The sequence below is a fragment of the Pseudorhodoplanes sp. genome (genome assembly GCF_050250235.1).
Lineage (GTDB): Bacteria > Pseudomonadota > Alphaproteobacteria > Rhizobiales > Xanthobacteraceae > Pseudorhodoplanes.
Window position 1 is genome coordinate 1 of record NZ_JBFWPA010000047.1, and the last position, 51,542, is coordinate 51,542.

The 51,542-nt window shown below is 62.8% G+C and carries 44 protein-coding genes, 1 tRNA gene and 2 rRNA genes; 36 read left to right on the forward strand and 11 right to left on the reverse strand.

The features are described from left to right. From AB7F49_RS19890 to AB7F49_RS19905, 4 genes are all read left to right on the forward strand, one after another. Positions 1–506: ribosomal RNA gene (locus AB7F49_RS19890) — 23S ribosomal RNA — on the forward strand; the annotation flags it as partial. A gap of 144 nt (positions 507–650) precedes the next feature. Further along, a 5S ribosomal RNA gene (gene rrf, locus AB7F49_RS19895) occupies positions 651–765 on the forward strand. Positions 766–1,006: 241 nt separating this feature from the next. Then, entirely contained in the window at positions 1,007–1,990 is a 984-nt protein-coding gene (locus tag AB7F49_RS19900) for a Bug family tripartite tricarboxylate transporter substrate binding protein (RefSeq protein ID WP_428525491.1), read from the forward strand. A 154-nt stretch (positions 1,991–2,144) separates the two neighbouring features. Beyond that, positions 2,145–2,221: transfer RNA gene (locus AB7F49_RS19905), tRNA-Met, on the forward strand. Positions 2,222–2,408: 187 nt separating this feature from the next. Here the strand turns inward: AB7F49_RS19905 and AB7F49_RS19910 are convergent. After that, positions 2,409–2,684, reverse strand: a complete 276-nt coding sequence (locus AB7F49_RS19910; protein WP_428525493.1) for a HepT-like ribonuclease domain-containing protein — start codon at positions 2,682–2,684, stop codon at positions 2,409–2,411. Continuing rightward, positions 2,615–2,968, reverse strand: coding sequence for a nucleotidyltransferase family protein (locus AB7F49_RS19915; protein ID WP_428525495.1), 354 nt, complete (start codon positions 2,966–2,968; stop codon positions 2,615–2,617). The genes AB7F49_RS19910 and AB7F49_RS19915 overlap by 70 nt, the downstream gene beginning before the upstream one ends. Before the next feature lie 131 nt (positions 2,969–3,099). On the opposite strand from AB7F49_RS19915, the gene AB7F49_RS19920 reads away from it, so the two are divergent. From AB7F49_RS19920 to AB7F49_RS19950, 7 genes are all read left to right on the forward strand, one after another. Then, positions 3,100–4,641 carry a PAS-domain containing protein gene (locus AB7F49_RS19920; RefSeq protein ID WP_428525497.1) on the forward strand — a complete coding sequence of 514 codons (1,542 nt, stop codon included), beginning with the start codon at positions 3,100–3,102 and terminating at the stop codon, positions 4,639–4,641. Positions 4,642–4,841: 200 nt separating this feature from the next. Next, entirely contained in the window at positions 4,842–5,240 is a 399-nt protein-coding gene (locus AB7F49_RS19925) for a Rid family hydrolase (RefSeq protein ID WP_428525499.1), read from the forward strand. 334 nt (positions 5,241–5,574) lie between these two features. Beyond that, the gene (locus AB7F49_RS19930; protein WP_428525501.1) at positions 5,575–6,891 is read left to right on the forward strand and encodes an ABC transporter substrate-binding protein; all 1,317 of its coding nucleotides are present in this window, start codon (positions 5,575–5,577) and stop codon (positions 6,889–6,891) included. A 64-nt stretch (positions 6,892–6,955) separates the two neighbouring features. Then, positions 6,956–7,852 (forward strand): branched-chain amino acid ABC transporter permease, encoded by an 897-nt coding sequence (locus AB7F49_RS19935; protein WP_428525504.1) that lies wholly within the window; start codon positions 6,956–6,958, stop codon positions 7,850–7,852. After that, positions 7,849–8,802 carry a branched-chain amino acid ABC transporter permease gene (locus tag AB7F49_RS19940; protein ID WP_428525506.1) on the forward strand — a complete coding sequence of 318 codons (954 nt, stop codon included), beginning with the start codon at positions 7,849–7,851 and terminating at the stop codon, positions 8,800–8,802. The genes AB7F49_RS19935 and AB7F49_RS19940 overlap by 4 nt, the downstream gene beginning before the upstream one ends. After that, positions 8,799–9,548: an ABC transporter ATP-binding protein gene (locus tag AB7F49_RS19945; protein WP_428525508.1), complete on the forward strand. Its 750-nt coding sequence runs from the start codon at positions 8,799–8,801 to the stop codon at positions 9,546–9,548. Before AB7F49_RS19940 ends, AB7F49_RS19945 begins: the two co-directional genes overlap by 4 nt. Positions 9,549–9,563: 15 nt before the next feature. Then, on the forward strand, positions 9,564–10,217 hold the full coding sequence (locus tag AB7F49_RS19950; protein ID WP_428525510.1) for an ABC transporter ATP-binding protein: 654 nt from the start codon (positions 9,564–9,566) through the stop codon (positions 10,215–10,217). Between the two features lie 44 nt (positions 10,218–10,261). Here the strand turns inward: AB7F49_RS19950 and AB7F49_RS19955 are convergent, their stop codons facing one another. From AB7F49_RS19955 to AB7F49_RS19965, 3 genes are read right to left on the reverse strand one after another with little or no spacing between them, the layout of a single operon-like run. Next, positions 10,262–12,628 carry a xanthine dehydrogenase family protein molybdopterin-binding subunit gene (locus tag AB7F49_RS19955; RefSeq protein ID WP_428525512.1) on the reverse strand — a complete coding sequence of 789 codons (2,367 nt, stop codon included), beginning with the start codon at positions 12,626–12,628 and terminating at the stop codon, positions 10,262–10,264. After that, positions 12,628–13,125: a (2Fe-2S)-binding protein gene (locus tag AB7F49_RS19960; RefSeq protein WP_428525514.1), complete on the reverse strand. Its 498-nt coding sequence runs from the start codon at positions 13,123–13,125 to the stop codon at positions 12,628–12,630. Before AB7F49_RS19960 ends, AB7F49_RS19955 begins: the two co-directional genes overlap by 1 nt. Continuing rightward, positions 13,122–14,003 (reverse strand): FAD binding domain-containing protein, encoded by an 882-nt coding sequence (locus tag AB7F49_RS19965; protein ID WP_428525516.1) that lies wholly within the window; start codon positions 14,001–14,003, stop codon positions 13,122–13,124. Before AB7F49_RS19965 ends, AB7F49_RS19960 begins: the two co-directional genes overlap by 4 nt. 320 nt (positions 14,004–14,323) lie before the next feature. Between AB7F49_RS19965 and AB7F49_RS19970 the strand changes: the two genes are divergently transcribed. Together AB7F49_RS19970 and AB7F49_RS19975 are read left to right on the forward strand one after the other, a co-directional pair. Continuing rightward, positions 14,324–15,385: an ABC transporter substrate-binding protein gene (locus AB7F49_RS19970; RefSeq protein ID WP_428525519.1), complete on the forward strand. Its 1,062-nt coding sequence runs from the start codon at positions 14,324–14,326 to the stop codon at positions 15,383–15,385. A 37-nt stretch (positions 15,386–15,422) separates the two neighbouring features. Beyond that, positions 15,423–16,523, forward strand: a complete 1,101-nt coding sequence (locus AB7F49_RS19975) for an ABC transporter ATP-binding protein (protein WP_428525576.1) — start codon at positions 15,423–15,425, stop codon at positions 16,521–16,523. Positions 16,524–16,538: 15 nt separating this feature from the next. Here the strand turns inward: AB7F49_RS19975 and AB7F49_RS19980 are convergent, their stop codons facing one another. Then, positions 16,539–17,342 (reverse strand): ABC transporter permease, encoded by an 804-nt coding sequence (locus AB7F49_RS19980; RefSeq protein ID WP_428525521.1) that lies wholly within the window; start codon positions 17,340–17,342, stop codon positions 16,539–16,541. Between the two features lies 1 nt (position 17,343). Next, positions 17,344–18,234, reverse strand: coding sequence for an ABC transporter permease (locus AB7F49_RS19985; protein WP_428525523.1), 891 nt, complete (start codon positions 18,232–18,234; stop codon positions 17,344–17,346). Positions 18,235–18,486: 252 nt separating this feature from the next. Between AB7F49_RS19985 and AB7F49_RS19990 the strand changes: the two genes are divergently transcribed. Together AB7F49_RS19990 and AB7F49_RS19995 are read left to right on the forward strand one after the other, a co-directional pair. Beyond that, positions 18,487–20,523 carry a hydantoinase/oxoprolinase family protein gene (locus tag AB7F49_RS19990; RefSeq protein WP_428525525.1) on the forward strand — a complete coding sequence of 679 codons (2,037 nt, stop codon included), beginning with the start codon at positions 18,487–18,489 and terminating at the stop codon, positions 20,521–20,523. Positions 20,524–20,526: 3 nt separating this feature from the next. Then, positions 20,527–22,281 (forward strand): hydantoinase B/oxoprolinase family protein, encoded by a 1,755-nt coding sequence (locus AB7F49_RS19995; RefSeq protein ID WP_428525527.1) that lies wholly within the window; start codon positions 20,527–20,529, stop codon positions 22,279–22,281. Positions 22,282–22,317: 36 nt separating this feature from the next. Here AB7F49_RS19995 and AB7F49_RS20000 read toward each other — a convergent pair whose 3' ends face one another. Continuing rightward, positions 22,318–23,427 carry a hypothetical protein gene (locus AB7F49_RS20000; protein WP_428525529.1) on the reverse strand — a complete coding sequence of 370 codons (1,110 nt, stop codon included), beginning with the start codon at positions 23,425–23,427 and terminating at the stop codon, positions 22,318–22,320. A gap of 170 nt (positions 23,428–23,597) precedes the next feature. Between AB7F49_RS20000 and AB7F49_RS20005 the strand changes: the two genes are divergently transcribed. Beyond that, on the forward strand, positions 23,598–24,380 hold the full coding sequence (locus tag AB7F49_RS20005; protein ID WP_428525531.1) for an SDR family NAD(P)-dependent oxidoreductase: 783 nt from the start codon (positions 23,598–23,600) through the stop codon (positions 24,378–24,380). Between the two features lie 82 nt (positions 24,381–24,462). On the opposite strand, the gene AB7F49_RS20010 is transcribed toward AB7F49_RS20005, so the two are convergent. Continuing rightward, positions 24,463–25,104, reverse strand: a complete 642-nt coding sequence (locus tag AB7F49_RS20010; RefSeq protein WP_428525533.1) for a response regulator — start codon at positions 25,102–25,104, stop codon at positions 24,463–24,465. A gap of 210 nt (positions 25,105–25,314) precedes the next feature. Between AB7F49_RS20010 and AB7F49_RS20015 the strand changes: the two genes are divergently transcribed. The 9 genes from AB7F49_RS20015 to AB7F49_RS20055 all read left to right on the forward strand — a co-directional run bounded on the left by AB7F49_RS20015 (position 25,315) and on the right by AB7F49_RS20055 (position 35,178). Continuing rightward, positions 25,315–26,388, forward strand: coding sequence for a phosphotransferase (locus AB7F49_RS20015; protein ID WP_428525535.1), 1,074 nt, complete (start codon positions 25,315–25,317; stop codon positions 26,386–26,388). A 5-nt stretch (positions 26,389–26,393) separates the two neighbouring features. Beyond that, positions 26,394–27,740, forward strand: coding sequence for an aspartate aminotransferase family protein (locus AB7F49_RS20020; RefSeq protein WP_428525537.1), 1,347 nt, complete (start codon positions 26,394–26,396; stop codon positions 27,738–27,740). An 81-nt stretch (positions 27,741–27,821) separates the two neighbouring features. After that, positions 27,822–28,769, forward strand: a complete 948-nt coding sequence (locus AB7F49_RS20025) for a LysR family transcriptional regulator (RefSeq protein WP_428525539.1) — start codon at positions 27,822–27,824, stop codon at positions 28,767–28,769. Positions 28,770–28,829: 60 nt separating this feature from the next. After that, entirely contained in the window at positions 28,830–29,969 is a 1,140-nt protein-coding gene (locus AB7F49_RS20030; protein WP_428525541.1) for a ring-opening amidohydrolase, read from the forward strand. Further along, the gene (locus AB7F49_RS20035) at positions 29,957–31,186 is read left to right on the forward strand and encodes an FAD-dependent monooxygenase (protein ID WP_428525543.1); all 1,230 of its coding nucleotides are present in this window, start codon (positions 29,957–29,959) and stop codon (positions 31,184–31,186) included. Before AB7F49_RS20030 ends, AB7F49_RS20035 begins: the two co-directional genes overlap by 13 nt. Before the next feature lies 1 nt (position 31,187). Beyond that, positions 31,188–32,171, forward strand: a complete 984-nt coding sequence (locus AB7F49_RS20040) for an ABC transporter substrate-binding protein (protein WP_428525545.1) — start codon at positions 31,188–31,190, stop codon at positions 32,169–32,171. Positions 32,172–32,290: 119 nt separating this feature from the next. Then, positions 32,291–32,785, forward strand: coding sequence for an ABC transporter permease (locus AB7F49_RS20045; protein WP_428525578.1), 495 nt, complete (start codon positions 32,291–32,293; stop codon positions 32,783–32,785). A gap of 27 nt (positions 32,786–32,812) precedes the next feature. Beyond that, entirely contained in the window at positions 32,813–34,189 is a 1,377-nt protein-coding gene (locus AB7F49_RS20050) for an amidase (protein ID WP_428525547.1), read from the forward strand. Further along, on the forward strand, positions 34,174–35,178 hold the full coding sequence (locus tag AB7F49_RS20055) for a helix-turn-helix domain-containing protein (RefSeq protein ID WP_428525549.1): 1,005 nt from the start codon (positions 34,174–34,176) through the stop codon (positions 35,176–35,178). Before AB7F49_RS20050 ends, AB7F49_RS20055 begins: the two co-directional genes overlap by 16 nt. A 98-nt stretch (positions 35,179–35,276) precedes the next feature. On the opposite strand, the gene AB7F49_RS20060 is transcribed toward AB7F49_RS20055, so the two are convergent. Further along, on the reverse strand, positions 35,277–36,584 hold the full coding sequence (locus tag AB7F49_RS20060) for a phenylacetate--CoA ligase family protein (RefSeq protein ID WP_428525551.1): 1,308 nt from the start codon (positions 36,582–36,584) through the stop codon (positions 35,277–35,279). A gap of 293 nt (positions 36,585–36,877) precedes the next feature. On the opposite strand from AB7F49_RS20060, the gene AB7F49_RS20065 reads away from it, so the two are divergent. From AB7F49_RS20065 to AB7F49_RS20080, 4 genes are all read left to right on the forward strand, one after another. After that, positions 36,878–39,247, forward strand: a complete 2,370-nt coding sequence (locus AB7F49_RS20065; RefSeq protein WP_428525553.1) for a bifunctional salicylyl-CoA 5-hydroxylase/oxidoreductase — start codon at positions 36,878–36,880, stop codon at positions 39,245–39,247. A gap of 278 nt (positions 39,248–39,525) precedes the next feature. Continuing rightward, positions 39,526–40,332, forward strand: a complete 807-nt coding sequence (locus AB7F49_RS20070; RefSeq protein ID WP_428525555.1) for an enoyl-CoA hydratase/isomerase family protein — start codon at positions 39,526–39,528, stop codon at positions 40,330–40,332. 4 nt (positions 40,333–40,336) lie between these two features. Then, positions 40,337–41,857 (forward strand): AMP-binding protein, encoded by a 1,521-nt coding sequence (locus AB7F49_RS20075; RefSeq protein WP_428525556.1) that lies wholly within the window; start codon positions 40,337–40,339, stop codon positions 41,855–41,857. 156 nt (positions 41,858–42,013) lie between these two features. Next, on the forward strand, positions 42,014–42,661 hold the full coding sequence (locus AB7F49_RS20080; protein WP_428525558.1) for a TetR family transcriptional regulator: 648 nt from the start codon (positions 42,014–42,016) through the stop codon (positions 42,659–42,661). Positions 42,662–42,711: 50 nt separating this feature from the next. Here the strand turns inward: AB7F49_RS20080 and AB7F49_RS20085 are convergent, their stop codons facing one another. Beyond that, the gene (locus AB7F49_RS20085) at positions 42,712–43,764 is read right to left on the reverse strand and encodes an alpha/beta hydrolase (RefSeq protein WP_428525560.1); all 1,053 of its coding nucleotides are present in this window, start codon (positions 43,762–43,764) and stop codon (positions 42,712–42,714) included. A 236-nt stretch (positions 43,765–44,000) separates the two neighbouring features. On the opposite strand from AB7F49_RS20085, the gene AB7F49_RS20090 reads away from it, so the two are divergent. The 7 genes from AB7F49_RS20090 to AB7F49_RS20120 form a co-directional block, all read left to right on the forward strand. After that, on the forward strand, positions 44,001–45,500 hold the full coding sequence (locus AB7F49_RS20090; protein ID WP_428525562.1) for a hypothetical protein: 1,500 nt from the start codon (positions 44,001–44,003) through the stop codon (positions 45,498–45,500). Between the two features lie 133 nt (positions 45,501–45,633). Then, a complete protein-coding gene (locus AB7F49_RS20095) occupies positions 45,634–46,518 on the forward strand; it encodes a VOC family protein (protein ID WP_428525564.1) in 885 nt (294 codons plus the stop codon). A gap of 287 nt (positions 46,519–46,805) precedes the next feature. After that, a complete protein-coding gene (locus tag AB7F49_RS20100) occupies positions 46,806–47,813 on the forward strand; it encodes a Bug family tripartite tricarboxylate transporter substrate binding protein (RefSeq protein ID WP_428525566.1) in 1,008 nt (335 codons plus the stop codon). A gap of 63 nt (positions 47,814–47,876) precedes the next feature. After that, positions 47,877–48,377 carry a tripartite tricarboxylate transporter TctB family protein gene (locus AB7F49_RS20105; protein WP_428525568.1) on the forward strand — a complete coding sequence of 167 codons (501 nt, stop codon included), beginning with the start codon at positions 47,877–47,879 and terminating at the stop codon, positions 48,375–48,377. A 44-nt stretch (positions 48,378–48,421) separates the two neighbouring features. Beyond that, positions 48,422–49,924 (forward strand): tripartite tricarboxylate transporter permease, encoded by a 1,503-nt coding sequence (locus tag AB7F49_RS20110; protein WP_428525570.1) that lies wholly within the window; start codon positions 48,422–48,424, stop codon positions 49,922–49,924. A gap of 107 nt (positions 49,925–50,031) precedes the next feature. After that, positions 50,032–50,775: a GntR family transcriptional regulator gene (locus tag AB7F49_RS20115; RefSeq protein ID WP_428525572.1), complete on the forward strand. Its 744-nt coding sequence runs from the start codon at positions 50,032–50,034 to the stop codon at positions 50,773–50,775. A gap of 21 nt (positions 50,776–50,796) precedes the next feature. Next, positions 50,797–51,542 (forward strand): thiamine pyrophosphate-binding protein (locus AB7F49_RS20120; RefSeq protein ID WP_428525574.1); only part of this gene is annotated, 746 nt, incomplete at its 3' end.

The window sequence follows — 51,542 nt, forward strand, 5'->3', positions numbered from 1 at the left end:
GGTCATAGTGATCCGGTGGTCCCGCGTGGAAGGGCCATCGCTCAACGGATAAAAGGTACGCCGGGGATAACAGGCTGATGATGCCCAAGAGTCCATATCGACGGCATCGTTTGGCACCTCGATGTCGGCTCATCACATCCTGGGGCTGGAGCAGGTCCCAAGGGTTCGGCTGTTCGCCGATTAAAGTGGTACGTGAGCTGGGTTCAGAACGTCGTGAGACAGTTCGGTCCCTATCTGCCGTGGGTGTCGGAGTTTTGAGAGGATTTGCCCCTAGTACGAGAGGACCGGGGTGAACGTACCTCTGGTGGACCTGTTGTGGCGCCAGCCGCAGTGCAGGGTAGCTATGTACGGACGGGATAACCGCTGAAAGCATCTAAGCGGGAAACCCACCTCAAAACGAGAACTCCCTTGAGAGCCGTGGAAGACCACCACGTTGATAGGCCGGGTGTGTAAGCGCAGCAATGCGTTGAGCTTACCGGTACTAATCGCTCGAATGACTTGATTGCTCTTGTCTTCAATGCCCATCGCGGCGGCGCATTCCGATGCGCCGCCGATGGATTGGTCAGTGACCAGCTTGCTTGTTGATCGAGGTCCGCGCCTTCGCGGGGACGCTCGCTCCGCGCGCGCTTCTCAAACCCGTCTTTCGCCGGCCTGGTGGTTCTTGCGGAGAGCCTGAACCCGATCCCATTCCGAACTCGGCCGTTAAACTTTCCCGCGCCAATGGTACTAAGTCCTAAGACTTGGAAGAGTAGGTCGCTGCCAGGCCTGCAAAAGACGGCTATCCCCTCGACACGATTTCACGTTCAAAAGCACCGGCAGCCGTTCATCGGCTGCCGGTGCTTTTTTATGCGCATCGCCCAGCGCGAAAACGGCTGCGGACCGTGGGCAAACCGCGTCGTTTGGCCCGTGAGACCCGCGGTTGACAGCTCCGCTGCCATGCCGGCTAATCAAAAACAACAACAAGCCGCGGCACCGTCCCGGCGTGAATTTTCGGAGGGAACATCACATGATCAAGACCTTGCGAATGTCATCGGTTGCCGCAGCGCTTTCCGCGCTTGCGACCGCCATTGCCCCTGACGCCGTGCTTGCGCAGCAATTTCCGACGAAACAGGTCACGCTGGTCGGCGGCTATCCGGCCGGCGCCGCATCGGACACGCTGGCACGCGCCATCTCCGATCAGCTCCAGCAGCAATGGGGGCAGCCGGTCGTGGTCGACAACCGGCCAGGCTCGTCGGGTAATCTCGCCGCGACCCAGGTCGCGCGCTCGGCGCCCGACGGCCACACCATTCTGGTCGCCACCGATGCGATGCTGACCTCGAACTCATTCATGTTCAAGGCGATCGCGTTTGACCCCGCGAAGGATTTCGCTCCGGTGCTCAACGCTGCAAAGAACATTCTCGTGCTCGCGGTGCATCCGTCCCAGCCGATCAAGACGGTCGCCGATTACATCGCGGAGGCGAAGAAGAATCCGGGCAAGATGGCATACGCCTCGTCGGGACCCGGGTCCCCGCACCATCTCGCCGGCGAATTGCTGGCGCAGAAGGCCGGCATCAAGCTGCAGCATATCCCGTACAAGGGAGGCGGGCAGGCCATCAACGATCTCGCCGGCGGCCATGTCCCCTCCGGCTTTCTGAGCCTCTCCGCGGCGCGCGGTCTGCATGATTCCGGCAAGATCCGGATTATTGCGGTGGCCGAGCCCAAGCGGTTCTCCGAACTGCCGGACATTCCGACCATCGCGGAGACCGTTCCGGGGGTCGAGATGGGATCATTCGTCGCATTGGTCGCGCCGGCGGGGACGCCGAAGGCGGTGGTCGACAAGATCAGCGAAGCGGCCGCCAAAATCCTGAAGGATCCCGCGGTCTCCAAGCGGCTCGCCGGCGCCGGCCTCGTCGTAACTGCCGATCCGCCGGCGAACCTTGCCAAGACCATCACCGATGGCCTCAAGATTCGCGGCGAACTGATCAAGGCGGCCGGCATTCAGCCCGAATGACGGAGCCCTATCTATTTGACGGAACGCGCCTATCTTTCGCTTGCAATCGTTTCGTCACTTGCTAGATAGCGCGACGATTTCCTGCGGCGCGCCGGTATCCGGCGCGGTCGCGCAAGTGGTAACACCGGATACCGCTTGCATGGACCCCACTTGGCGCGGGGTGGAGCAGCCCGGTAGCTCGTCAGGCTCATAACCTGAAGGTCGCTGGTTCAAATCCAGCCCCCGCAACCAAATTTAGCCCGACAGATCAGACGCTTGAGTCTCATCTGTCGGGTTTTTTCATGCGCTACAGCGCAGCGGCTGGTTCTGAGAAAGCTTTCGCTCGGGGTCCTAAAGGCGGAACCGTGTCAAGTATTGACGCGCGCCGCGCCCTTCGTTCGCGTGCGCCCCTAACGTGATGCCTAAACGAGGTAGCGTGTTAGCTGGTTGAACTCAGAAGATTCTCAGCCGACCTGTCCAAGCTATCCAGATGCTCGGTAACGATCGACCACAAGACGATGGGATCGATCCCTCGGTATTCGTGGCGCAACAGGTTGCCCAACCCGTGACCTTTGGCCACGGCACGTCGGACCGCGCGAGGCATCGCCCAGCTCGACGCGAAAGTTTGCGCGTCTGCGTCCTTTGTCAGATTGCGAATGCCCGCGATTTCTTCACGTATGTCGCTAAGACGAATACGGACGGAATGCTCAGCCATCGGAAGATTCGAACGGCTTTCCGCTCAATATCCGCTCGCAGCAAGGGATGGAGGCCGTTGCGCGTCCCATAGTCGATGTTTTCGCCCACGGCCTTCTGCAGGGTTTCGTAGGCATCTATAAACAGCAGAAATCCAAACTTCTCTTCGGAGACTGGATCAACAAACACATCTATATCTGAATCGGAGCGCGCTTCGTCGCGCGCATGCAGACCAATACAACAGATTGGCACCAACCGACTTGCCGGCGCCGTGGTTGGCCACGGCGCCCAGAGGTCGGCAATCACGCCGCGGGCCGCCCCGTGTTTCCGGCGATGACGTCACGATTTCCCGGGGGGCATCAGGGCATGCGGGTGTTGGGTGCTCGGCCCTCTTTGTGTAGTCTTGCCGGGCCGGTTCATGGTTTGAAGAGAGCATCATGACGAGATTTCGGAAGCAGGATCGGCTTTCCGCCTTCGAGAACCTTCTGTCGCTCGCCGGATGCTGGTACTGGGAAGCGACTGCCGATCTGAAGCTTCGGACGCTGTCACCAAATTTTGCGGATGAAACGGGTCTTTCACCGAAAAGCTGGCTGGGACGGCGTCTTTCGGACATATCGACTCGGGCAAGTCACCTCTCTCTTGCAGCGGTCGGCGAGCCATTCCAGGACGTCATCTTCATCTATCGAGACGAGGATGGAGCCGAGCGGGTGATGTCCCTGATCGGCCGGCCGCTGCGCAACGGACGCGGCGCGATCGCGGGCTGGCGCGGCACCGGACGGGACATCACGCTCCAGTGGAACGAAAATCGCCACGCAGTGGCAGCTCAGGAGTTGCTGCTGGGCGGCATGGAGGAGATATCCGAAGGGATCGCACTTTACGACGCCGATGATCGGCTGGTCCTGTTCAACCAGAATTATCTTTTCTTTCGACAGGGAGACGGCCCGACCTTCACGCTCGGCGAGAAATTTCAGGATATCATCCGCGCAGCGGCCTATAAGGGGCGCTACCCGGGCGCGATCGGCTGCGAAGAAGAGTGGATCCAGCGCCGCCTCGCCTATCATCAGAATCCTTCCGGCACGTTCGAACTCGAACTCGATGACGGGCGCTGGCTGCAGATCATCGAACGCCGCACGTCCGGTGGCGGCACGATAACCGTCAACACCGACATTACCGCGATGAAACGCCGCGACGAGAGGGCCCTTCAAGCCCAGCGCCTCCAGGCGCTCGGGCAATTGACCGGCGGCGTCGCGCACGACTTCAACAACATGCTGCTGCTGTTCGAATGCAATCTCGAGTTGCTGGGAAAGGCCGTCAGGGCCGGACGAAGCGCGGAATCGTATTTCGAGGGCTGCGAGCTTGCGATCGGTTCCGGACGCGGCCTGGTCCGCCGCCTGCTCGCAGTCGCCAGGCAACAGCCACTGCAGCCTCATCTGGTCGATTGCAACGATCTCGTGCTGCAAATGCAGGAGCTTCTCAGCAGAACCCTGCCGCACGGGATAGCGGTTCAGGCCATGACGAGTCCGGGCTTGTGGCGCACCCTGATCGACCGCAGCCAGCTCGAAGCCGCGATCCTCAATCTGTCCCTCAATGCCCGTGACGCCATGCCGAACGGCGGAACGCTGCGGCTGAGCACCGCCAATATCTTTTACAGCCGCAGCATCGTCGACGGGCATCAGGTCGTTGAACCGGGCGAGTATGTGGTTCTGTCGGTCAGCGATACGGGCAAGGGCATGACGCGGGACGTCGCATCTCGCGCGCTGGAGCCCTTCTTCACGACGAAAGCGAACGATCGAAACAGCGGACTCGGCCTCAGCACCACCTACGGGTTCATCAAGCAATCGGGCGGCGAACTGGAAATCGAAAGCCAGCCGAACCGGGGCACAACCATACGTATGCTTTTGCCGCGCGCCGATCGCGGCGCGATGCGTGACAAGTACATGTTGGGCGGTTCGCGCCCAATGCGCGGCAAGAACCGCTAGCGAGCCCCATCCCTGACAAGGACGGACTCGGCCCGGAAATCATTTGATGGCCGGCTGTGATCGATTGCGTCGTCCGCCTGTCCTCTTGATCGCGTCCCATCCCGAGAACAGTGCGGCTAGACTGACCCACAAGATGCAATTTAATGCACAATGCTTGTGCGCAAACGCCTGATTCAAGGGCGACGGCGAAGGTGACCACGATGGAGCGTCGCAATATCAGTTCAGGCTCTCGGTTTGAGGAGGAGGGCGCCTATTCCCGGGTGGTCATGGCCGGACCGATGATATTCCTGTCCGGCTGCAGTGGTTTTGATTACGCGACGGGAAACATTTCCGATGACGTCGTCCGTCAGACCGAACAGACTTTCGAAAATATTTCCGCGGCGCTCACGGCCGCTGAAATCACGATGAAAGATGTCGTGCGCCTCAACATCATCATGAAGAATTCGTCGGATTACAGGCTGATCACGCCCGTTCTGCGGCGGCATCTGGACGCCGTGCGTCCCGCGACCACCACCTGGCAGGGCGACCTGATGGATGCGCGGATGAAGGTTGAGATCGAGGTCACCGCAATTCGTTCGGTACCGCACCAGGGCTTCTGAAGACGACCTCGGTCGGACGACGGACCCTTCAACGACCGCAATTCTTCGCACGGCGCGCGATCCTGCCCGTTCGCGTTCGGACATCTGCCGACCACATTGTCGATCGTCCGAACACTTGACCGTCCCATCCCGCGGTGACCTACTTTCACAGAAATTCATGCGAGCAGTACGGAGCGGCAAAGCGCGACGAGCCGCCGGCATCGACTGCCGAGCAGCGCGCACCCGCTCTTGCGTCAAGGCTCGCAACGTCAGCGGCGGGGTCGAAGGGCAAATGTCGAAAGGTGCTGCGGCAGCCGGGCATTCTTTCTGTATCAGGACAGGAGACGCTAAACTCATGACATCTCTTTTCAGGATTTGTGTCCGCGCGGCGCTGTGTGTCGCAATGGGGCTCTGGTTCACGAGTTTGCCTGCTCAGGCTCAGTCCGACGGGAAGCTGAAGATCGGATTTGTGTATTTTCTCTCGGGCCCGGGTGCGAGCTTTGGAATTCACGCACGGAACGGTTCGGAACTGATCGTTAACGCGCTCAACAACGGCACCGTGCCGGCCCCCTACAACACCAAGGGAATCGGCGGTTTCGAGATCGTGCCGATCTATGTCGATGAAGCCGGCGGCGCTCAGAAGCAACTCGCTGAATATCGCCGCATTGTCGAGCGCGAAAAGGTCGATGTCGTCATCGGCTACAATTCCAGCGCCGACTGCAACGCACTGGGCCCGGTCGCCGAGGAGATGCAGAAGATCACGATCTTCTTCTATTGCGGGCATTCCCAGATGTTCGAGGAAGTGCTGACTGATCCCGTCTACAGCTTCCGCACGGCCCCTCCCGGCACCATCGATTCGATCGCGGCGGCACGGTACATCCTCGCAAAATATCCGAACACCGACTCGATTGCGGGCATCAACCAGAATTATTCCTGGGGGACCGACTCCTGGTCGGAGTTCAAGGCGAGCATGGAAGCGCTGAAGCCGTCGGTCAAGGCGACCACGGCGCAGTTCCCGAAGCTTGGCGCCGGTGAATACGGCGCAGAGATCAGCGCTCTGCTCGCAAATCCCGCCGACGTCATCTTCAGTTCGTTCTGGGGCGGCGACGCCGACGCCTTCGTGCTTCAGGCCAAGAGCCGCGACCTTGCCAAGCGCAGCAAGTTGGCTTTCTGCATGGGAACCGGCATCATCGACGGGCTCGGTGCCGAAATGGTGGAGGGTGCGATCGTTGGTGCCCGCGGCCCGCATTCGTACCTGGCGGGAGACACCCCCTTGGCGCGCTGGTTCACCTCGACCTACGAAAAGACCTACAAGCAGACGCCGACATTTGGCGCGTCCGCGGCGGCGCAGGCAATCCTGGGCTACAAGGCCGCCTTCGAGAAGGCCGCTGCCAAGGCGAAGAAGGCTCCCACCACAATGGAAATCATCGAGGCCTTCCGGGGCCTGGAGTTCGAAACTCCCAGCGGATTCCCGATCCGCATGGCCAAGGCCAAGGGTCATGAAGGCATCCAGGCCACCGCTTACGGAACGTATTCCGGCTGGGACAAGGCAAAGAACAAGCCGATCATCACCGACGTGAAATACTTCAACGCCGAGTGCGTGAACCCGCCGGCCGGCGTGAAGGCGATGGACTGGATCAAATCCGGGTTCAAAGGCGCGAAGTGCGACTAGACGTTGCGGAAACCAGAGCCGGCTGCGGGTTTCCCGCGGCCGGCTTTTGCCCCGGTCATCTGCCGTGAACATCGCGATCGCCATTGTGCTCGACGGGCTGAGCTATTCGGCCTGGCTGTTTCTCGTCAGCGTCGGCATGACGCTGGTCTTCGGCGTCTTGCGGATCCTGAACATCGCCCATGGCGCGTTCTACGCGGCGGGTGCCTATGTGGCGGCGTTTGCCGTGGGGCTTCTCGTCAGCCGAGGCGCTCCATTGCCTTTGCAATTGCTGGCGCTGACGTTGCTGCCGCTGATTGTCGGAATCGCACTCGGCTACGTCATCGAGCGGACGATCCTGAAGCCGATGATGAACGAAGACGGCGTGACGCTGCTGCTCGCGACCTACGCCCTCTTTCTCGTCCTTGAAGATGCGATCAAGCTGGTTTCGGGCGGTGGCTCCTATTATGCGGCACAGCCCCGCGCCGCCATGGGGCAGATCACGGTTGCGGGGCTGCCCTACGCGACCTACGATCTGGTCCTGATCCTCATTGCGATCGCGCTTGCGGTTGCCGGTGCCTGGATTTTGACGGCTACCCGGATCGGACAGCTCGTCGTGGCGGTCGTCGAGGATCGCGAGATCAGTGCCGCGCTCGGCATCAACGTCAGGAAATTGTTCACCTGGACCTTCGCGGTCGGTGCCGCCCTGGGCTTCCTCGCCGGCGGACTGACAGCACCGCGGATCGCGATCATGCCGGGCGTCGCCGGCGACGTGATCATCCTGGCCTTTGCCGTGGTGGTGATCGGCGGGCTCGGCAGCATTGCGGGCGCCGGAGTGGGTGCGCTGATCGTTGGCCTGTGCCGCGCGCTTTCGACCCATCTCTATCCGGAAGCGGAGCTGTTCGTGATCTATAGCGTGATGGTCATCGTGCTCCTCGTTCGTCCCTTCGGCCTGTTCGCCGCGGCGGAAGGACGAAAAATATGAACCTGTTGCGATCGTTCGCCGCGCCCCTCGCCCTCATCGCCATCGGCCTTGTCCTGACACTGACCGCGGACATGATCCCCGGCTGGATGCGCTTCGTGACCCAGCTCGCGCTGTCGGTCGGGCTCGCGAGCCTCGGCGTCATGATCATGATGCGATCGCATCTGGTTTCGTTCGGACAGGGTCTCTATTACGGGGTCGGCGCCTACACGGCCGCGCTTGCCGGCCGGTACTGGGGCGTCCAGGACGCGTTTCTCGTTGTCGGCCTCGGCATCCTTGCGGCGGTTGCGATGGCTGCCGTCGTCGGTCTGATCATTTCGCGCTACCGCGAGATATTCTTTGCGATGCTCACGCTCGCTTTGTCGATGATCGCCTATGGCGTGGTTCTCAAGATGAGCGTGCTTGGCGGCAGCGACGGGATCTCGGTCGGTGCCGTAACCTTTGCCGGCTACCGGCCAAGTGGAAGCGCCATCCAGCTGTCACGCTTCGTGTTCTGCTGCTGGATCACCATCGCCGTGGCCGTCCTGATCCATTTCTATCTGCGGTCCGGGCTCGGACGGCTGGCCGATGCGGTGCGCGACAACGAGGTGCGGCTGGAGTATCTCGGCCTGTCGGTGCGCAGGATCGTGTATCTGGAATATCTGCTGGCGGCGGCCTGTGCCGGTGCGGGAGGCGTGCTGGCGGCCATTTCGACACGGCATGTCAATCCGGAACTCGTGTACTGGACGATGTCCGGCGAGTTCGTTTTCGCAGCCATTCTCGGCGGAACCGCGAATGTGTTCGCACCGCTCATCGGCGCGCTTTTCCTCGAATTCCTGCGTTCCTTCGCTGCCGAGAACATGCCGCATGCCTGGCAATTGATTCTGGGAAGCATGATGCTGGTCATCATCATGTTCCTGCCTCGTGGATTGACGTCGATCGTGGGAAAATTGCGCGGAAAGGCTGTCCCTTGACCGCGCTACTGCGTTGCGAAAACATCCGCAAGGAGTTCGACAACAATGTCGCCGTCGACCATGTCGACCTGACGCTTCATCGCGGCGACGTGCTGGGCATCATCGGAGCCAACGGCGCCGGCAAGACCACGCTGATCAACATCATCACCGGCTACATCAAGCCGAGCGCGGGCCGCATCTTTCTTCATGACGAAGACATCACCCATTCTTCGCCGCGCATTCTCGCGCACAAGGGCGTCGCGCGCTCCTTTCAGATTCCCCAGCTTTTCGAATCGATGACTTGCATCGACAACGTCATGCTGGCGTTGATGCTGAGCAGCGAACCGTTGCTGGCCAGACTCGGAGGGTTCCTCAAGAACCGGCGGCGTCACGCGGCGATGCAGGTACTGGAACGGTTCGGCATCGGCCAATACGCCGATGCCGTCGTGTCGAACCAGCCGCAGGGCGTACGCAAGCTGCTCGATGTCGCGGTTGCGATGTGTCACGTGCCGCGGCTGGTGCTGCTGGACGAGCCGACCAGCGGCGTCAGCACCAGCGAGAAGCACGGTGTCATGGACGCAATCTGGAAGGTGCTGGCAAGGAGCGAGGTCGGTGTTCTGTTCATCGAGCACGACATGGAGCTGGTGAGGCGGTATGCCACGCGCGTCATTGCGCTCTATCAGGGGCGTGTCATCGCGGCTGGGCCGCCCCATGAGGTCATGCAGAATGAAGACGTCCAGCTCTATGTCACCGGAAAGAAGGTTTGAGGGCCGAGGCGCTTCATGCTCGCAATTTCCGATTTGAACGTAGCGATCAAGCGCACCACCGTGCTTCGCGGCGTCGGGCTGAAGATCGCGGATGGCAGCTTCGTGACCCTCGCCGGTCGCAACGGTGCGGGCAAGACGACGCTGATGCGGTCGGTGATGGGGCTGCTGCCGGTTCAATCCGGCACCATCGAGATGGACGGGGCGATCCTGAACCAGGAGCCCGATTATCGGCGCGTCACGCGCGGCATCGGATACATGCCCGAGGGCCGGCGGCTCATCGGGCAGTGGACGGTGGAGCAGAACATCCTGCTGCCGCTGAAGGCAATGAACCGGCGCGACTATGCCGACGAGCTTCGCCGGGTCTACGACTTCATTCCGGAATTGCACGAACTGACGGGACGCCGGGCATCCACACTGAGCGGCGGCCAGCAAAAGCTTGTGGCGCTGGCGCGCGCCCTTGTTTGCGGCAGCAAGCTGCTGCTTCTCGACGAACCATTCGAGGGAATCGCGCCCGCGCTCGCGGTTCGGCTGACTGAGATTCTCTCTCACATACGCCGCGAAAAGGGCCGGAGCGTGCTTCTGTCGGAATCCGACTTCGTGCATTCGGACAGTCTTGTCGACGACGTTTTCCTGATCGAGCGCGGCGAAGTCACCCATCACCCGCGATAGGCAGGCCGGGCCATGCACACGTGGCCGGCCCGCGCGCGTCGATCTTACGGTTGCCCCTCGCGGATCAGCTTGAGAATCGCATCCGGCCGCACAGGCACCGATCGCAGATTGGCTCCATGAGCGGCCAGCGCGTCATTCACTGCATTCAGGATCGCCGGCACGGCACCCATCAGGCCGCCTTCGCCCGCGCCCTTGAACCCGCCGACGGTGTCGATGCTCGGTGTCTCGATATGCTGGAGGTCGATATCGGGCATATCGAGCGATGTGGGAAGCAGATAGTCCAGCAGGTTGGCGTTGAGCAACTGGCCTTCCGCGTCATAGACCACCTCTTCCATCAGCGCCTCGCCGACGCCCTGCGCGATCGCCCCGACGACCTGGCCCCGGACCACCAGCGGGTTGATGATGCGTCCGCAATCGTGAGCGACGACGTAACGCTCGATCTCGACAACACCGTCATCCGCGCCCACCGAGACTGTGACGATGTGGGTTGAATTCGCCAGCGTCACCGGGGGCGGATCGTATATTTCAAACGACTCCAGACCGTATTGCTCGCCCTCCGGAAGGCGTTTCTGCGTCATGGAATAGGCGGTCTGTGCAATGTCCTTGAACGACACCGAAAGCTCTGTTCCCACGACCGTAGCCATGCCATCGCGCAGTTCGATGTCCTCGGCGCTGGCCTCCAGCAGATCTGCGGCAATCCGGCGCATCTTGTCGTTCAGCGATCGCGACGCGAGGATCGTCGCGCCGCCGGCTGCGACGGCGCCGCGGCTGGCCATGGTATTCGAACCATAGGGCGCCGACGCGGTATCGCCCTCCATCACTGTGATATCCTCAAACCTTGCGCCGAGGTGATCCGCCACGATCTGCGCGAAGGTGGTGAGATGACTTTGCCCTGCGGCCGCCTGGCTGATGAAGGCGGTCACATGCCCCGAGGGCTCGACCTTGATATTGGCGCTGTCATAGCCGGTGATCGCGCGAACGCCGCGGGCGGCCCAGCCCTTGGCGCCGATGCCGGAAACTTCGACAAACGAAGCAATGCCGATGCCGCGGTATTTTCCATCGACCAGCCGGTCGGCCGGCTGTCGGGCCCGGTAATCATCATAGCCGATCGCCTGCTTCGCCATCTGGAGCGACTCCTGATAGCTGCCGGTGTCGTAGCGGACACCCAGCGCGTTCACATAGGGCATCTCCTCCTGGGTCACGAGATTTCTCGCGCGAATCTCGGCCGGATCGACCCCCAGCTTGCGCGCGATGCGATCCATCATTCCCTCGATCGCGACAAAGGCGGAAACCGAACCCGTTCCGCGATAGGCGCCGGTCGGGCAGGTATGGGTCGCAATCGCCCGGGTCAGAAACCGGTAATTGCGAATCCGGTAGGGGCCGACCGACATGCGTGCCGCGCCGAGCGGTTCGAGCGTGCATCCAAACGGGTAGGAGGAATAGGCGCCCGCGTTCGTGGTAACCTCGTTCTTCATCGCCACGATGGCTCCGCTTTCGTCGAACGACACGCTGAGCTTCAGACGATGATCGCGGGCCTGGGCGTTGGTGAGAAGATCCTCGCGCCGATCCTGGATCCACTTCACCGGCCGGCGATATTTCCAGGCCAGCGCCGCGACGATCAGTTCGTCGGGATAGACATGGGCCTTCATTCCGAACCCACCGCCAACGTCCGGCACGACCACCCGGATGCGGGACTCGGGGATTCCGACGAATTCCGCGATCGCGCTTCGAACGATATGGGGCACCTGTGTCGACGTATACACGACCAGCGACGAGCCGACGCGTTCGGGAATGGCAACCACCCCCCGCGGTTCGATGCTCACGGCGGCGACACGGCCGAGCCTGAATGTCTCCTCGATAACGTGAGGCGCCGAGGCGAATGCCTCCTCGAAGCCTTCGGTACTGAATGTGTGCCGCAGCAGCACATTGTCGCCGAGTTCCTCATGCACGACCGGCGCACCGTCCCGTTCGGCTTCCAGCGCATCCGAAACGCTTGGCAACGACGAGTAGCTTACCGTCACGCGGTCTGCCGCATCCAGCGCGAGATAGGGCGTTTCCGCGATGCAGACCGCAACATATTCCCCGACGAATCGCACCCGGTCGCGCGCAACGACGTCGCGCAACGCCAGCCGATAACCCTGGATGTCGATCTCGGTGCGGATCGGCTTTACCAGCCTGGCAATGTCGTCGCCGGTGAGTATTCCGACCACCCCATCGAGAGCCTTGGCCGCGCTGACGTCGATATTCTCGATTGTCGCATGCGGCTCGGGGCTGAGCACGAATGATAGATGCAGCGTATCGGCCGGAACATCGACGTCGTCCACGAAGCGGCCGGCGCCCCGCAGCAGCCAGCCATCTTCGCGCCGAAGGACGGGACGTCCGACATAGCTTTCGTTGCCTGCACTGCTCATCAATCGGAGCCCTTTGTCGCGCGCGTGTCGAGATCGCGGCCGGCTTCGAGCACCGCCTTCACGATATTGTTGTATCCGGTGCATCGGCAGACATTGTTGGTCAGCGCGTCTCGCGCTTCCGCTTCGGTGGGGTGCGGGTTTGCGTCCAACAGCTCCATCGCCGTCATCAGAAAGCCGGGCGTGCAATAACCGCACTGAAGCGCGTGGTTGCGCCGGAACGCCTCCTGGATCGGATGCAGATCGTCCAGTCCGGCGAGGCCTTCGACCGTGATGATCGACGCGCCATCGAGGGTGACGGCAAAGTGCAGGCAGCTGCGCGCCGTCCGGCCATCGATCAACACCGTGCAGGCTCCGCACACGCCCTGCTCGCAACCGATATGCGTCCCGGTCAGGCGCAGTTCGTGGCGCAGGAAATCGGCAAGAAGATATCTTGGCTCGATGGAGCGCTGGTAGCGCTTGCCGTTCACGGTCAGGCTGATATCGATGCGTTTGCTCATCGTGCGCTTTCGGCAGGTACCAGGCCAGCTTCGGTGAGAGCGCGTTCGACCACCGTGCTGGCGATCGTCCGGCGGTATTCCGCGCTCGCATGGATATCCGAGCGGATTTCGATGCCGGTGGCCCATTGTTGCGCGACATCGCGGAGCAACCCGCGCGTCAGGCGCTGCCCGGCCAAGGCGGTCTCGCCCTCGGGCCAGCGAATGGGAATGTCGCCCAGCCCCATCAGCGCGATCCGCGCCGATAGACAAGTGCCGTCTTCGCTCAGTTGCAGCTGGGCCGCGGCGCCGGCCAGCGCAAATCCATGCCGCCGGTTGCGGCCGATCTCGACGAACGCCGCCCGGCTTCCCGTTTTTGCCGCCGGAAACGAGACAGCCCGCAACAGCTCGTCGGCCTCGATTGCGGTCGACAGCGCGCTCCGAAAGAACGCGCTGGCCGCAACCGAACGCCGCCCGCGCGGTCCGACGATGACGAATGTTGCGTCGAGCGCGACCGCCACACATGGAAGCTCCGCCAGCGGGTCGGCATGCGCCAGGCTGCCACAGATCGTTCCGCGATTCCGGTTCGCCGTTCCGCCCACATGCGGCAGCGCCGCCGCAAGCAGAGGGCAGCGCTCCCGTACCAGTCGAGAGGCGCCCGCCGCCGATTGCCGCACCATTGCGGATATCGTGACGGCGCCGTCGTTGTCCTCGATGGCATCGAGGCCGGGGCAACGATGGAGATCGATGATGACTTCCGGCTGGATGATCCGGGTATTCATCAGAGCAACAAGGCTTTGACCGCCGGCGAGCGGACGTGCCGCGTCACCGTGCTCGGCCATGAGCCGCACGGCCTCGTCGAAAGTCGATGGCGCAAGATATTCAAACGAGGCAGGCTTCAATCGCTTCTCCTCGGCCCGCCCTGACGGGAAGAATAGCCAGGCTGGCATTCATTCCGATCATGCGCGAGCCACGCAGTGAGCCTACAGACATTATTGTCGTTCTTCGACCGGCCAAGTGTTCCTTGGATTGACGCCTCACCATCAGCATGCCGGCGCGCGTGCTGCGGGCGAAGCGGCAGCGCGCCGGAAATCGGTCGATCACACGAGGTTGCTCGAATGATCAAGCCGATGCGTTCGAGAGGCGCTTTCTGCGTCCTTGCGGGCTCCCCGTGGACCTCGCACAATCTTGCCAAGGAAATCTTCTGAAGGGAAATTGACCGATGATCTCGCGCCGTTCCGCGTTGTTGATGGGTACTGCTGGTGTCATCGCTGCCGGGTACCCCCGTTCGATGGCTCTGGCCCAGAACAAGATCGTGACCTTCGCCGGCTGGGGCGGTGTTACGCAGGAAGCCGAGAGGAAGGCCTATTTCGATACCGCCAAGGAATTGGGTATCGAAGTGCGCGAAGATCGCCATGGAGGATTTGCCGGCATCAAGGCGCATGTGAGCGCCGGCAACGTATCATGGGATGTCGTCGGCACCGGTTTCGCGGAATGCGAGCGGGCGGCGCGAAACGGTCTCGCCGAGAAGCTCGATTACTCGAAGATCGACACGACCGGCGTGCCGAAGGAGTTCATCCATCCGCATTACGTCGGACTGTGGACCTATTCCTACGGTATCGCGTATCGCACCGACAAATATGGCGCCAACGCTCCGCAAAGCTGGGCCGACTTCTGGGATGCGAAGAAATTCCCGGGACGCCGTTCGCTCTGGGCAGCGGGTCGTTACGTGCTCGAAGCGGCGATGATGGCCGATGGCGTCCCCGCCGCGGACGTCTACAAGGCGCTGGAAAGCCCGGGCGGCGTCGACCGCGCCTTCAAGAAGCTCGCGGAAGTGAAGCCGCATGTCCCGGTATGGTGGACGTCGCAGGGACAGGCGATGCAGCTCATCCGCGATGGCGAGGTTGACATGATCCTGCTCGCCAATGGACGCGCCGGGTCTCTGGCGGACGACGGCGCCAAGGTCGGCTTCCAGTTCAAGCAGGCATTGCTCGACACCGAGGGCTTCATGATCGTCAAGGGCGCTCCGCATCCGGATGTCGCCCATCAGCTGATCAGCCACAGCCTGAGGCCACAGCCGCAGGCGCTGTTCACCAAGTTCATTCAGTACGGGCCGACCAATCAGAAGGCCTTCGACGTGGGCACGATCACCGCGGAAAGCGCCGCCAAGCTGCCGACCGCCCCGGCCAACCTGAAGGTGCAGGGCATCGTGTCGCCGGACTGGTACGCATCCAAGGCCGGCGAGGAATCGCTCGCCCGGCTTGCCCGCTTCCTGCAAGAATAGGATGACGGACGGCACGGAGTCTGAAAGCATCGGCGGGATGAACGGGAGCACAGAGAGGCCGGCGGACCGCACGTCCAGTTCCATCTCGATACAACAGGTCACCAAGAGATACGGATCGTTCGTCGCGCTCGACTCGGTGTCGCTCGACATCGAGCCGGGCGAGTTCGTCACCTTGCTGGGGCCCTCGGGATCCGGCAAGACGACGCTCCTGAACATCATTTCCGGGTTTATCCCGCTCGATTCCGGCCGCCTGTTCTTCGGCGGGCGCGATGTGTCGCAGCTCCCGCCGCACCGGCGTGAACTGGGCATGGTGTTTCAGAATTATGCTCTGTTCCCGCACATGAGCGTGGCGCGGAACGTGGAGTTTCCGCTGCGCGCGCGCGGCTTCAAGCCGGCGGAGCGGCGTGAACGGGTCGAGCGGGCGCTAAATTCCGTGCGGCTGGGCGGATTCGGCAATCGCCGGATCAATGAATTGTCGGGAGGCCAGCGTCAGCGGGTCGCACTCGCCCGGGCGGTCGTGTTCGATCCGAAAATCATCCTGATGGATGAGCCCCTGTCCGCGCTCGACAAGCAATTGCGCGAAGACATGCAGATCGAACTGCGGCAGCTTCACGAGAAGATCGGTTCGACGACGGTCTATGTGACGCACGATCAACGTGAGGCGCTCACGCTCAGCGACCGCATCGCCGTGATGAAGGACGGGAGGCTGGTACAGGTCGACACGCCGAGCAGGCTCTACGAGCGGCCGAATTCCCGTTTCGTCGCGGAATTCGTCGGAGAGACGAGCCTGCTGCCCGTGGACCGCGCGGGTCCGGACGCGGTTTCAATGAGAGGCGCGATGCTGCGGACCGCTTGTCCGGTGCCGCCGACCGGGGAGCTCTTGCTGGTCGTTCGCGCCGAAAAGCTTCGCGTCGCGGAAGCCGGAGCTCCGGACGCCAACTGCTTCAACGCCACCGTGCAGCGGTCGGTCTATCAGGGCGACTCCGTGCTGATCGTCGCGCAAATCGAGGGCCTGCCTGGCAACGTCCTGATCCGATGCGCGGTGAGGCAAGGCGAATCCGTCAGCGTCCCGCCCAGCGGACACGAAATCACGCTCCGACTCGATCCCAGCGACGCGGTGATCGTCAACGCGCAATAGCGCCTGTGGCTGCGATCAGCGGCCGCGGCTGGCGATCGCGGCCAGGAGACCAGCGAACAGGCTGAGCGCGATCAGAATCGAACTGATGGCGGCGATCGTGGGGTCGATTTCGTCGCGCAGCGCCGTGAACATGATCTTGGTCAGCGTGGTATTGGTGCCGCCCGAGATGAACAGGGCGACGATGACCTCATCGAGCGACATGATGAACGAAAACAGCGCACCGGCCATCACGCTTCCCTTGATCTGAGGCAACGTCACCAGCATGAATGCCCAGAACCGGTTGTAGCCCAGACTGCGCGCGACCATCTCCTGACTCATGTCGAAATTGCGCAGTCCTGCAAGGGTCGTGGTGATGACGAACGGCAGTGTCATCATGGCGTTCGCGGCGATCAAGGCGGTCAGGCTGGTTACCAGATTGAGCCGCGCCAGCAGGAAGAACAGGCCGATCGCGATGATGATGTGTGGCACCATGAGCGGCAGCAGCAAAATGACATGGATGCGGCGGAGCGCGCTGGAATAGCGCGAATTGATCGCGTAGGCGGCCAGCACTCCAAGCGGAGTCGCGATCAGACAGGCCATCAGGGCCATGCGCAGGCTTACCCAGGTTGCCTGGATCCATTCCGGGCTCGTGAGATACTGACGATACCAGCGCAACGACCACGATTGCGGGGGGAAATCGAGGAACCTCGAATCCGAAAACGACATCGGGATCACGATGGCGATCGGCACCACCAGGAACAGCAGCGCCAGCAATACGAAGGCGTAGAGCCACAGTCGCCTGAAATGGCCGATATAGCCGATCTCGCTTCCGGCCGACATGCTAGCCGCCCATGACCCGTTCGACCGAAAGCCACCGGCTGAGCATCCAGAAAATGCCGAGCACGACCAGCAGGCAGACGACCGCGACGGAGCTGGCTGCGCCCCATTCGAAGAACAGATTGACGTTTCGCTCCATCAGCATGGAGATCATGATCGTGCGTCCGCCGCCGAGGATTGCAGGGGTGATGTAGAAGCTGAGGCTGAGGACGAAGACCAGCAGGGCTCCGGCCATCAGGCCGGGCAACGAGAGCGGAAAATAGACCGCCCAGAAGGCATAGCGCGGCGTGGCGCCGAGGCTCGAAGCGGCGCGGACCAGCGTTAGATCAATCCGGCACATATTGGCGTATAGCGGCAGGATCAGGAACGGCAACATGATATGGAGCATGCCGATGATGGTTCCGGTGACATTGTGAACCAGATAAAGCGGCTCCTGGATGATGCCGAGGTTGACGAGCGTCTTGTTGATCACGCCGCGCCTTTGCAGCAGCACCAGCCAGGCATAGGTCCGCACCAGCAGGCTGGTCCAGAACGGGATCAGAACGAATGTCATCCCGATGATCGCCCATCGCGCCGGGAGCTGGCTCAGCAGATAGGCCACCGGATAGCCGATGATCACGGCGAGCAGGGTAACCGTGCCGCTGATCTGGATCGTCAACCACAGGCTGCGCGAATAGGATGGATCCTCCAGCATCCGAAGATAATGCTGCGCCGTGAAGCTGCCCTTTTCGTAGACCGAAAGCCCGAACAGCATCGCCAGCGGGATGCCCAGAAGCACGAGGACGACCACGAGCGCCGGCACGGTCAGCAGCAGCATCTGACGGCGCTCGCGCTGCTCCGTCGGATTGAGACTTGCGAGCCCCGGCCCGCCATTATTCAATCGTGCAGTCGGCACCGGCATTTCCCTGACCGATCAATGCTCACGGTCCTTGCCCGGCCGAGACTCGCATGCGTGCCGGGACGGTTCAATATCGTTGATCATCGGAAAATCGCGACTGGCCGGATGATTATTCGCCTCTGGGCAACCCGGCGGCATAGTGACTATCGAACCGGCAGCCGGCCGGGACGCATCTGATCTGTACCAGCCATGAATTCGGACCAGAGAGGCATTCGTCCCGCGGCTGCGGAAATTTGTGAGCGGGTCAAAATGACATCTAAGGTGATCGGCGTCGACGTTGGTGGGACTTTTACCGACCTTATTTTGGTCGACGACGACAAGGGCCAGGTCTCCGTAGCCAAGGTTCCCTCGACACCTCAGAACCAGGCGTTCGGCGTGATCGCGGCGATCGAAGCCACCGGCAGCCCTCTGCATGACGTGACCGCCATCGTGCACGGAACCACGGTCACAACCAACGCCCTGCTTGAACGCAAGATCGCCAGATGCGGCCTGATCACCACACGCGGGTTTCGCGATACGCTCGAACTTGGGCGGCGCACCCGTCCGACCGCCTACGGCCTCATGGCGGAGTTCACGCCGCTGATTCCGCGCAACCTGCGCTTTGAGGTCACCGAGCGGATGGACGCGCGCGGGGCCGTGGTGACGCCGCTCGATACCGGCGAAGTGCGCGAGGCGGTGCGGCAGCTGCTGTCGCTCGGCGTCGAATCGCTCATCATCCATTTCCTGCACAGCTACGCCAACCCCGCGCATGAGAAACTGGCGGCGCAGGTCGCCCGCGAGATGTGGCCATCGCCCTATGTGACCGCCGGAAGTGACATCATCACCGAGTTCCGCGAATTCGAACGGGTGGTGACGGCCACCGTGCATGGTTCGGTGCAGCCGGTCATTGCGCGCTATCTGTCGCGGCTGAACGGCGAACTTTCCGAAAAGGGCTATCGGCGGGAATTGCTGGTCATGCAGGGCAACGGCGGCCTTGTTGCCTCATCCATGGCGGCGGACAATGCCGTGCAAACCGTGATGTCGGGTCCGGCTTCCGGTGTTTCGGCTGCGGCGTTCTGCGCCAAGGCGAGTGGAGTCGATCATCTCGTCACCTACGACATGGGCGGCACCAGCTGCGACATCGGCATCGTGCAGGGCGGCGTTCCCGAAATCACCACCGAGAAGCAACTGGAATTCGGTCTGCCGATTCACGTACCCATGGTCGACGTGCACACCATCGGAGCTGGTGGCGGCAGCATCGCCTATGTAGATGCGGGCGGAATGCTGCAGGTCGGCCCGGAATCGGCGGGCGCGGTACCGGGACCGATCTGCTACGGGCGCGGCGGAACACGTATCACTCTGACCGACGCAAATCTTCTGCTCGGCCGGCTCGATCCGGACGCACTCCTCTCGGTCGAGACACGTGTTGCACCCGACGCAGTCGCCGCGCATATGAGCGAGCAGATCGGCAACCGATTGAAACTCGATCCGGTCGCGGCCGCCGCTGCGGTGATCCGCATCGGCAACAACAAGATGGCCGGCGCCATTCGCATGGTCACACTCGCCCGCGGGCTTGATCCGCGCGACTATTCGCTGTTCGCTTTTGGAGGGGCAGGGCCGCTCCATGCCGTGGCGGTCGCCCGGGAACTCGGAATTCCCCGCGTCTTCGTTCCGCTGCGGCCCGGACTGATCAACGCTCTTGGCTGCATCGTCAGCGATGTGCGCCACGACTATATCGATATCGTCAACAAGCGCCTCGCCGTCCTCGATATCGAAGAGGTTCGGGGCCTGCTGCGGCGGCAGATGGACGCGGCGCATGAAACGGTCCGGCACGAGCAGGTCGACGTCAACGAGGTCTGGTTCACCCACCACGCGCATATGAAATTCGAGGGTCAGACCCATGTGCTGCGCGTGAAGCTCGAACGCTCCGATCTGACGCTGGAGGGTCTTCGGCAGATGTTCGATCAGGCCTACTGGAACCGGTTCGCCGTGCGGCTGCCGGAAATGCGCCCGGTGCTGGTCGACATCCACACCACCGTTTTCGGCCGCCGTCCGGGTGTCTCGCTGGACAATCTGCTGAAACGCCAAAGCGGAAAATCACTCAAGGACAGCCAGGTCGCCACGCGCCCGGTCTGGTTCGCCGAAGGCGGATGGCAGGATGTCCCGATCTACCAGCGCGAAAAGCTTCCAGCCGATGCAGACTTTGCCGGCCCCGCCATCGTGATCCAGCTCGACACCACAACGGTGAACGAGCCCGGCACCCGCGCCCGGGTCGATGCCAACGGCAATCACATTCTGACGGTGTAACTGATGCAGACCAAGCTCGACGACGTGACGCTTTCAGTGATTCAGAGCAGCCTTCAACAGGTCTGCAACGAGATGGATGTCGCGTTTCAGCGCGCCGCATTCAGTCCGACGATTTCCGAGACGATGGACCGCTCCGACGGCATCTACCACCCCGACACCGGCGAGCTAATCGCGCAGGGCGAATGGGGCATGCCGATTTTCGTCGGCTGCATGCGGTTTTCGACCCAGGCCGCGCTCGAATACATCCGCAAGCACAACATCCCTGTCGAACAGGGCGACGTCTTCATGTTCAACGATCCTTACATGGGCGGCACCCATGTCATGGACGTCAAATTCCTGCGCCCCTATTTCCACGACGGCAAGATATTCGCCTGGTTCAGCAATACCGGGCATTGGCCGGATTGCGGCGGCATGGTGCCGTCCGGCTTCTCCTCCAACGCCACCGAAATCGAGCAGGAAGGTCTGCGGCTGCCACCGGTCAAGATTTTCAAGCGCGACGAGATCGACAACGAGATTCTGTCGATCGTGCTGTCCAACGTGCGCGTTTCGGAGGAACGGATCGGCGACATCAAGGCACAGATCGGCGCGCTCACGGTCGGAGAGCGGCGGTTCACCGAGATCATCGAGCGCTACGGCGTGGATGTTGTTTCCGGCTGCATCGACGAATTCCGAAAGCGCGCGGCGCAGCTGATGCGCGCGCGCATCGCCATGATCCCGGACGGACGGTACGAGGGCATCGCCTATGTCGATTCGGATGGCGTTAAGGACGAGCCGCTGAAGATCCATATCGATCTTCGCAAGGAAGGCACCGAGCTTTATTTCGATCTGTCGCAGTCAAGCCCGCCTTGTGCCGGCCCGATGAACAGCGTGCTGGCCACCACGAAGTCGGCGATCTACCTTGCCGTCAAGCACCTGTTTCCGGAACTTCCGATCAACGAGGGAACCTTCGAGCCGATCCATATCAAGGATCCGGAGGGCACGTTCCTCTATGCGAAATATCCGAGCCCGGTCTCCGGCTGCGCGGCGGAGGTCAGCCAGAGAATCTGCGAAGCGGTATTTTCGGCACTGGTGAAGGCGGTCCCGGATCTGTGCTGGGCTGCGCCGGCGGGAACCGTCGGAAACCTGTCACTGGGCGGCTTCGATCCCCAGCGCGACCGCCGCTACGTGATGTACAACCTCAGCGGCGGCGGTTATGGCGGAAGCGTCCTGTGCGACGGCATGAGCAACGGCTGCTCCACCACCGGAAATGCCGCGACCACCCCGGTGGAGGTGCTGGAGCAGTATTATCCGATCATCGTCGAGCATTACCGCCTGCGCGAACGCTCGGCCGGCGCCGGACGGCGGCGTGGCGGCCTCGGCGTGAACTATCGGGTGCGTCTGCTCGACGGCGAGGCCAAGCTCTCGTTCATCATGGATCACGGCCGCACCGGTCCTCAGGGCGCCCTGAACGGTCGGGACGGCGCGGTCAACCGTGTGGTGGTCGCCTACGAGGATGGCAGCGAGTATCATCCCAAGCATCTGAGCAAGGACCAGGGCATCGTGATGACCGCCGGCGATGCCGTCGAAGTCTGGACGCCGGGAGGCGGCGGCTATGGCGATCCGCTCGAGCGGTCGCCCGACGCAGTCGCGCGCGATGTCTTCCTCGGCTATTACTCGGTGGAGGATGCAGCCGAGCAATATGGCGTGGTGCTGCAGACACCGGACGGATCGCCCGACACCGAACGAACCGGAGAATTGCGGGCGCGCATGCGCCAATAGCGCCCGTGCCCGCTCGGTCGAGGTGGTCCGGTCGTCTCAGCTTGCCAGCTTGATCAGGTTGCCGCGCAGCGCTTCAAGCTCCGCCCGCGCCGCTTCGAGCGCCTCGAGGCTTTCGATCGAATAGCCTTCCGCAAGTCCGCTCTTGGCGGCGCGCAGCGCGTCGCGGGCCTTGCCGACATGTTGCAGGCGCCGCGCCTCCATGTCGACATGGAGGCCTTCCATTTCCTCGAACGTCTTGTTGAAAGCGACCGCCTCCTCCTCCGTGACCCCCTCGGGCAGATTGAGGGAGACCTCTCCGTTGCGGACCTTGATCGGATAGCCGCCCGGCAGCCCGAACGGGCCTGCGCCATGCCCGATATATTCGCCCCCCGTCACGAAGGCCGCGGCCATCGGCACGACCGTGGTGCCGGTCAGCTGGTTCAGGGAATCGTCCGAGCCGAGCGGAAACTTGATTTCCTTGAATCGCATCATGAAGTCGTCGATTTCCCGGCCGTCGATCCAGGCGCGGGGATTGATGTTGCGGCGTTTGGCGACCGGCTGCCGGAAGTCGGCGACGTGGGGCTCCCACTGCGCCAGCAAGCGAACCGTGCCCGGCTTGCGCGATCCCAGCAGGGCGGCTGCCGCGACGGCAATGATGTCGACATTGCCGAAGCCGAGCGGCGACCTGAGGCCGGCGGCCTTGATTACCGAATTCGCGACGTCGGGATAGGCTCCGTTGATGATCACCGTGTCCGTGCCGGCAATGTCCACGGCGCGAACCAGACGCGCGGTCAGGATGGTGTGGAACGGCGTGCCGAGTCCATAGCCGCCCTCCTGAACCAGCGCGCTCCAGTCGTTGCGGTTTGCGAGTGCCCATGGCGACTGCATCGAGGCCGTTTGCACGATGACTTTCGGCTTCAACTCGGCGATGGTCCGCGCGAGACTTTCAGGCGTCGACCAGTCGAGCACGATGGGCCTGGTGTAGTTCTCGACCGACAGGGCGGTAGCACGCGAATTCGCGACCAGAGACAGCCAGCGGCAGCGATCGCCGTCGCGGCCGCCGATCGCGATCTGCAGCGGGCGTCCGACGGGAGTAGTCGCGAGCGCAAACAGGCAGGCCTCTGCCAGGGAGCCCGTTCCGGTAAAGAAAACGTCGCAGTTCGTCATCCTGTGTCCCGTCTTGCTGACCGATTCCGCGCATCTTTTTCCGTCGGCGAGGCCGGTTCAAGGTTTGTGGCGGCAAATACTCGCCTGAACGTGCGCCCATTCAAATGGCCAGACCGTCTGTTCGAATGGACACTCAGCGCCGTCGGCCCGTGGCGCTAGGATTTCGGCTCATGGATCTGTCAAATCAGAACGCAATCGTCACGGGGGGCGCCAAGGGAATCGGCCGCGCGATCAGTTTTGCGCTTGCCCGCGCGGGCGCAAATATCGCCCTGATCGCGCGCGATGCGCAGGCCATGAGCCGCGTTGCAGCCGAGATCGGAAAGTCGGGCCGCCAGGTGCTGATTGCCGAGGCGGATGTCAGCAACGATGCCGAGGTGAAGGCTGCGGTGCAAGGCGCAGTCGAGCGGTTCGGTGGCCGGATCGACATTCTCGTCAATGTCGCGGGCATTGCCGGCCCGATCGAAACTCCCGTCCAGGATGTCGACGCGGCTGCGTTCGATGAGGTGATGCGCGTCAACGTGGCAGGAACATTCCTGCCCACGAAATATGTCGTACCTGTCATGATTCGTCAGAAATACGGGCGGATCATCAATATCGGCAGCAACTCCGGAACCGCCGCATATCCGAACCGTGTCGGCTATGCCGCCAGCAAATGGGCGATACGCGGCCTGACGCGCTGCGTCGCCCAGGAAGTGGGTCCGCACAACGTCACCGTTAATTGCATCAATCCGGGCATCGTGGACGGAGAGCGCATGCAGCGGCTGTGCCGCGAGCGCGCCCGGACCAGAGGCGTGGAAGAGGAGACCATCCGCCGCGAATATTCCTCAGCGCAGGCGATCGACCGCATTACCAGCGAGGAAGACGTCGCGGAGGTCGCGGTGTTTCTTGCCAGCGCCGCCGGCAAGAACATCACCGGTCAGGACATCGATATCGACGGCGGGTGGAGACTCTAGCGCGGCTACGAGCGAAGCGGGTACCGGTTCGCGCCAGAAAACACGTCTCGGGAAGCGCGTCGCCGCAAGATACGGGCGCGGCCTACGATCCGTCGTGGTCGACACCGATTGTCACCGCATGCGTGCGGTTCTTGGCGCCGAGCTTCTTGAACAGGCCGCGCATATAATACTTGACGGTATATTCCTCGACATTCAGTTCGCGCGCGATTTCCTTGTTGGAGGCGCCTTCACGCAACAGCCTGAGCACGGTTTCTTCCTCGTCGGTCAGGCTGACCTTCTGCGCCTTGGCCGACTCTTCATCCTGCGGGATCGCGAGGCCGGAATTGACCTGATCGACAAGGAGCGAAGGGATGTAGCGCTCACCGGCGAGAATGAGCTGGATCACGCTCACCATCGCCCGCGCCCCTATCGATTTCGGAATGAAGCCCGCCGCTCCGGCGCGCAACGCGTCGACAACGATGTTCGGGTCATTCAGGCCGGACAGAATCGCGACCGGTATTTGCGAGGCTTCCTCGCGCATGCGCACGAGCCCGGAAACTCCACGCATGCCGGGCATATCGACATCCAGCAGGATCAGATCGAACGGGGCCGACGACTTGACCAGCGCGACGGCGTCATCGAGCGAGCGCACGTCCTGCACCGATATGCCGAGATCGAGCGCTTCGAGATACGCCTTCAGCACGTCCCGCAGCAGATCATGATCATCCGCAAGAAGAATTCTCATTGCGATTGCAACACTCTTCAGACTGACTGCATAGAGGAAGGCTAGAGCGGAGACGAGCCCAAGTCAAAAGCAGGGACTTTCACGCCGCATTCCAGGCCTCTTCCGACATCCGGCGATGACCGAAAGATAGATGGAAAGGGGCCGGCCCGGCCAATATTGCTCTGAGCTTCCGTGGCGTTCCCTCAGCTCCGGAACCGAGCGAAGAACCGGGTGCGTCCCATCGCGATAAATCCGCCGTCCCTTGCCGCGTCTGAAACGGTATTTGTCGCCGCGGCACAAGCCACTCCGTTGCGGGAGGCGTCCGATCTCGCGCGCGAGCATTTCGGAGTTTCCGGTTCCGTGGTGACCCTGGGCAGCGAGCGCGACCAGAATTTTCATATTCGCGCGTCGAATGGCCGCGAGTATATTCTGAAGATCGCGCATCCGGCGGAAGAGCCCGACGTCACCGACCTGCAGACCCAAATCCTTCTGCACATCGCCGGCGCGGAACCATCCCTGCCCGTTCAGCGCATTGTTCCAGCGAAGAGCGGAGCGTATCACGCCCGGGCGCTGCTGGCCGACGGAAGTGTGCGGACCATACGTCTCGTCACCTGCCTGCCGGGGATTCCGCTTCACAAGGCGACGCCATCGCGGCAACTGCGCGGCCGTCTCGGCCGTTCGCTTGCCGAACTCGATCTCGTATTGAAAGGATTCACTCACAAGGCTGCAAAGCGGACCCTGATGTGGAATCTCAGCGAGGCGGCGAGCGTTCGGGATCGCCTGGTTCATGTGTCAGACGCCGAAACGCGGGAACTTGCGCTGGAAGCCCTGGAGCATTTCGCTCGGGATGCCGCGGGCGTTCTGGATGGGTTGCCGCATCAGCTTATTCATTGCGATTTCAATCCCCATAATATTCTGGTCGATTCCGCCGATCACGACCGCATCAGCGGAATACTCGATTTTGGCGATGCGCTTGTTGCGCCACGCATCAACGATGTCGCGATCGCAGCCTCCTATCACCTCACCGCCGAAGGCAATCCCGTGCGCATGGCGGGTGAGGTGGTTCGAAGCTATCATTCCCGCAGCCCGCTTCGACAGGACGAACTTGAGATATTGCCGATCCTCATCGGTGCGCGTGTCGCGATGACCGTCGCAATCACCGCCTGGCGCGCGGAACTCTATCCGCAGAACCGCGACTATATCCTGCGGAATTCGTCCTACGCGCGGATCGGCCTGCGCGCCCTGGCAGAATTCTCACCGGCGCAGGCGCGGGATATTCTGCATCGGGCGAGCGAGGAGGCGTAACCACGATGTCGTCCCACAGGCCTTTTGCATCCGGCGCGATGGTGAACGCCTATAATGCCGGTCTTGCCAGCCAGATCGGCCCGGCCGAGCGGGAGATGATCGCGCGCCGCGAGCGCTCGCTGGGGCCAGCCTATCGGTTGTTCTACCGGCATCCCATTCATCTGGTTCGCGGCGAGGGCGCCTGGCTTTACGACGACAAGGGCAATGCCTATCTCGACGCGTACAACAACGTCGCCTGCGTCGGCCATTGTCATCCGCGCGTCGCCCAGGCGATCGCCGATCAGGCACGCACCCTCAACACGCATACACGCTACCTGCATCATACGATTCTTGACTATGCGGAGCGGCTGCTCGCGACGCTGCCCTCTGCGCTGTCGCACGTCATGTTTGCATGTACCGGCAGCGAAGCGAACGACCTCGCAATGCGCATTGCCAAGACCTTCACCGGCGGGACCGGATTTGTCGTCACCGAGTTGGCCTATCACGGCGTGACCGACGCGGTCGCTCAACTGTCGCCGTCTCTTGGCCGCCGGATCGCGCCCGGACCTCATGTGCGCACGGTCCCGGCACCTGACCGGAACCGGATGCAGGCGGTGGGTACCGATTTTGGCCGGAATGTCGAAGCGGCGATCGCGGAACTGCAGGCAAGCGGCATCAAGCCCGCGGCCTTGATCGTCGACACGATCTTTTCCAGTGATGGCGTCTTCCCCGACCCGAAGGGTTTTCTGGCGCCGGCGGTCGAAGCCATGCAAAGCGCCGGCGGCCTGTTCATTGCCGACGAAGTGCAGCCGGGGCTCGGACGCACGGGCGAGATGATGTGGGGCTTCCAGCGTCACGGCATCGTTCCCGACGTCGTTACCGCCGGCAAGCCGATGGGGAACGGACATCCCCTGTCCGCGCTGTTCGTCAAACCTGCGGTGGTCGCCGAATTCGGCGCGAGCGCCCGCTATTTCAACACCTTCGGAGGCAACCCCGTTTCCTGTGCGGCCGGGCTTGCGGTGCTCGATGTCATCGAGAGCGAAGGACTCATGGAGAATGCCCGCGACGTCGGGAATTACCTGCAGGAGGGGTTGCGCGAACTGGCGCGGCGCCATGCCGTGATTCACGATATTCGTGGCGCCGGCCTGTTCGTCGGGGTCGAGTTGATCGATCCGCATCGCGGCGACCCTGCGACGGAGGCCGCAACGAATTTCGTGAATGCGATGCGCGAGCGTTTCATTCTGCTGAGTGCCACTGGTCCCTACGGCAATGTGCTGAAGATCCGTCCGCCGCTGGTCTTCTCCCGCGCGAATGCCGACCTGTTTCTGGCGACGGCGGATGCTGTACTGTCGGAATTCGCGCCGCGGGGATAATGCGCCAGAGCCTCCGCGTCGGCCGTGGCGAGCGAGGCACGCCATCGCGGGCGTTCGGAATTTGCTCTAAGCTTCCCCGGAATGCTGCAGCCACCCCGCCTTTATCTCATTCTCGACACCGTCGCGCGCGCCGGCTCGATCCGCAAGGCTGCCGACCGGCTGCGTATTGCATCGACCGCACTCAACCGCAGCATCCTGAATGTCGAGAAGGAACTGGGCACGCCGCTGTTCGAGCGGCTGCCGCGGGGCGTTCGCCTGACAGCGGCCGGCGAGGTGCTGATCGCGACCATCCGGCGGAGCCTGTCCGATCTCGCCTCTGCCTCTTCGCAGATCGAGCAATTGCGCGGGCTCGTCCGCGGCACCGTGCGGATCGCGTGTGCGGAATCCGCCGCCAACGACCTGATACCGGAAACCATCGCGCGCTATCAGGAGCGCTATCCCGGCGTACAATTCCAGCTTCTGGTCGGATCGACCGCGCCGCTGATGGCGTCGCTGATGGCGGACGAGAACGATCTCCTGCTGGCGCATGATCCGCCAAGCTCCGACCAGCTCAATGTGATCGAGACCATCAAGCAGCCGCTCTGCGCGATGATGCGGCCGGACCATCCGCTTGCGAAACGCCCGTCGCTCCGGCTGGCGGAATGCCAGCCCTATCCGGTGGCCCTCGGGGTCGAGACCTTCGGCAGCCGCAGACTGATCGATGCGCTGCTGACAAAATCGCGGCTGACGCTCAGGGTCGCGATGGAGGCCAGCGCGGTGCAGCCGCAGAAGGTGTTCGCGCGGGACACCGAGGCGATCTGTTTCCAGTACCAGATCGGCACGCTGCGCGAGGCAAGGGACGGGGACCTGGTCTCGATCCCGCTGAACGATCCGGACTTGGCAAAGGGTCGCCTGGTGCTCGCTTCGCGTGCCGGCCGCATCCTGCCGATCCCGGCCGCAAGCTTCGTCGAGACCCTGAAACTGGCGCTCGCGCGCTTGTCCGAAGGCCGAAGTTCCACCCAGCCCGCCAGGCGAGTGAGATCAAAATGATCTCACTCTGAGATAAACATAGTTCTATGCGCTTTCGGTGCGCTGCAGCAAGGTTGCCGCATGCGCGCCAACGTCTTCCGCCTGCCGATGCAGCATCCCGGCGACCTCTCCGAGCTCGAGGGGCTGATCGCGCAGGAGACGCTGCGCGCCGACGATATCGTGGCGGTGATCGGCAAGACCGAAGGCAATGGCGGGGTCAACGATTTCACCCGCGGCTATTTCACCCAGAGCCTGATGGCGCTGCTCAGCCGGCATCTCGACGAGCCGTCGGATTCCCTGATCCGGCGCATCCCCTGCATCCTGTCCGGCGGCACCGAGGGCGTTCTGACCCCGCATTATGTCGTGCTGTGCCGAAGCGGCGCGCCGCTCCAAAAGCCGGCGCCGGCCGCAGCGTTCGCGATCGGCACGGCCATGAGCCGGTCGGTGCCGGCGGAAGACATCGGCCGCGCTGCCCATGTCGAGTCGGTGGCGGATTCGGTGCGCCGGGCGATGGCGGAAGCTCGTATCGCTGAACCCGCAAATGTCCATTTCGTTCAGGTCAAATGCCCCTGCGTCACCTCGGCCCGCGCCGAAGCCACGCGCGCCGCAGGCAAAACGGTCGCGAGTGCCGATCCGAACCGGTCTATGGCGCTGGCGCGCGCGGCCGGCGCCTTCGGTGTCGCGCTCGCGCTCGGCGAGATCGGCGAGGCGGATGTGACGGACAAAGCGCTCCTGCAGAATTTCTCGGTGCATTCCGGCCGCGCCAGCATTTCGTCCGGTATCGAGGTCGAAGCCAACGAAGTGATCGTTCTGGGCAACTCGCCGCTTTGGTCCGGCGACCTGCGGATCGCGCACCGGCCGATGAGCGACGCGCTCGATATCGGCGCGGCGGTGCAGGTGCTCGCCGATCTCGGCATTACCGCAGCGCCTCAGGTCGCGCCGAAGGACCGCGCGCGCGTGCAGGCGGTGTTCGTCAAATGCGAACCGGACCGCCGCGGCCACATTCGCGGCCAGCGTCATACCATGCTCGATGACACCGACATCAACGCGCAACGGCATATCCGCGGCGCGGTCGGTGGACTGGTGGCCGGCGTATTCGGCGACACCCGGATTTTCGTGTCGGGCGGTGCCGAGCATCAGGGTCCGGATGGCGGCGGGCTGATTGCTGCAATTGCCGAACGCGCATCGTCGCGCAGCGGAGCCGCGACATGCGTATCGTGATCGTCGGCGCCGGCGTCGCCGGCTGCATCATGGCGCGCAGCCTGTCGAGGCTGCCGGGTGCAGAGGTGATCTGCCTCGAACGGGTGTCGGCCGATGACCAGTCCGATTCCGGAACGGGGCTCAATATCGGCCCCAACTCGGTGCGCGCACTGCAATGGCACGACCCGGATCTGCTCGCGCAGATGGACGCGACCAGTTTCAAATGGGAGAGCTGGCGCACGTCACTGACTGACGGGACGGTCCTGTTCCATCTGCCGCTGTCGCAGGTCGCAGACAACCCGGGACGGCGCATCCGATGGTCGGAACTCTATCGCGTGCTGCGCGAATCGGCCGGGCCGGTGGTCGCCTATCAGTGCACGATCACGCGCGTTGCGCGCAGCGCGTCCAATCCGGCGCAAAGCGAGATCGAATGGACGCAGGAAGGCGAGAGCAAGCGCCTTGACCGCATCGATCTCCTGATCGCAACCGACGGCCGCTATTCGGACCTGCGCCGCGCCATTTCGGGCGAGCCCGCGATCAGCCATGTCGGCATTGCGATTTCCCGCGTGCTGGTGCCTGACGACAGCGGCGGACTGATCGACGACTACGAGCAATGGTTCAACGGGCCGAACCGGCTGCTCGCCTTCCGCGTGCCGCCATCGCAAATCTATATTGCGGGCGCCTTTCCGATTGCGCCGGAACAGCCGATTGCCGACGCGATGAAGGAAGCGCCGGCCCTGCGTGCGATGTTCACGCCGAAGCATGGCAAGCCGGGCGAGCAGGCGGCGTGGCTGATCGAAACCATCTGCCGGGAGGCCGCCAGCAACCACTGGGCGCGGATGCAGGAGCATGACGTGCTCTATTCCGATCCGAGCTGCAATGTGCTGTATCTCGGCGATGCCGCGCATGGCATGGTCCCGACGCTCGGGCAGGGTGCGAACCAGGCGATCGAAGATGCCTGTATCGCTGCCGATCACATCGTCACCGCTTTCGCCGCAGGCAGCCGGTCGCCGCGCGACTGGCTGACCGCCATCGCGCTCGCGCGCACGGAGCGCGTCCGCTTCGTCATGGATTTCTCACTCGCCGCCTCCGACACGATGATGGAGGGCGCCGATCCGGTGGCAGGATCCTTGCATAAAACCAGGCCAGAATTTCTGGCCAGGCTGAGCCGCGTGTATCGCGGCGGTCCTGGGCCGGAGCCGGAAACGACCACTCACCCACTCAAGGGAGTTGCCTGACATGACGCATAAACGTTTTCTTTCATTGGTCGCAGCGGGCGCGGTCGCGCTGGCCGCATCGATGTCGGCCGCCGCCGCACAGGACAAGGTCAAGGTCGGCGTGTTCCCGATTTCCTCGTCGCTGCCGTATTTCGTTGCGATCGAGAAGGGCTACTTCAAGGAGAACAACATCGAGCCCGAGACCATTCGTCTCATGGGCGGGCCGCCGAACGTGGCGGCGCTGATGACCAACCAGATCGACGTCTCGGCGGTGCTGGTGACGCTGGAAGGGCTGAATGCCAACACCAAGAAGCCGGGCGTCGCGATGTATATCGCCATGCACAGCCAGACGCCCGTCTACAAGATGGAACAGTTCGTGGTGCGGACCGGGCTGGTCGACAAGGTCAAGTCGATCAAGGACCTGAAGGGACTGAAGCTGATGTCGGCGCCCGGACCGGCCAATCTCAACACCGCAAAAGGCATCCTCGCCAAGAACGGCCTGAAGGACGGCGATTACACGATCGACCAGCTCGACATGGGCCAGCATGTCAATGCCATGAAGGCCGGCACATTCGACGGCGGCTATACGCTCGAGCCTGGTGCGACCATCATGGAGAAGATGGGCGTCGCCAAGACGATCGAGGCCGGTGTGATCTCCAAATACGTGCTTGGCGACGAGAAAGCCGACGCCTATGCCGCAGGCTGCGCCTTCACCACGGAGTTCATGACCAAGCGGCCCGATGTTGCGAAGCGCTTTGCCGACGCCTGGGCAAAGGCCGTCGACTTCATCCAGAAGAATCCGCAGGAGGCGCGCAAGTATCTCGCCAAGAACACCATGACGCCGGATAACCTTGTGGATAGCGTTCCAATGCTCGGCTACCGGATGGTGAAGGACTTCTCGCCGGCGCAACTCGGCTATCTGCAGAAGTTCGCAGACTTCGGGACCGAGATTGGCGTTGTCCCCGAGAAGGTCGATGTGACGAAGTTCATCGTCAAGTCCTTCTGATCCAATGATCGTTCTGCGACAATCTTTGCTCCGTTCGCTCCCGCGCAAGCGGGAGCCCAGAGCCATATGCGCTGGATTCACCGGCGCTGGGTCCCCGCTTCCTCGGCTCGTCGGAGCGGCTGTATCGTTCGCTGGAATTCGTGATCGACTTCTTCCGCTCGACCCCGGCTTCGGCGATGTTCCCGCTGTTTCTGGTGCTGTTCGGCGTCGGCGACGAGACCAAGATTTCGGTCGCGGCCTTCGGCGCCATTCTCGTGATCCTGTTCAACGTCGCCTATGGCGTGATGAATGCGCGCAAGACGCGATTGCTCGCCGCGAAGGTGATGGGCGCCTCGCCGGTGCGCGTGCTGTTCGATGTGACGCTGCTGGAATCGCTTCCGCAGACCTTCGTCGGCTTGCGCAATGGCGTCTCGCTCGCGCTGGTCATCATCGTGGTGGCGGAAATGTTCATCGGCTCCCAGGACGGGCTCGGCCACAGCGTGTTCGAAGCCCAGCAACTGTTCGACATGCCGCGCATGTATGCCGCGATCTTCGCCGCCGGCGCGCTCGGCTATGCGCTGAACCTGTTTTTCCTTGTGGTGGAACGCAGCTTCGTGCATTGGGGCGGCAAATAAGCTCGTAAAAGTAAAACCGAGCCTCCGATGCGCGCCTCGCCGCCTGCCGAGATTTGGACGCTGTCCGCCGGGGAACTGGCGGAGTCTTATCGCGCCGGTAGCACGACACCCGATGCGGCGCTCGCCGCTATTCTCGCTCGCATCGACACCGTCAATCCTGCCGTCAACGCCATGGTCACGCTCGACCGCGAGGGCGCCGTTGCGCAGGCGCATGCGAGCACCCAGCGCTGGCGCGATGGTGCGCCGCTCGGTCCGCTCGACGGCATTCCGGTCACCGTGAAAGACAGCATCTGGGTGCGCGGCTTGCGCGCGACCTGGGGCAGCCGCCTCTATGCGGATTTTGTCCCGGAAGCCGACGAGCCGCCGATCGACAGGCTGCGCGCCGGCGGCGCGGTCATCCTGGGCAAGACCAATGTCCCGGAATTCACCTCGCAGGGCTACACCGACAACCCGCTATTCGGTCCGACCCGCAATCCATACGACCTCGCGCTGACTCCCGGCGGATCGAGCGGCGGCGCGGTGGCTGCGGTCGCAACCGGCATGGGACCGATCGCAATGGGAACCGATGGCGGCGGCTCGATCCGCAGGCCGGCGGCGCATACCGGGCTGGTCGGCTTCAAGCCGTCGCGCGGGATGGTGCCGCGCCGGCACGGCTTCCCGGCGATTCTGCACGATCTGGAAGTCATCGGCCCGATTGCGCGCAACGTCGACGATGTCCTGCTGGCCATGGATGTGATCGGCGGGCCGGACTGGCGGAGGCCGTCGGCGGACGTTGCGCGCGCGCGCATCCTGTATGTTCCAACATTTTCTGGTGCGCCGGTGGATCGCGACATTGCGGCTGCGGTGGCGGACGTCGCGGCAGAGCTGGCGCGACAAGGTCATAGCGTCGAGACGGCCGGCGATTTCGGTCTTGCCGCTCCGATCGCGGAAATCTGGCCGGTGCTCAGCCAGTCGGGCGTCGCCTGGCTGATGGCGCAGCACGGCGACCGCGATGACATGATTGGCCCTTCACTCGCCGAGATGGCGCGAAACGGACGGCGCTATTCCGCAGCCGATTATCTTGCGGCGCTCGATGCCATGAAGGCAGTGGGCCGCGACTTCGACACCTTGTTCCAGCGCGCCGATGTCCTGCTGACGCCCACAGCCGCGGCCATGCCGTGGCCGGCCATGCAGATTTTTCCGGAGGCGATTGACGGACGCCCCGTCGGTCCGCGCGGCCATGCCGTGTTCACGCCGTTTGCCAATGCGCTCGGCCTTCCTGCGATCAGCCTGCCGGCGCGGCAGTCTTCGAAAGGATTGCCGATCGGATTTCAGCTTGTCGCCGCGCAGGGCCGGGACGCGGGCCTGCTTGCGTTGGCGCGCGCCATGGATCGCGGTAGGATCGCCGCATGTCCACCGATCTGAACCGCGCCGGTGTCCGCGCCGCGACCCTCGCCTTCGAGACCGCGAGCGTGACGGCCGCGCGTCGCTATATGAGCGAGGTATTCCGCTCGCACGATCTCGTCATGCCGCGCGAGGAAGCGGCGCTCCGGATGCGGCACGAGGCGGTGAAAGCCGGCCGCGTATCGCTGCACTGGCTGCAATACGGCGCTGCGGTGACGATGATGGCACCGGAAATGGGCGGCTTCTACCTGTTCCAGTTCATCCTCGGCGGCGCCTGCGAAATCCGCCATCGCGGACGAACCCGGGTGGTCGATGGCGGCAAGAGCTACGTCGTGCATCCATCCGAGCCTCTGGCCAAGACCTGGAACAGCGAATGCCGGCAGCTGATCGTCAAGGTGGACCGTGATCGCTTCGAGCGCTTCGCTTCACGCGAGATCGGCGTCGATGTGGCGGGCCGGCTTGATTTCGATTTCGACATCGTGCCTGTCGAGGCCGGGCCGCGCACCATGATCGAGATGGCGAAAGCAGTGCGTGAGGATGCTGCCGATTCGCGGCACGGTCTGTCGCATCCGCGCGTCAGCTCGCATCTGGACGCCACCATGATGGCGCTGATGCTGGCGTCTTTCCCACATCGCTTCCGCGAACGCTACGATCGTGCCGCCGAACCCTGCGCGCCGTATTATGTCCACCGCGCCGAGGATTATATCCGCGCGCATCTGCGCGATCCGATCTCGATCGAGGATCTTGTGGCGGCGTCCGATGTCGGTGCGCGATCGCTGTTCAGCGGCTTCCGGCGCTTCCGCGGACTGGCGCCGATGGCCTATGTGAAGACGCTGCGGCTCGAACTGGCGTTCGACATGTTGAAGCGCGCCGATCCGGCAGAGTGCTCGGTGACGCAGATCGCACTGGCCTGCGGCTTCAGCCACATGAGCAAATTCGCGCGCGACTTTGCGGCGCGGTTCGGGGAGCGGCCGGGCGCGGTGCTGGGGCGATATTTTTATCGGAAGTAATTTCTTCTCCGCTCATGCCCGCGAAGGCGGGCATCCAGCGAAAGGCTCTGGGTCCCCGCCTTCGCGGGGACGAGCGGCGGAGAGATGACGCGCTGTCCTTAAACCCGCTTGTCGACGAACCGCGGCGCCTTGATGCTGCGCTCGAATTCCGCTGCCAGCGTGCCTAGCGGCAGCACCTCCACATCCGGCGTGACTTCGAACGTGCGCTTGATCAGTGCGCCCACCAGATCGCGCACCGCCGCGCTGTCGGAACCGCGCTTCACCTCGATCAGAAGCCGCATCGACTCGCGTCCCGTGGCCTCCTCGGTCACCAGCACCGCCTGGAAGTCGTTGACCTGCGGTTCGGAGAACATCGTGTCCTCGAAATCCGCGTGATTCATGTTGACGCCGCGCAGCTTGAAGAAGCCGGTGGTGCGGTTGGCATGGCGGATCATCGGAAACAGTTCGGCCCATGGGCCGGTTCCTTCCGAGCGATCGATGGCACGGACCACGTCACCGGAATTCCAGCGCAGGAACGGCGTCGCGTGATTGGTCCAGAGCGGGGTGACGCACAGCGTGCCGACCTCGCCTTCAGGCACCGGGATGCCGGTCTCTGCGTCCACCACCTCGATGAAGAACATGTCGGTCCAGATATGGATGCCGTCATGCACGTCATTCTCGGCGCCCATCAGGCCGGCCTCGCTCATGCCGAACACGTCGTAGACCTTGGCGCCCCACATGCGGGCAATCTTCTCGCGCTTGGCCTGTGACAGCGTCTCGGCCGAACAGACAACCTTCTTGACGGTCGATCCGGCGAGGTCGATGCCTTTGGCCTCGGCAAGATTGGCGAGATGCAGCGCGAAGCTCGACATGCCGATGAATACGGTCGGTTTCAGCGACTCGATCAGGCCCAGTTGCGCCTCCGAGGGCACCGCATTGCCGGCGCCGACCCAGTTCATCCCGACATCGAACCAGTGGGCGGCGCGGGCCCAGACCTGTCCCGCCGGATGAATGCCGATCGGAAACGACATGTGCACGAGATCGCCCTTGCCGATCCCGATACAGGGAAACGACCGACCCCAGGTCAGGAGCCCGTAGGTGACGTCGTCGGCGGTGCGCGGATAGAAGACCGGCTTGCCGGTCGAGCCGCCGGAGCGCCAGAATTCCGCGATCTCGGTGTGCGGCACCGCGCAGAATTGAGCCATGAAGCTCTCGTGATCGAAACTGCGCAGGATGTCCTTGTCGAGGATCGGGATGGTCTGCCACACCGCCGGATCGTCGAGCCGGTTCGGGTCGATGTGATCGAGCTTGCCGTGATACCAGGGCAGGGTGCGCGCGCGGGCAAACGCGACGCGCTTGCGCTCGCTCTGGATCGCCGCAATCTCGGCGCGGGACTTGGGCAATGGCAACGGAAGCGGCGCTGGCATGGGGTTCCCCGGATGAATGGCCCAGCGTACCAGTTTCAACCGGTTCCCGGCCGGGCGCTATCCCGCTTCTGCACATCCTAGCCCGCGAATGCAGGGATTGGCGCCGCCGGCGCTTGCGGGCCATGACAGCGGACGAGGAAGATGTTTGAGTTTTCTTTTCCCTCCCCCCGCGAAGCGGTGGGGAGGGTCGATCGACTGAGCGAAGCGAAGGAGATCGGGGTGGGGGCGGTTTGTTGATATGCCCCCCACCCTCCCCACCACTCGCTTCGCTCGCGGGGGGAGGGGAGAAAAGCATGACCCAACCGCTCAAGATTTCCGTGGTCGGCGGCGGACCGGGCGGACTCTATTTCGCGATCCTGATGAAGAAGGCCGATCCGCGCCACGCCATCACGGTCTATGAGCGCAACCGGCCGGACGACACTTTCGGCTTCGGCGTGGTGTTCTCCGACGAGACGCTGGACAACATCCAGAATGCGGATCCTGAGACTTTCGCGGCGATCGCCCGCCACTTCGTCTATTGGGGCGAGATCGACATCCATGTCCGCGGCCGCACCATCCGCTCCGACGGCCACGGCTTCTGCGGGCTGGAGCGCAAGACTCTGCTGATGCTGCTGCAGGATCGCGCGCGTGATCTTGCGGTCGAGCTAAACTTCGAGACCGAGGTGAATGTCGACGCGCTCCCGGACAGCGATCTCATCGTCGCGGCCGACGGCATCAACAGCGGCATTCGCGCTCGTCATGCCGATCACTTCAAGCCGAGCCTGGACTGGCGCAAGAACAAGTTCTCCTGGTGCGGCACCAGCAGATCGTTTCCCGCCTTCACGTTCGACTTTCGCGAGAACGAGCACGGCATCTGGATTCTCGGGGCCTATCAATACAAGCCCGGCATGAGCACGCTGGTGCCGGAATGCGACGAGGAGACGTGGCTGCGCGCCGGCCTCGACAAGGCGGATGAAGCGCAAACGGCCGCTTACCTGGAACGCACCTTCGCCGATCTGCTCGACGGGCATCCGGTGCTGACCAATCGCTCGATCTGGCGCAACTTTCCGATGATCAAGAACGAGCGGTGGTACAAGGACAACATCGTCCTGATCGGGGACGCGCTGCACACCGCGCATTACTCGATCGGGTCCGGCACCAAGCTCGCGATGGAGGATTCGATCGCGCTCGCCCATTCGTTTTCGGTGAAAGGGAGCGTGCCGGAGGCATTGAAGCATTACGAGACCACCCGCCGTGAAGAGGTCGAGAAGACCCAGCACGCGGCGGACGTGAGTCTGGTCTGGTTCGAGACGCCGCGGCGCTTCTGGAAGCTCGAGCCGATGCAACTCGCGTTCTCGCTCCTGTCGCGCTCCAAGCAGATCACCTATGACAATCTGAAGCGGCGCGATCCCGCCTTCGGTGCCGAGGTCGACCGCTGGTGGGCCGGCAAGGTCGAACGCGACCTCGGCTTCGACGTGCCGGCCAACAATCCGCCGCCGCCGATGTTCACCCCGTTCCGCATCGGCGCAATCACGGTGCAGAACCGCGTGGTGGTGTCGCCGATGAACATGTATTCGGCGGAACCCGGCAATATCCCCGGCGATTTCCATCTCGTGCATCTCGGCAAGCTCGCCCAGGGCGGCGCCGGTCTGGTGTTTGCCGAGATGACATCGGTGAGCGAGGATGCGCGCATCACGCCGGGCTGTCCCGGCATCTATTCGCCGGAGCAGGTGAAGGCCTGGACTCGCATCTGCAACTTCGTGCATGCCAACAGCCAGGCGAAATTCGCCCTGCAGATCGGACATGCCGGCCGCAAGGGCTCGACCCGGCTCGGCTGGGAGGGAATGGACCAGCCGCTGATCGACGGCAACTGGCCGGTGGTGTCGGCCTCGCCGGTGAGATATCGCGCGGACGGCCACCTGCCGACCGAGATCGATCGTGCCGGCATGAACGCGGTTCGGCAATCCTTCGTCGATGCCGCGCGCAACGCACACATCGCCGGCTTCGACATGCTCGAACTGCACATGGCGCACGGCTATCTGCTGTCGAGCTTCATCTCGCCGCTGACCAACCAGCGCGGTGACGAATATGGCGGCAGCCTCGAGAACCGCATGCGCTATCCGCTCGAAGTGTTCGACGCGGTGCGCGCGGCCTGGCCCGCAGACAAGCCGATGTCGGTGCGCATCTCCGCGACCGACTGGGTGCCGGGCCGCGGGCTCGATATCGATGATGCGATCGAGATCGCGAAGATGCTCAAGGCGCATGGGCTGGACATCATCGATGTGTCTGCAGGGCAAACGACCAGCGAGGCGCGACCGGTCTACGGCCGCATGTTCCAGACGCCGTTCTCGGACGCGATCCGCAGCGAGGTCGGCATGCCGACCATCGCGGTCGGCAACATCACCACCGCGGATCAGGTGAACACCATCGTCGCCGCCGGCCGCGCCGACCTTGTGGCGCTGGCCCGTCCGCATCTGACCAATCCGAATTTCACGCTGGCGGCATCCGCCGACTACGGGTGGGACGGGCAGGCATGGCCCGCACCCTATCTTTCCGGGAAGGATCAGGCCTTCCGTCTGGCCGAGCGCGACAATGCGGAACTCTCGCAGTTGCGCGAGCAGGCGCGTGCGCCGATCACGCAGCGGCGGACTGCCTTTCTCGCTTCGAAATCCGCCGACAGCTAGTTGAAGACATTCGCTAGCCACGCGGACCGCCGGCCCGCGTAGCGAAAGTCAAATCCCAAGCTCCACAAGGTATCCAGAGGCTGGTGATCGCCTGATTTGCCGCATCCGCAAGGCGGCTTGACCGGCAGGGCCGCTTCGCTGCGCAGCGAGGCGAAGCGGCCCTCGTTCGTCCGCCGCGTTGCCTTCATTCCATGGATTTATGTAATTTTCTATTGACCTATGGAATTTCTGGTAGCACGTTTTCCGCCCGATGCCGCGCTTTCAAGAAGGGGTTCGCGATGTACAAGGACATCACCTGCGAGATCGTCGACAAGGTCGCGGTCCTGACGCTCAATTTGCCGAAGACGCGCAACGCCATGAGCCTGACCGCAATGCGCGAAATGCTCGACGCGCTGAACAACGCCGAGGAAGATCCCGAAGTCGGCGCCGTGATGATTACGGGCGCTGGCGACAAGGCATTCTGTTCGGGCTTTCACCTGAAGGAAATTCCGCTCGATAGCGAGGAAGTGGGAGTTCGGGAGCATTTCCGGGTGGCCGCGCTGTGGTGGCACCAGCTTTTGCACAAGATCGTCCGCGTGAGGCTTCCGGTACTGGCCGCCGTGAACGGCGTGGCGGCAGGGGGTGGCTTCGGCATCACCCTGGCAAGCGACATGGCCGTTTGCGCCGATGACGCGCGTTTCGTGTGCGCCTGGCATACGATCGGCATCGCGAACGATACGGCGACCAGCTACAGTCTTGCGAGAATTGTGGGGATGCGGCGGGCGATGGAGCTGATGCTGACCAACCGCACATTGTACGCCGAGGAAGCGCGCGACTGGGGCGTGGTCAACCGAGTCTATCCGGCGGCGTCGTTGAAGGACAAGGCTTTCGATATTGCGAAGTCGCTGGCGCAGGCGCCCACGCATCTGCAGGTCATGGCGAAGAATCGCTTCCATGCAGGCTGGACGCAACCGATCGAGGAATGCACCGAATACGAAATACAGAATGTTCTTTCATCCGTGCAGCATCCGCATTTCCGCCCGGCCTTGCTGAGCTTTCTGCAGGGCAACAAGGCGGACAAACCGCAGGTAGACTTCCCGGAGTGATCCCATGCAGACGGCGTTTGAACTGGTGCGCCGGGCGGCACAGCGCACGCCGGCGCAGATTGCCATCGTGGAGGTGGCGTCCGGGAAGTCGATCCGTTTCGACGATCTGATCCGGCGGGTCGAAGGAGCGGCGGCCGGCTTTCTGTCTCTCGGACTGCGTCCCGGGCAGCGGGTGGCCGTCGTGCTCGCCAATTCCATCGATGCGGGCGTCGTGATTCTGGCGCTTCACAGGGCGGGACTTGTGCCGGCGCTGATGAACCCGCGACTGAAACCCTCGGAAATCGCGGCCCTCATCGGACAAGGCGAGATCGCTGCCGCCGTGATTGAGGGCGATCGCGCGTTGCAGGATGCATTGCGAGAGCAATTCGGCGGCGATTTTATCATCGTCCGAACCGCAGACGCGCGCGACGGCGACATCTCCTTTTCGGACCTCGTCAAAGCCACGGCTCCGGCATCGGCACAGAACGCCCAGCCCGAAGACTCGGCATTCATTTTCTACACCTCCGGCACCACCGGTTTGCCCAAGGGCGCCGTCATCCCGCAACGCGCCGCCGAATCGCGCATGCTGTTCATGTGCACGCAATGCGGCCACACCTGCGGACCGCATAACCGCGTGTGCGGATTGATGCCGCTTTATCACGTCATCGGCTTCTTCGCGGTTTTTCTGAAGTCGCTGGCACTCAATGGCACATTGTACCTGATGCGGGATTTCGTCCCGCCAAACGTCATTGGCACGATCAGGCAGGAAAAGCTGACCAGCATCTTCGTCACGCCCACCCACCTCGATGCCCTGATCAGCGCGGGCGCGACCAGGGCCGACCTGTCGTCGCTGGAGATCGTGGTGTTCGCGGGCTCGCTGATGCCTGACCGGGTGCTGGCAAGGGTCCGGGAACTGATCTCCGGGCGGCTGGTCAACATCTACGGAACGACCGAGGCGATGAATTCGCTCTTCATGGTCCATCCGACGACCGGCACCACGTTCGTTCCGGGTTTCTATTCTGAAGTCCGGGTAATCCGGGTGGGCGGCTCCGTCGATGACAGGGTTGCACCCGGCGAAGAGGGGGAACTGATCGTGTCTGCGCGGAGCGACGCGATCTTCACGGAATATCTCGGCCGGCCCGACGTAACGATGGATAAGCTGAACGGCGGATGGTACCGCACCAGCGATGCGGCATTGGTCAGGCCGGACGGACAGATCGAAATCCGCGGCCGGGTCGACGAGACGATCATATCGGGTGGCGAAAACATCCATCCGAACGAGGTCGAAGAGGTGCTTCTGGCGCATCCGGAGGTGGCGGATTGCGCGGTCATTGGCGTGCCGAATGACAGATGGGGACAGATGGTCACCGCCTGCGTCGTGGTCAGGAACACGACCGGAATCGACGACCTGGAGGCGTATCTGCGGGGCAGCAAGCTCGCGGATTTCAAGCGCCCCCGCCAATATCATTTTCTGCAGGCGATCCCGCGCAACGCCACCAACAAGATCATGCGCAAGGCCCTTCTCGAGATGCTGCAGCAACGCTAATGCGATTTCGGCGTTGCCCTCCGCAGGGAGGGCACGACACAGGACATTTCGATTTCGGCGATGGCAGTCCGCTCAGGGATACAGACACCGGGACGAAAGCGGAAGCCGGCGGGGACGAACCGAAGGCGGCTTTCGGCGAAAACCGGCGAAGAGATATTGCAGCTCATCAACGGTGAAGCGGTTCGCGGCCGTGCACCCGAGAAGAAATATCGCGCACGCTATCTCGAGGTCCTGAACGCGGCGGCGAAGCTGTTTTCGGCCAAGGGCTATCAAGCCGCGACGACAACGCATATTGCCGAGGAGCTCGGTATCCATCAGGCGAGCCTGTATTATTATCTCAAATCGAAGGAGCAGGCGCTTGAGCAGATCTGCGAGATCGCAATCGACGGCTACGTGCGGTTCTCGCAGGCGATCCGCAAGAGTCGGCAGCCGGTGACGACCAAACTCAGAAAACTGATCTTCATGCATCTGATCACGCTGGAGCTGAGGCCCAACTTCTTCAAGGTTTTTCAGGAGAACCGGAAAGATCTGGGCGACCAGGCTCGCCACCGGATCGGCCAGCAAATCAGAACCTACGAAAGCAATGTCGAATCGATCATCCGTCAAGGCATTCGCGCCGGCGCATTGCGCGCCGATCTCAATCCGGTCCGTGCGACGCTCGCGCTGCTGGCGCTGTGCAATTCCGTCGCGGTCTGGTGGCACGTTCGCTCCGACGAGGCGATCCAGCTCATCGCGAAGGACCTTGCGGACATATTCATCAAGGGCGCCGAGAGCGGCAAGGCAGCAGCAAAGCCCGGCGTTTAGCCGGGGCCGCCCTGTTGTCTTCGCGCCGCTATTCCTTTCGCTCCAGCGTTCTACTGATGAAATGCCGGCAGCCGGTTCAGGATGTCGGCGATCGGGTCGGCGGTCCAGGCCTGGGTGACATAGTCGCGATGCGAATCCTCCGCATGTCCGGCGATGAAGACCACACTGCCGGGCTTTATTTCGCCTTCCAGCGATCCGCTGATTGGAATTCCCTTGTCCGTGAGGTCCTTTTTCAGTTCCAGATTGCGCGCGCGGGTCGAGCCCAGATAGCCGCTGATGAAAAAGCCGCGACGATTGGACAAAATCCATTTCTCGAAATGCTCTAGCTCTCCGTAAAGCGAGTCCATCAGCACGATGCCGCGCAGGCGGTCCTTGATGTGGCCGAGCCGCAATGCCCAGGCGGTCGGCACGAATCCGCCGCTATAGCTGACGAAGACAATCGGCATCCGGAAGAAGGTGCGGACCATCTTCGGCTGGCCAAGCATGAGCGCGAATTGCTCGGAAGCCTCGCTCAGGAATTCATCGAAAAAGCCGGGTTCCCAGAACGCGCCGGGCGACGAGTCTGCGGCATCGACCGCGAATTGCGGTGCCACGAGGACTGCATTGGCGTCGGAGCGCGTGATCTGTGCCGCGACCTGCTGGCGGTCGCGCACGTCCCGGTCGATTCTGGCGCCGTGTCCATGGAAGAACACGACGATCACAGCAGGCTTGCGGATATCGAAGCCCTTCGGAATATGCAGCAGCACACGCGGATCGGTATAGGTGTCGTTTTCCCAATAGACTTGGCCGCGGGCGCCCCGCCGGCCGAAACGTCCGTCGTAGAAGACGTTGAAGAACGGCTGGCCGGTGACGGGGTGCTTGCCGTCATAAGGGAACGGGGCGGATTCGAATTCCATCAATCGGGTCTGGCCCGGAAAACTGCCGAGCCGCGGTCGCGGAACGCGGATGACCGGACGCGGTCGCGGCAAAGGAATGGCTAGATTTTCGGCACCGGTGGCCTTCGCCGTCGCGATGATGCCGTGATCGGTCGGCAATATGCACGCAATCGCTAGGATTGCAGCGGCGACACCTGTCAATACGTTCAGGCCCATGGTTCTAGGCACCTGGCTCTCAGGTACGGCTGCGAGGCTTTCCGAACCGGGCTCGCACCGGGTACGAACACTTGATCAGTTGAGGACCCGCCAACGCTGGACGAATCGAAACAAACCGGGCACCCCCCTAGGACCGAATCGCGACCGGAACATGGTCACGGGCTTGCAATGATAGACTCGCCGCGGTGTCCGTGTGTTAACGCTTCCATGGTTCTTGCGGCGTTCCCGATCACAGGCATCCAATCCAAATGTTGCACTTTCCCCGCTTCCTGACCCCGGTCCTGGCGGCCGCGTTGCTTGCGGCCATGACGCCCGCGGGCCATGCCCAGTTTTTCTTTTTCGGCGATCCTCCTTCACGCAAGGCCCGGCAGGCACCGGCGCGCGAAGCGCCGCCCCCGGCCCCACTGCCGGCCCAGGCGCTGGTCCCCGCGCCCTTTGCGGAACAGGCAAGCTTCAACGACACCGCCCGTTTCCTGGCCGGTCTGCCGGTGCAGAATAACAGCCTGGAGCAGGTGGCCCGGGATCCCGTCTGGCAGGGTCATGCCGCGTCGTTCAACAAGTCCTGGCGTCAGCTCGAATCCCAGCGTCTGTCGAAGATCCGCGCCTGGTCCAGGGCCCATATCAAGGACCGCGCCGGCGCGCCGATATTCTATATGTTCAGCGGTCCGGACTTTCTCTATGCGGATGCCTTCTATCCGGAGGCATCGACCTACATCCTGAGCGGGCTTGAGCCGGTCGGCCGGATTCCGGTGATCAACGAATATTCGCGCCGCGCGCTCGGAAACCTGCGCTCGTCGATGGCGTCGTCGATCTCGCTCAGCTTCTTCATCACCAAGAACATGAAGCATCAGCTGCGCGAGACCGCGCTGTCGGGGACGCTGCCGATCCTGATGGTGTATATCGCCCGCGCCGAGAAGACGATCGATGACATCACGCTCGTGACTCTCAGCCCGGACGGCACGGTCGCTCCTGTCGACCGCAGCGCGCCGCAGCGCGGCGTCCAGGGCGTGAAGATCACCTTCCATGGCGGCGCCGGAAAGGCGAAGCAGACGCTGTATTATTTTTCCACCGATGTTTCGGATTCCGGCGTGAAGAATTCCGGCTTTCTGAAATTCGTCGAAAGTTTCGGAAGGGGTGACGCGCTGTTCAAGGCGGCGTCCTATCTGCCGCATAGCGGCAACTTCTCTCAGGTGCGCGACTTCGTCATCAACAATGCCGAATATGTCGTGCAGGACGATTCCGGGATACCGGTGGTCTATTTCAAGCCGGACCAGTGGACCTTGCATCCGTTTGGCCGCTATCTCGGGCCGATCGCGATTTTCCCCGGGCGCTTCCAGAACCAGCTCGCCGACATCTATCGTCGCGGGTCGGTGAAGCCGCTCGACTGGGGCATGGGCTATCGCTGGCGGACCAACGAATCCAATGTTCTGCTGGCGGTCCGCAAGGATATCGGCACCCGGAAGCAGTTGCGTCCGGCCATCTCGGAGAGCCCGGTGGTGAAGCCGCAGCCGGTGGAAGCTGCGGTGCCGGCCGCGCCGGCGGCGGCCGAGAGGGCAGCGCCGTCCACGACGGCCACTACCCCTGCAACACCTTCGCCCTCAGCACCTCTGGTGATGCCTGCCGCGCCCGTGCAGGCCGAGGCAGTTGCCACGCCTGCAGAGACGGCCCCGCCGGCTCCACCCGCCGAAATTCAGGCCAAGCCCGCTTTGCCGACGGATGCCGCGCAGCAATCGACATCCTCGCAATAGGGGCGCGCGGATGCAGGCAAGCCTTGTATGGCAGGCAAGCCTTGTATGACAGGCAAGCCTTGTATGGCAGGCAAGTCTTGGATGTATTTGATGCGGATGGCATGATCACGCGAACCTAACGCGTGAGGCCCGCATGACGCATCTCATCCGACAGATGGGCTCTGTCGTGATCGCGACTCCGGACCCGGTCGGCTCGGCGCGCGATCTTGCCGACATGACCGGCGTGCGGGTCTCCCATGTCGATTCCGATGCGGCTTTCGTGTCGTCGAACGCGCGGTTCTGCGATGTCGCCTATCTGCGGGACGATCGCCGCGGGATCCGCGCCGTCGGTCTGGAGGCAATGGACGAAGCCTCGGTCGATGAGGTGTATCGGCGCGCCAAATCCGAGGGGCTGGCGATTCTCGCCGACACGCCGCTGTTGCCGAAGGTCAGCCGGGCGGTTCGGTTTGCCACGCCCTACGGTCCGATCTTCGAGGTTCACACCCCGATCGCGCGCGAAGACATCGCGCCGTCTTCGATCAATGGCAAGCGCGTGCGCCGGCTCGAGCACGTCAATCTGCGCGCAACCGATCCGCAAGGCTTCCACGATCTCGTCACGCGCATGCTTGGAATGAAACTCTCGGATCGCACGACTCAATACGAGCGCGCCTGGTATCGCTGCGCGGACGGCTATCATCACACATTCGCCTGCGGACCCGGCAACGGGCTGCACCATTACGCCTTCGATGCGCACGGCATCACCGATCTTGCTGCCGTTGCCGACTCGCTGGTCGCCAAGGGTCGCAGCCTGCTCTGGGGCATCGGCCGGCACGGTCCGGGCAACAATCTGTTTTCGTATTATCTCGATCCGAATGGCTGCGTCGTGGAGGTGTCGTTCGGGCTCGAACGCATCGACAATGACGATCTCTACGAGCCGGGCAATTGGGAATTCAATTCCTCGAGCAATGTCCTCGATCGCTGGGGCTCGCAGCCGCCGGAGAGTTACGGCAAGGCACTCACGCCATTCATCGCCGACTGACCTCCGCTCGGGTGAGACGGGCCGGCTGCATCGGCCTTGTGCATCGCGGCGTGAATTATTGCGCCGCATTACGAAGGCTTGCGCTGCGCATGAAGCAAGAAATCTGTCGTACCGTCGACGTTATTATGAATAATTAGCTTTTCAAACGCGGTTCGATATGCCTACCCTGCAACTCTACGGACCGGTTGGCCGATGCGAATTTGTCGCATGCAGGTCCAACCAACTTGTGGCAACGCTGTTATAGCCGGCTGTAAGACTGGCGCGATCAATCGATGGGAGAGACGCAGATGAGATATTCGAAGGCGCATTTTGCACTTGGTGCGTTCGCGGTTGTCGGAGCGGGCAGTCTCGCACTCCCGGCCCACGCGGCGTGGGAGCCGACCCGGCCCGTGGAATTCATCATTCCGGCCGGCACCGGCGGTGGCGCCGATCAGATGGCGCGCGCGATCCAGGGGATCGTGACCAAGCACAAATTGATGAAGCAGCCGATGGTCGTCATCAACAAGGCCGGCGGTGCCGGCGCTGACGGCTTCCTCGATGTGAAGTCCTCGGCCGGCAACCCGCACAAGATCATCATCACCCTGTCGAACCTGTTCACCACGCCGCTCGCAAACAACCTTCCCTTCAGTTGGAAGGACCTCACGCCGGTCGCCATGCTGGCGCTCGACGAATTCGTGCTGTGGGTGAATGCCGACAAGCCCTACAAGAACGTGAAGGACTATGTCGAGGCGCTGAAGAAGGCGCCCGCCAAGTCGATGAAAATGGGCGGCACCGGCTCCAAGCAGGAAGACCAGATCATCACCGTTGCGATCGAGAAGGCGACCGGCGCGCAGTTGACCTACATCCCGTTCAAGGGCGGCGGCGAGGTGGCGGTGCAACTCGTCGGCAATCACGTCGATTCGACGGTGAACAATCCGATCGAGGCGGTCGCGCAATGGCGCGGCGGCAAGCTGCGTCCGCTCTGCGTGTTCGACGGCCAGCCGCTCGCCTACAAGGACAAGGTCACGCCCGACATGGCATGGAGTGACATCCCGACCTGCAAGTCGCAGGGCCTCGACATGGAATATCTGATGCTGCGCGGCATCTTCATGACGCCCAAGGCCACCAAGGAGCAGGTCGACTATTACGTCGAGCTGTTCAAGAAGGTGCGCGAGACTCCGGAATGGAAGGATCTGATGAAGAACGGTGCCTTCAACACGACCTTCATGACCGGCGACGAATATGCCAAGTGGGTCGCCAAGGAAGAAGACCGGCACCGAGCGTTGATGAAGGACGCTGGCTTCCTCGCGCAGTAATCAACATCAAGGCCGGCGGTCGTCAGGACCGCCGGCCCTTTTTTTGACCCGTCCGAGGTTATTATGAATACACAAGAGTCGCGCAGTACCGGGCCATCGCACAAGTCGGTAGAAACCGGCGTCGCGCTGCTGGTCATCGTGTTCGGACTGATCGCCATCGCCGGCAGCGTCAGCGCCGGGATCGGCTGGGGCGCAGAAGGACCGAAGGCCGGTTTCTTCCCATTCTATATCGGGATTTCGATCGTGATTTCGGGCGCGGTCAACCTCTGGAACGCAGTGCGGCCGGATGCACCGGGCGGGATTTTCGCCGAATGGAGCCAGCTCCGGCAGGTGCTGAGCGTCGTCATCCCGGCCACGATCTACGCGTTCGCCGTCGGATATATCGGCATCTATGTCTCTTCCGCGATCTTCATCGCCTGGTTCATGCGATGGCTCGGCAAATATGGCTGGACCACCGTGGCAGCGGTCGGGATCGGCGTGCCGCTGGTTGTCTATTTCGTCTTTGAGAAGTGGTTCCTGGTCGCGCTGCCCAAGGGCCCGATTGAGCAATGGCTCAATCTCTGACCGTGCGCATGCCGTCTTACAGGGGTTAGTTCGGGGCAACGACGATGGAAGAACTCGGAAATCTGTTTCACGGCTTCGCGGTAACGCTGCAGCCCTTCAACATCATGGTGATGGTGATCGGCATCGTGCTGGGCATCCTCATCGGGGTGCTGCCCGGACTGGGTGGCGCCAACGGCGTCGCCATTCTGCTGCCGCTGACCTTCAGTATGTCGCCGACCTCGGCGATCATCATGCTGACCTGTATCTACTGGGGCGCATTGTTCGGCGGCGCGATCACGTCGATCCTGTTCAACATACCGGGCGAGCCATGGTCGGTCGCAACCACGTTCGATGGCCACCCGATGGCGCAGCAGGGCAGGGCCGGTGAGGCTTTGACTGCGGCCTTCACCTCATCCTTCATCGGCGCGCTGTTCGCTGTCATCATGATCACGCTGGTGGCGCCGCTCGTGGCGAGTTTCGCGCTGCAATTCGGGCCGGCGGAGAAGTTCGCGGTCTATTTCCTGGCGTTCTGCAGTTTCGTGGGCTTGAGCAAGGAGCCGCCGTTCAAGACCATCGCCTCCATGATGATCGGCTTTGCGCTCGCCGCGGTCGGCCTTGATGCCATCACCGGGCAGTTGCGCCTCACCTTCGGATTCACCGAACTTCTCAACGGATTCGACTTTCTCATCGCGGTGATTGGCCTGTTCGGTATCGGTGAAATCCTGCTGACGATGGAAGAAGGCCTGAACTTCCGCGGCGGCAAGGCGAAGATCGATCTGCGGGTCGTGCTTCGGACCTGGGCCCAGCTACCGAAATACTGGGCGACGTCGATCCGCTCCTGCGTCATCGGATGCTGGATGGGCATCACCCCGGCGGGCGCGACTCCGGCTTCATTCATGAGTTACGGAATCGCCAAGCGCGTCTCCAAGAACGGGCGCAATTTCGGCAAGGGCGAAGTGGAAGGCGTCGTCGCGCCCGAAACCGCGGCACATGCCGCCGGCACCGCGGCGCTGCTGCCGATGCTGTCGCTCGGCGTGCCGGGTTCGCCGACCGCAGCCGTGTTGCTCGGCGGCCTGCTGATCTGGGGTCTGCAGCCCGGACCGATGCTGTTCGTGGAGCAGAAGGAATTCGTCTGGGGCCTGATCGCCTCGATGTATCTCGGCAATCTGATCGGCCTCATCATCGTGCTGACTTGCGTGCCGGTGCTGGCTGCAATCCTGCGCATCCCGTTCAGCATCATCGCGCCGGTGATTCTGGTGCTGTGCGCGATCGGCGCCTACACCGTGAACAACAACGTCTTCGACGTCATCATGATGATGGTCTTCGGTGTCCTTGGATATGTGATGAAGAAATGCAACTACCCGCTGGCGCCGCTGGTACTTGCGCTGGTGCTCGGCAAGATGGCGGAAGAGTCCTTCCGGCAATCGCTGCTCTCCTCGCAGGGAAACCTTGGCGTCTTCTTCTCCAACGCGCTGGTTTCGAGCATCATGATTCTTGGCCTCGTCGCGCTGTTCTGGTCGGCGATCCAGGAAGGCTACACGCGGCTGCTGCGGACCAAGACGGCCTGAGTGGCCGAGAGATCATGCGCCCGGGGCGACCCCGGACGCAGGGTTTGCGAACCCATTGAACCGGGCTGTGGAATATTGTATTCCAGAGCCCGGTGCACGGTGCAGGGATGAATTCGGACACGACGAAGCTTTCCGGGACTTCGGCGATCCGCCCGCGGGCGGAGGGCGAAGCCCATCGGCTTGCAATCGAGCCGATCGACACCTCGTTCAGCTTCAAGAACAAGGCCTATGCGGCGCTGAAGAACGTCATCGTGTCGATGGACATCTACCGCAGCCGCAGCGACATCCGGCTCGACGAGCGCCAGCTCGCGCAGGATTTCGGCATCAGCCGCACCCCCGTGCGCGAGGCGATGGCGCAGCTCGAGCGCGAGGGCTTCGTGCGTTCGGTGCCGCGGCGCGGTGTCTATGTCGTGCGCAAGACCAGGAAGGAAGTGATCGAGCTGATCACAGCCTGGGCGGCTCTGGAGGGGATGGCGGCACGGCTGATCACGCAGAACGCGAACGCCGATGTTACGACATTGCGCGACATGTTCGCGACCTTCGTCGACGGCGAGCTGCGCGCGCATCTTGACGAATATTCCGAGGTGAATATCGAGTTCCACCAGACCATCATTCGCATGAGCGGCAATTCGGTGCTGATCGATCTTGCCGAGAATCTGTTTACCCACATGCGAATGATCCGGCGCAAGACCATTGTCGAGCGCGACCGCGTCGACCGTTCGATCCGCGATCACATGAACATCATCGAGGCGCTGGAAGCACGCGACACCGCGCGCGCCGAAGCGCTGGTGCGCGACCACGCGCTCGGCCTTGCCGAGCATGTCGCGCAATATGCCGATTATCTGGATTAAGTCTTCGAGGGGAGTTTAGTCATGGCCGAAGCCGCGGTCGCCAAAAAGCCGGAATCCGAACAGGAACTGACGGACGGCTTCAATCTCATCATCGACGCGTTGAAGCTCAACGGCCTCGATACGATCTACGGCGTGCCCGGCATTCCGATCACGGATTTCGGCCGCATGGCTCAGGCCGCGGGAATCCGCGTGCTGTCGTTCCGCCACGAGCAGAATGCCGGCTATGCCGCTTCGATCGCGGGCTTCCTGACCAAGAAGCCGGGTGTCTGCCTCACGGTGTCGGCACCGGGCTTTCTCAACGGCCTGACCGCGCTGGCGCACGCAACCACCAACTGTTTCCCGATGATCCTGATCTCGGGCTCCTCCGAGCGCGAGATCGTCGACCTGCAGCAGGGCGATTATGAGGAGATGGACCAGCTCGCCATCGCCAAGCCGCTTTGCAAGGCCGCGTACCGCATTCTGCATGCCGAGGACATCGGCATCGGGCTTGCGCGCGCGATCCGCTCGGCGGTGTCGGGCCGTCCCGGTGGCGTCTATCTCGATCTGCCGGCCAAGCTGTTCGGCCAGGTGATGGATGCAGAGAAGGGGCGCAAGTCGCTGGTCAAGGTGATCGATGCGGCGCCGGCCCAGATTCCCGCGCCCGACGCGGTCAACCGCGCGCTCGATGTGCTCAAATCGGCGAAGAAGCCGCTGATCATCCTCGGCAAGGGTGCCGCCTACGCGCAATGCGACGACCTGTGCCGCCAGGTCGTGGAGAAGTGGGGCGC

What these genes read in the sequence shown, in the direction of transcription:
- AB7F49_RS19900 (WP_428525491.1), top strand. Translation starts at nt 1,007, where the DNA reads ATGATCAAGACCTTGCGAATGTCATCGGTTGCCGCAGCGCTTTCCGCG.
- AB7F49_RS19910 (WP_428525493.1), bottom strand. Translation starts at nt 2,684, where the DNA reads ATGGCTGAGCATTCCGTCCGTATTCGTCTTAGCGACATACGTGAAGAA.
- AB7F49_RS19920 (WP_428525497.1), top strand. Translation starts at nt 3,100, where the DNA reads ATGACGAGATTTCGGAAGCAGGATCGGCTTTCCGCCTTCGAGAACCTT.
- AB7F49_RS19925 (WP_428525499.1), top strand. Translation starts at nt 4,842, where the DNA reads ATGGAGCGTCGCAATATCAGTTCAGGCTCTCGGTTTGAGGAGGAGGGC.
- AB7F49_RS19930 (WP_428525501.1), top strand. Translation starts at nt 5,575, where the DNA reads ATGACATCTCTTTTCAGGATTTGTGTCCGCGCGGCGCTGTGTGTCGCA.
- AB7F49_RS19940 (WP_428525506.1), top strand. Translation starts at nt 7,849, where the DNA reads ATGAACCTGTTGCGATCGTTCGCCGCGCCCCTCGCCCTCATCGCCATC.
- AB7F49_RS19950 (WP_428525510.1), top strand. Translation starts at nt 9,564, where the DNA reads ATGCTCGCAATTTCCGATTTGAACGTAGCGATCAAGCGCACCACCGTG.
- AB7F49_RS19955 (WP_428525512.1), bottom strand. Translation starts at nt 12,628, where the DNA reads ATGAGCAGTGCAGGCAACGAAAGCTATGTCGGACGTCCCGTCCTTCGG.
- AB7F49_RS19960 (WP_428525514.1), bottom strand. Translation starts at nt 13,125, where the DNA reads ATGAGCAAACGCATCGATATCAGCCTGACCGTGAACGGCAAGCGCTAC.
- AB7F49_RS19970 (WP_428525519.1), top strand. Translation starts at nt 14,324, where the DNA reads ATGATCTCGCGCCGTTCCGCGTTGTTGATGGGTACTGCTGGTGTCATC.
- AB7F49_RS19975 (WP_428525576.1), top strand. Translation starts at nt 15,423, where the DNA reads ATGAACGGGAGCACAGAGAGGCCGGCGGACCGCACGTCCAGTTCCATC.
- AB7F49_RS19980 (WP_428525521.1), bottom strand. Translation starts at nt 17,342, where the DNA reads ATGTCGGCCGGAAGCGAGATCGGCTATATCGGCCATTTCAGGCGACTG.
- AB7F49_RS19990 (WP_428525525.1), top strand. Translation starts at nt 18,487, where the DNA reads ATGACATCTAAGGTGATCGGCGTCGACGTTGGTGGGACTTTTACCGAC.
- AB7F49_RS19995 (WP_428525527.1), top strand. Translation starts at nt 20,527, where the DNA reads ATGCAGACCAAGCTCGACGACGTGACGCTTTCAGTGATTCAGAGCAGC.
- AB7F49_RS20000 (WP_428525529.1), bottom strand. Translation starts at nt 23,427, where the DNA reads ATGACGAACTGCGACGTTTTCTTTACCGGAACGGGCTCCCTGGCAGAG.
- AB7F49_RS20005 (WP_428525531.1), top strand. Translation starts at nt 23,598, where the DNA reads ATGGATCTGTCAAATCAGAACGCAATCGTCACGGGGGGCGCCAAGGGA.
- AB7F49_RS20010 (WP_428525533.1), bottom strand. Translation starts at nt 25,104, where the DNA reads ATGAGAATTCTTCTTGCGGATGATCATGATCTGCTGCGGGACGTGCTG.
- AB7F49_RS20020 (WP_428525537.1), top strand. Translation starts at nt 26,394, where the DNA reads ATGTCGTCCCACAGGCCTTTTGCATCCGGCGCGATGGTGAACGCCTAT.
- AB7F49_RS20025 (WP_428525539.1), top strand. Translation starts at nt 27,822, where the DNA reads ATGCTGCAGCCACCCCGCCTTTATCTCATTCTCGACACCGTCGCGCGC.
- AB7F49_RS20030 (WP_428525541.1), top strand. Translation starts at nt 28,830, where the DNA reads ATGCGCGCCAACGTCTTCCGCCTGCCGATGCAGCATCCCGGCGACCTC.
- AB7F49_RS20035 (WP_428525543.1), top strand. Translation starts at nt 29,957, where the DNA reads ATGCGTATCGTGATCGTCGGCGCCGGCGTCGCCGGCTGCATCATGGCG.
- AB7F49_RS20040 (WP_428525545.1), top strand. Translation starts at nt 31,188, where the DNA reads ATGACGCATAAACGTTTTCTTTCATTGGTCGCAGCGGGCGCGGTCGCG.
- AB7F49_RS20050 (WP_428525547.1), top strand. Translation starts at nt 32,813, where the DNA reads ATGCGCGCCTCGCCGCCTGCCGAGATTTGGACGCTGTCCGCCGGGGAA.
- AB7F49_RS20055 (WP_428525549.1), top strand. Translation starts at nt 34,174, where the DNA reads ATGTCCACCGATCTGAACCGCGCCGGTGTCCGCGCCGCGACCCTCGCC.
- AB7F49_RS20060 (WP_428525551.1), bottom strand. Translation starts at nt 36,584, where the DNA reads ATGCCAGCGCCGCTTCCGTTGCCATTGCCCAAGTCCCGCGCCGAGATT.
- AB7F49_RS20065 (WP_428525553.1), top strand. Translation starts at nt 36,878, where the DNA reads ATGACCCAACCGCTCAAGATTTCCGTGGTCGGCGGCGGACCGGGCGGA.
- AB7F49_RS20070 (WP_428525555.1), top strand. Translation starts at nt 39,526, where the DNA reads ATGTACAAGGACATCACCTGCGAGATCGTCGACAAGGTCGCGGTCCTG.
- AB7F49_RS20075 (WP_428525556.1), top strand. Translation starts at nt 40,337, where the DNA reads ATGCAGACGGCGTTTGAACTGGTGCGCCGGGCGGCACAGCGCACGCCG.
- AB7F49_RS20090 (WP_428525562.1), top strand. Translation starts at nt 44,001, where the DNA reads ATGTTGCACTTTCCCCGCTTCCTGACCCCGGTCCTGGCGGCCGCGTTG.
- AB7F49_RS20095 (WP_428525564.1), top strand. Translation starts at nt 45,634, where the DNA reads ATGACGCATCTCATCCGACAGATGGGCTCTGTCGTGATCGCGACTCCG.
- AB7F49_RS20100 (WP_428525566.1), top strand. Translation starts at nt 46,806, where the DNA reads ATGAGATATTCGAAGGCGCATTTTGCACTTGGTGCGTTCGCGGTTGTC.
- AB7F49_RS20105 (WP_428525568.1), top strand. Translation starts at nt 47,877, where the DNA reads ATGAATACACAAGAGTCGCGCAGTACCGGGCCATCGCACAAGTCGGTA.
- AB7F49_RS20110 (WP_428525570.1), top strand. Translation starts at nt 48,422, where the DNA reads ATGGAAGAACTCGGAAATCTGTTTCACGGCTTCGCGGTAACGCTGCAG.
- AB7F49_RS20115 (WP_428525572.1), top strand. Translation starts at nt 50,032, where the DNA reads ATGAATTCGGACACGACGAAGCTTTCCGGGACTTCGGCGATCCGCCCG.